Source organism: Tessaracoccus sp. OS52, from assembly GCF_020687685.1.
Classification (GTDB): Bacteria; Actinomycetota; Actinomycetes; order Propionibacteriales; family Propionibacteriaceae; genus Arachnia.
In genome coordinates this window covers 1,535,035-1,590,535 of record NZ_JAJEWM010000001.1, presented here as the reverse complement: position 1 = coordinate 1,590,535, position 55,501 = coordinate 1,535,035, and the positions used below count along the sequence as shown (strand labels likewise).

At 68.3% G+C, this 55,501-nt stretch carries 60 protein-coding genes, 1 tRNA gene and 2 riboswitches (2 of these 63 running past the window's edge); of the genes, 42 read left to right on the top strand and 19 right to left on the bottom strand.

Annotation, left to right across the window (positions count from 1 at the left end; translation table 11 throughout):
• Both LKO27_RS07485 and LKO27_RS07480 read left to right on the top strand, forming a co-directional pair.
• Nucleotides 1-619, top strand: the 3' portion of a protein-coding gene (locus tag LKO27_RS07485) for an amidohydrolase family protein (protein ID WP_227736648.1). The gene continues 491 nt to the left of window position 1, outside the view; the window shows 619 of its 1,110 coding nt (coding positions 492-1,110); its start codon lies beyond the left edge, outside the window; it ends in the stop codon at nt 617-619.
• 131 nt (nt 620-750) lie between these two features.
• On the top strand, nt 751-1,944 hold the full coding sequence (locus LKO27_RS07480; protein WP_227736646.1) for a S49 family peptidase: 1,194 nt from the start codon (nt 751-753) through the stop codon (nt 1,942-1,944).
• Between the two features lie 4 nt (nt 1,945-1,948).
• Here the strand turns inward: LKO27_RS07480 and LKO27_RS07475 are convergent, their stop codons facing one another.
• Nucleotides 1,949-2,296 carry a metallopeptidase family protein gene (locus LKO27_RS07475; RefSeq protein ID WP_227736644.1) on the bottom strand — a complete coding sequence of 116 codons (348 nt, stop codon included), beginning with the start codon at nt 2,294-2,296 and terminating at the stop codon, nt 1,949-1,951.
• 203 nt (nt 2,297-2,499) lie between these two features.
• Between LKO27_RS07475 and rpsP the strand changes: the two genes are divergently transcribed.
• From rpsP to dprA, 14 genes are all read left to right on the top strand, one after another.
• Complete coding sequence (gene rpsP, locus LKO27_RS07470) at nt 2,500-2,985, top strand: 30S ribosomal protein S16 (RefSeq protein WP_227736642.1); 486 nt, start codon at nt 2,500-2,502, stop codon at nt 2,983-2,985.
• A gap of 1 nt (nt 2,986) precedes the next feature.
• Complete coding sequence (locus LKO27_RS07465) at nt 2,987-3,235, top strand: RNA-binding protein (protein WP_227737244.1); 249 nt, start codon at nt 2,987-2,989, stop codon at nt 3,233-3,235.
• Between the two features lie 83 nt (nt 3,236-3,318).
• Nucleotides 3,319-3,837: a ribosome maturation factor RimM gene (gene rimM / locus LKO27_RS07460; protein ID WP_227736640.1), complete on the top strand. Its 519-nt coding sequence runs from the start codon at nt 3,319-3,321 to the stop codon at nt 3,835-3,837.
• On the top strand, nt 3,834-4,526 hold the full coding sequence (trmD, locus tag LKO27_RS07455; protein WP_227736639.1) for a tRNA (guanosine(37)-N1)-methyltransferase TrmD: 693 nt from the start codon (nt 3,834-3,836) through the stop codon (nt 4,524-4,526). The genes rimM and trmD overlap by 4 nt, the downstream gene beginning before the upstream one ends.
• A gap of 119 nt (nt 4,527-4,645) precedes the next feature.
• Entirely contained in the window at nt 4,646-5,350 is a 705-nt protein-coding gene (locus LKO27_RS07450) for a succinate dehydrogenase cytochrome b subunit (RefSeq protein ID WP_227736637.1), read from the top strand.
• A complete protein-coding gene (locus LKO27_RS07445) occupies nt 5,350-7,353 on the top strand; it encodes a fumarate reductase/succinate dehydrogenase flavoprotein subunit (protein WP_227736636.1) in 2,004 nt (667 codons plus the stop codon). Before LKO27_RS07450 ends, LKO27_RS07445 begins: the two co-directional genes overlap by 1 nt.
• Nucleotides 7,350-8,105, top strand: coding sequence for a succinate dehydrogenase/fumarate reductase iron-sulfur subunit (locus LKO27_RS07440; RefSeq protein ID WP_227736633.1), 756 nt, complete (start codon nt 7,350-7,352; stop codon nt 8,103-8,105). The genes LKO27_RS07445 and LKO27_RS07440 overlap by 4 nt, the downstream gene beginning before the upstream one ends.
• A 181-nt stretch (nt 8,106-8,286) precedes the next feature.
• On the top strand, nt 8,287-8,634 hold the full coding sequence (gene rplS, locus LKO27_RS07435) for a 50S ribosomal protein L19 (protein ID WP_227736631.1): 348 nt from the start codon (nt 8,287-8,289) through the stop codon (nt 8,632-8,634).
• Nucleotides 8,635-8,780: 146 nt separating this feature from the next.
• On the top strand, nt 8,781-9,590 hold the full coding sequence (gene lepB / locus LKO27_RS07430; RefSeq protein WP_227736629.1) for a signal peptidase I: 810 nt from the start codon (nt 8,781-8,783) through the stop codon (nt 9,588-9,590).
• Between the two features lies 1 nt (nt 9,591).
• Nucleotides 9,592-10,224, top strand: a complete 633-nt coding sequence (locus tag LKO27_RS07425) for a ribonuclease HII (protein WP_227736626.1) — start codon at nt 9,592-9,594, stop codon at nt 10,222-10,224.
• Nucleotides 10,221-10,535 carry a DUF2469 domain-containing protein gene (locus LKO27_RS07420; RefSeq protein ID WP_227736625.1) on the top strand — a complete coding sequence of 105 codons (315 nt, stop codon included), beginning with the start codon at nt 10,221-10,223 and terminating at the stop codon, nt 10,533-10,535. The genes LKO27_RS07425 and LKO27_RS07420 overlap by 4 nt, the downstream gene beginning before the upstream one ends.
• Nucleotides 10,536-10,630: 95 nt before the next feature.
• Nucleotides 10,631-11,008, top strand: a complete 378-nt coding sequence (locus LKO27_RS07415; RefSeq protein ID WP_227736622.1) for a YraN family protein — start codon at nt 10,631-10,633, stop codon at nt 11,006-11,008.
• Entirely contained in the window at nt 11,005-12,528 is a 1,524-nt protein-coding gene (locus LKO27_RS07410; RefSeq protein ID WP_227736620.1) for a YifB family Mg chelatase-like AAA ATPase, read from the top strand. Before LKO27_RS07415 ends, LKO27_RS07410 begins: the two co-directional genes overlap by 4 nt.
• Entirely contained in the window at nt 12,528-13,655 is a 1,128-nt protein-coding gene (dprA, locus tag LKO27_RS07405; protein ID WP_227736618.1) for a DNA-processing protein DprA, read from the top strand. The genes LKO27_RS07410 and dprA overlap by 1 nt, the downstream gene beginning before the upstream one ends.
• On the opposite strand, the gene LKO27_RS07400 is transcribed toward dprA, so the two are convergent.
• From LKO27_RS07400 to LKO27_RS07370, 7 genes are all read right to left on the bottom strand, one after another.
• Nucleotides 13,648-15,057: a hypothetical protein gene (locus tag LKO27_RS07400; RefSeq protein ID WP_227736616.1), complete on the bottom strand. Its 1,410-nt coding sequence runs from the start codon at nt 15,055-15,057 to the stop codon at nt 13,648-13,650. The genes dprA and LKO27_RS07400 overlap by 8 nt on opposite strands.
• Nucleotides 15,058-15,076: 19 nt before the next feature.
• Nucleotides 15,077-16,606, bottom strand: coding sequence for a hypothetical protein (locus tag LKO27_RS07395; RefSeq protein ID WP_227736614.1), 1,530 nt, complete (start codon nt 16,604-16,606; stop codon nt 15,077-15,079).
• 58 nt (nt 16,607-16,664) lie between these two features.
• Nucleotides 16,665-16,795, bottom strand: a riboswitch (cobalamin riboswitch).
• A complete protein-coding gene (locus tag LKO27_RS07390; protein WP_227736612.1) occupies nt 16,784-17,662 on the bottom strand; it encodes an ECF transporter S component in 879 nt (292 codons plus the stop codon). Its footprint overlaps the riboswitch before it by 12 nt.
• Nucleotides 17,649-19,217, bottom strand: a complete 1,569-nt coding sequence (locus tag LKO27_RS07385) for an ABC transporter ATP-binding protein (protein ID WP_227736610.1) — start codon at nt 19,215-19,217, stop codon at nt 17,649-17,651. The genes LKO27_RS07390 and LKO27_RS07385 overlap by 14 nt, the downstream gene beginning before the upstream one ends.
• The gene (locus LKO27_RS07380) at nt 19,214-20,368 is read right to left on the bottom strand and encodes an energy-coupling factor transporter transmembrane component T (protein ID WP_227736609.1); all 1,155 of its coding nucleotides are present in this window, start codon (nt 20,366-20,368) and stop codon (nt 19,214-19,216) included. Before LKO27_RS07380 ends, LKO27_RS07385 begins: the two co-directional genes overlap by 4 nt.
• On the bottom strand, nt 20,368-21,369 hold the full coding sequence (locus LKO27_RS07375; RefSeq protein ID WP_227737280.1) for a hypothetical protein: 1,002 nt from the start codon (nt 21,367-21,369) through the stop codon (nt 20,368-20,370). Before LKO27_RS07375 ends, LKO27_RS07380 begins: the two co-directional genes overlap by 1 nt.
• A 7-nt stretch (nt 21,370-21,376) precedes the next feature.
• Nucleotides 21,377-22,018 (bottom strand): DUF4430 domain-containing protein, encoded by a 642-nt coding sequence (locus LKO27_RS07370; protein WP_227736608.1) that lies wholly within the window; start codon nt 22,016-22,018, stop codon nt 21,377-21,379.
• A 70-nt stretch (nt 22,019-22,088) separates the two neighbouring features.
• Nucleotides 22,089-22,217, bottom strand: a riboswitch (cobalamin riboswitch).
• Nucleotides 22,218-22,249: 32 nt separating this feature from the next.
• On the opposite strand from LKO27_RS07370, the gene LKO27_RS07365 reads away from it, so the two are divergent.
• Complete coding sequence (locus LKO27_RS07365) at nt 22,250-22,900, top strand: HAD family phosphatase (RefSeq protein ID WP_227736606.1); 651 nt, start codon at nt 22,250-22,252, stop codon at nt 22,898-22,900.
• Here LKO27_RS07365 and LKO27_RS07360 read toward each other — a convergent pair.
• Both LKO27_RS07360 and LKO27_RS07355 read right to left on the bottom strand, forming a co-directional pair.
• A complete protein-coding gene (locus tag LKO27_RS07360) occupies nt 22,892-26,284 on the bottom strand; it encodes a hypothetical protein (protein WP_227736604.1) in 3,393 nt (1,130 codons plus the stop codon). The genes LKO27_RS07365 and LKO27_RS07360 overlap by 9 nt on opposite strands.
• 62 nt (nt 26,285-26,346) lie before the next feature.
• Nucleotides 26,347-28,053 (bottom strand): long-chain-fatty-acid--CoA ligase, encoded by a 1,707-nt coding sequence (locus LKO27_RS07355; protein WP_227736602.1) that lies wholly within the window; start codon nt 28,051-28,053, stop codon nt 26,347-26,349.
• A 134-nt stretch (nt 28,054-28,187) separates the two neighbouring features.
• Between LKO27_RS07355 and LKO27_RS07350 the strand changes: the two genes are divergently transcribed.
• Nucleotides 28,188-28,640, top strand: a complete 453-nt coding sequence (locus tag LKO27_RS07350) for a VOC family protein (protein ID WP_227736600.1) — start codon at nt 28,188-28,190, stop codon at nt 28,638-28,640.
• Between the two features lie 75 nt (nt 28,641-28,715).
• Here the strand turns inward: LKO27_RS07350 and LKO27_RS07345 are convergent, their stop codons facing one another.
• The 4 genes from LKO27_RS07345 to LKO27_RS07330 all read right to left on the bottom strand — a co-directional run bounded on the left by LKO27_RS07345 (nt 28,716) and on the right by LKO27_RS07330 (nt 30,889).
• Entirely contained in the window at nt 28,716-29,663 is a 948-nt protein-coding gene (locus LKO27_RS07345; protein WP_227736598.1) for an ATP-binding cassette domain-containing protein, read from the bottom strand.
• Entirely contained in the window at nt 29,660-30,025 is a 366-nt protein-coding gene (locus LKO27_RS07340; RefSeq protein ID WP_227736596.1) for a DUF1048 domain-containing protein, read from the bottom strand. Before LKO27_RS07340 ends, LKO27_RS07345 begins: the two co-directional genes overlap by 4 nt.
• Nucleotides 30,022-30,345, bottom strand: coding sequence for a PadR family transcriptional regulator (locus LKO27_RS07335; protein WP_227736595.1), 324 nt, complete (start codon nt 30,343-30,345; stop codon nt 30,022-30,024). Before LKO27_RS07335 ends, LKO27_RS07340 begins: the two co-directional genes overlap by 4 nt.
• 112 nt (nt 30,346-30,457) lie before the next feature.
• Complete coding sequence (locus LKO27_RS07330) at nt 30,458-30,889, bottom strand: hypothetical protein (RefSeq protein ID WP_227736592.1); 432 nt, start codon at nt 30,887-30,889, stop codon at nt 30,458-30,460.
• Between the two features lie 119 nt (nt 30,890-31,008).
• Between LKO27_RS07330 and LKO27_RS07325 the strand changes: the two genes are divergently transcribed.
• Entirely contained in the window at nt 31,009-33,030 is a 2,022-nt protein-coding gene (locus LKO27_RS07325; RefSeq protein ID WP_227736589.1) for a spermidine synthase, read from the top strand.
• Between the two features lie 35 nt (nt 33,031-33,065).
• On the opposite strand, the gene LKO27_RS07320 is transcribed toward LKO27_RS07325, so the two are convergent.
• The 4 genes from LKO27_RS07320 to LKO27_RS07305 all read right to left on the bottom strand — a co-directional run bounded on the left by LKO27_RS07320 (nt 33,066) and on the right by LKO27_RS07305 (nt 35,453).
• On the bottom strand, nt 33,066-33,275 hold the full coding sequence (locus tag LKO27_RS07320) for a hypothetical protein (protein WP_227736587.1): 210 nt from the start codon (nt 33,273-33,275) through the stop codon (nt 33,066-33,068).
• A gap of 211 nt (nt 33,276-33,486) precedes the next feature.
• Nucleotides 33,487-33,571 (bottom strand) — tRNA-Leu (locus tag LKO27_RS07315).
• Nucleotides 33,572-33,656: 85 nt separating this feature from the next.
• Complete coding sequence (locus tag LKO27_RS07310; protein WP_227736585.1) at nt 33,657-34,619, bottom strand: aldo/keto reductase; 963 nt, start codon at nt 34,617-34,619, stop codon at nt 33,657-33,659.
• Between the two features lie 9 nt (nt 34,620-34,628).
• Nucleotides 34,629-35,453: an undecaprenyl-diphosphate phosphatase gene (locus LKO27_RS07305; protein ID WP_227736583.1), complete on the bottom strand. Its 825-nt coding sequence runs from the start codon at nt 35,451-35,453 to the stop codon at nt 34,629-34,631.
• 80 nt (nt 35,454-35,533) lie between these two features.
• Between LKO27_RS07305 and LKO27_RS07300 the strand changes: the two genes are divergently transcribed.
• The 8 genes from LKO27_RS07300 to LKO27_RS15555 are packed head-to-tail and all read left to right on the top strand — an operon-like array spanning nt 35,534 to nt 40,751.
• Entirely contained in the window at nt 35,534-36,190 is a 657-nt protein-coding gene (locus tag LKO27_RS07300; RefSeq protein WP_227736581.1) for a histidine phosphatase family protein, read from the top strand.
• Nucleotides 36,191-36,199: 9 nt separating this feature from the next.
• Nucleotides 36,200-36,475, top strand: coding sequence for a DUF2277 domain-containing protein (locus LKO27_RS07295; protein ID WP_227736579.1), 276 nt, complete (start codon nt 36,200-36,202; stop codon nt 36,473-36,475).
• 9 nt (nt 36,476-36,484) lie between these two features.
• Complete coding sequence (locus tag LKO27_RS07290) at nt 36,485-37,015, top strand: DUF3090 domain-containing protein (protein WP_227736577.1); 531 nt, start codon at nt 36,485-36,487, stop codon at nt 37,013-37,015.
• Nucleotides 37,015-37,758, top strand: coding sequence for an SCO1664 family protein (locus LKO27_RS07285; protein ID WP_227736575.1), 744 nt, complete (start codon nt 37,015-37,017; stop codon nt 37,756-37,758). The genes LKO27_RS07290 and LKO27_RS07285 overlap by 1 nt, the downstream gene beginning before the upstream one ends.
• Before the next feature lie 33 nt (nt 37,759-37,791).
• Entirely contained in the window at nt 37,792-39,042 is a 1,251-nt protein-coding gene (mshC, locus tag LKO27_RS07280; RefSeq protein ID WP_227736573.1) for a cysteine--1-D-myo-inosityl 2-amino-2-deoxy-alpha-D-glucopyranoside ligase, read from the top strand.
• A gap of 31 nt (nt 39,043-39,073) precedes the next feature.
• Nucleotides 39,074-39,337: a phosphoribosyl-ATP diphosphatase gene (locus LKO27_RS07275; protein WP_227736571.1), complete on the top strand. Its 264-nt coding sequence runs from the start codon at nt 39,074-39,076 to the stop codon at nt 39,335-39,337.
• Between the two features lie 17 nt (nt 39,338-39,354).
• On the top strand, nt 39,355-40,215 hold the full coding sequence (gene hisG / locus LKO27_RS07270; protein ID WP_227736569.1) for an ATP phosphoribosyltransferase: 861 nt from the start codon (nt 39,355-39,357) through the stop codon (nt 40,213-40,215).
• Nucleotides 40,203-40,751: a PH domain-containing protein gene (locus LKO27_RS15555; protein WP_227736567.1), complete on the top strand. Its 549-nt coding sequence runs from the start codon at nt 40,203-40,205 to the stop codon at nt 40,749-40,751. Before hisG ends, LKO27_RS15555 begins: the two co-directional genes overlap by 13 nt.
• 1 nt (nt 40,752) lies before the next feature.
• On the opposite strand, the gene LKO27_RS07260 is transcribed toward LKO27_RS15555, so the two are convergent.
• A complete protein-coding gene (locus LKO27_RS07260; protein ID WP_227736564.1) occupies nt 40,753-41,316 on the bottom strand; it encodes a hypothetical protein in 564 nt (187 codons plus the stop codon).
• On the opposite strand from LKO27_RS07260, the gene LKO27_RS07255 reads away from it, so the two are divergent.
• The 15 genes from LKO27_RS07255 to LKO27_RS07185 form a co-directional block, all read left to right on the top strand.
• Entirely contained in the window at nt 41,315-42,502 is a 1,188-nt protein-coding gene (locus LKO27_RS07255; RefSeq protein WP_227736563.1) for a winged helix-turn-helix domain-containing protein, read from the top strand. The two genes, LKO27_RS07260 and LKO27_RS07255, sit on opposite strands and share 2 nt — an antisense overlap.
• Nucleotides 42,503-42,512: 10 nt before the next feature.
• Nucleotides 42,513-43,022 carry an SseB family protein gene (locus LKO27_RS07250; protein WP_227736561.1) on the top strand — a complete coding sequence of 170 codons (510 nt, stop codon included), beginning with the start codon at nt 42,513-42,515 and terminating at the stop codon, nt 43,020-43,022.
• A 241-nt stretch (nt 43,023-43,263) separates the two neighbouring features.
• Nucleotides 43,264-43,956 (top strand): translation initiation factor IF-3, encoded by a 693-nt coding sequence (gene infC, locus LKO27_RS07245; RefSeq protein ID WP_227737243.1) that lies wholly within the window; start codon nt 43,264-43,266, stop codon nt 43,954-43,956.
• Between the two features lie 37 nt (nt 43,957-43,993).
• Nucleotides 43,994-44,200, top strand: a complete 207-nt coding sequence (rpmI, locus tag LKO27_RS07240) for a 50S ribosomal protein L35 (RefSeq protein ID WP_227736559.1) — start codon at nt 43,994-43,996, stop codon at nt 44,198-44,200.
• 56 nt (nt 44,201-44,256) lie between these two features.
• On the top strand, nt 44,257-44,628 hold the full coding sequence (gene rplT / locus LKO27_RS07235) for a 50S ribosomal protein L20 (protein ID WP_227736557.1): 372 nt from the start codon (nt 44,257-44,259) through the stop codon (nt 44,626-44,628).
• A gap of 28 nt (nt 44,629-44,656) precedes the next feature.
• The gene (locus tag LKO27_RS07230) at nt 44,657-45,442 is read left to right on the top strand and encodes an RNA methyltransferase (RefSeq protein ID WP_227736555.1); all 786 of its coding nucleotides are present in this window, start codon (nt 44,657-44,659) and stop codon (nt 45,440-45,442) included.
• A gap of 9 nt (nt 45,443-45,451) precedes the next feature.
• Nucleotides 45,452-46,561 carry a phenylalanine--tRNA ligase subunit alpha gene (gene pheS / locus LKO27_RS07225; protein WP_227736553.1) on the top strand — a complete coding sequence of 370 codons (1,110 nt, stop codon included), beginning with the start codon at nt 45,452-45,454 and terminating at the stop codon, nt 46,559-46,561.
• Nucleotides 46,558-49,059: a phenylalanine--tRNA ligase subunit beta gene (gene pheT, locus LKO27_RS07220; protein WP_227736552.1), complete on the top strand. Its 2,502-nt coding sequence runs from the start codon at nt 46,558-46,560 to the stop codon at nt 49,057-49,059. Before pheS ends, pheT begins: the two co-directional genes overlap by 4 nt.
• A 29-nt stretch (nt 49,060-49,088) precedes the next feature.
• Entirely contained in the window at nt 49,089-50,201 is a 1,113-nt protein-coding gene (locus LKO27_RS07215; protein WP_227736550.1) for a cytochrome P450, read from the top strand.
• Between the two features lie 27 nt (nt 50,202-50,228).
• On the top strand, nt 50,229-51,320 hold the full coding sequence (locus tag LKO27_RS07210; protein WP_227736548.1) for a GNAT family N-acetyltransferase: 1,092 nt from the start codon (nt 50,229-50,231) through the stop codon (nt 51,318-51,320).
• A 21-nt stretch (nt 51,321-51,341) separates the two neighbouring features.
• Nucleotides 51,342-51,908: a TetR family transcriptional regulator gene (locus LKO27_RS07205; RefSeq protein WP_227736546.1), complete on the top strand. Its 567-nt coding sequence runs from the start codon at nt 51,342-51,344 to the stop codon at nt 51,906-51,908.
• A gap of 8 nt (nt 51,909-51,916) precedes the next feature.
• A complete protein-coding gene (argC, locus tag LKO27_RS07200; protein ID WP_227736542.1) occupies nt 51,917-52,948 on the top strand; it encodes an N-acetyl-gamma-glutamyl-phosphate reductase in 1,032 nt (343 codons plus the stop codon).
• On the top strand, nt 52,945-54,096 hold the full coding sequence (argJ, locus tag LKO27_RS07195; protein WP_227736541.1) for a bifunctional glutamate N-acetyltransferase/amino-acid acetyltransferase ArgJ: 1,152 nt from the start codon (nt 52,945-52,947) through the stop codon (nt 54,094-54,096). The genes argC and argJ overlap by 4 nt, the downstream gene beginning before the upstream one ends.
• A complete protein-coding gene (gene argB, locus LKO27_RS07190) occupies nt 54,093-54,998 on the top strand; it encodes an acetylglutamate kinase (RefSeq protein WP_227736539.1) in 906 nt (301 codons plus the stop codon). Before argJ ends, argB begins: the two co-directional genes overlap by 4 nt.
• Nucleotides 54,995-55,501, top strand: partial view of an acetylornithine transaminase gene (locus LKO27_RS07185; RefSeq protein ID WP_227736537.1) — the beginning only. Its footprint extends 672 nt past the window's final position; only the first 507 of its 1,179 coding nucleotides appear in the window; its start codon is at nt 54,995-54,997; the stop codon falls past the right edge of the window. Before argB ends, LKO27_RS07185 begins: the two co-directional genes overlap by 4 nt.

Sequence of the window (55,501 nt, the reverse complement as noted above, 5' to 3'; positions counted from 1 at the left end):
GATCGACCGTTCGGTGGGTGACCTGACGCCGCTGTGGCCGGCCGACGTCGCTGCGGAGGCCATCGCCGTCGCCCACGAGGAGGGTGCACGCGTAACAGCCCACGTCTTCGGCGAGCAGGCCGTGGCGGAACTGGTGGCCGCAGGGATCGACTGCATCGAACATGGCACGGGCATGTCGGACGAGGTGATCGCCGAGATGGCTGCTCGAGGCACCGTCCTGGTGCCGACCATGATCAACCTCAACCGGTTCCCGGAGTACGCCGAGCCCGGGCGCGAGAAGTACCCGCTGTTCTCCGCGCACCTGATGGACCTCTACGAGCGCCGCGTGGACACCATCGGCAAGGCCATCGAGGCCGGAGTGGAGGTGCATGCGGGGACCGACGCCGGCACCGTCGTCCCGCACGGGCAGATCCAGGAGGAGCTGGCCGAACTCGCGGCCCTGGCCGGCCCTGCGTTCGCCCTGGAAGCCACGAGTTGGGGGGCGCGGACATGGCTCGGGGCTTCGAACCTCACCCCCGGTGCCAGCGCCGACCTGATCGTCTGCGCCGCCGACCCCCGCGAACACCTCCCCACCCTTGGAAACCCCTTGGCCAAACTTTTGCGTGGCGTCCCCGTGTGAGCGCCTCCGCCTGCGGTTGGAGACGGTCTCAGACCTTGGATTGAATTGTCCACAGGCGACGCGTTGCCGGTGTGGATCTGCCCTCCACCGCTGGTTCACTTGCCGTGGTCAGAGCATTCCAGGAGGCACTCATGAACCCGTCCAACCCACCCACCGATTCAGCCGCGCAGGCAGCCCCGGGCTATCCGCCGCCGGCTCCGCTGTACCAGCAGGCGCCGCTGCCTCCCAGGCAACCGGGCGGCTTCAGGCGGGGCTTCGGCATCGGGACCGGCATCGGGCTCGGGCTGACCGCGATGGTGGTGGCGCTGTCGGTGATCGGTGGCATCTTCTCCGTGATTTCGCTGGGGGTCCTGGTGGGTGGTGTTTCAGGCTCGGGCTCACAGCTGGAGACCACGCAGACCATCTGGGGTGATCCCGGGGCCTCTGGCAAGTTGCGGGCGATCGACGTCTCCGGTGCGATCATGACCGCCCCCGACGAGGGAGCGCTGCTGACCGGCGGCACCTATGGCTATGAGGTTGCCGACCTGATCGACGGACTGGAGAAGGAGGACGCAGCCGCTCTGGTGCTGCTCGTCAACACCCCGGGCGGGAGCATCACCGGCTCGAAGGCCATCTCCGATGCGATCGTTCGATACCAGGAACGCACGGCGCAGAAGGTGTTGGTCCACGTCCAGGGCATGTCCGCCTCGGGAGGTGTCTACTCCACCGCGCCGGCAGACCTCATCTACGCCGACCACGGCTCCATCGTCGGCAGCATCGGAGTCATCTACGGGCCCTTCGTCCACTACGACGGTGTCGTGGCCACCAGCGGCTCCATCCTCGAGTCCGGCGTGACCACCACCGGGGGCATCACGCAGGAGTACTTCACCAAGGGCACCGGCAAGGACTGGGGACAGCCTTTCCGCGAACTCACCGCCGCCGAACGGCAGATGATCGACGACCTGATGCAGCCCGAGTACGAGCGCTTCGTCGAACATGTGGCCACACACAGGGGCATCGACGCCGACCGGATCGTCAACGAACTCGGAGCGGCGGTCTTCGAGCCGGGCAAGGCCGAGGCCGTGGGACTCATCGACGGCACGCTGGGGCGCGACGAGTTCTACCGGGAGGCTGCCACGCAGGCGGGTCTGGATCCGGACGACACGGTCGTCGAGGCGCTCGCCGCTCCCGGGCCATTCGAGTCCCTGCTGGGCATCGAGCGGGTCCACGGCGCAGCACCCGCGCTGGAGCCGGCAGCCGGCGAACTGCCGTTCCTCAACCGCGGGATCTGTGGGGGCACGGCACCGCTGGTCTTCGCCGGAGACGTCTCGCTCGTGTGCGGATGATTGCTCAGCCCCAGCCGAGTTCGTGCAATCGCTCCTCGTCGATCCCGTGGTAGTGGCCAAGTTCGTGCACCAGCGTGACCTCGAGTTCGTCGAGGAGTTCGTCCTCGTCCTCACACATGCGGGTGAGGGGACCGCGGAACAGGACGACGCGGTCAGGCAACTGCCCCATTCCGTAGCTGGTGTCGCGCTCGGTGAGGGCGGTGCCCTCGTACCAGCCGAGGGTGTCCGAACCGTCTTCGGGCTCCTCCTGGGTCACGATCACAACGTTGTCGAGGCCGTCGAGGAGCTCGGTCGGCAGGTTTCCCAGTGCTTCGTCGACCAGCGCGTCGAATCGTTCCTCCGACAGTTCCATGCCCCGATGCTAGTAGTGGGGCAACTTTTTGGGCGAGAGGGCTGCAGTCTGGCACAATTGCCTGTGCACTTGTGCTCGTCGGCGCCCTCTAACTCCGACGGCACGGTCCATCCGGCTTTGCGAGCGGCGTGCCCCACACGTCGCGTCGCACACCACACAACTCGTCTGTTCACCAGACAGAACAAACAGGAGAACCCACACCAGTGGCAACCAAGATTCGTCTGAAGCGGTTCGGCAAGATCCGCTCACCGCACTACCGCATCGTCATCATGGACTCCCGGTCCCACCGTGACGGTCAGGCCATCGAGGAGATCGGCCTCTACCACCCCAAGAATGACCCGTCGGTCATCCAGGTGGACTCCGAGCGCGCGCAGTACTGGCTCTCCGTGGGCGCCCAGCCCACCGAGGCGGTCGTGGCCATCCTGAAGCGCACGGGTGACTGGCAGAAGTTCACCGGCGACACCTCGCCCTCCGGCGTGGACCCGCAGCCCGAGCCGCGCGACCGCGAGGCCGAGTTCGCCAAGGCGCTCGCCGAGGACGGCGACGCCACCGCACCGGCCATCTCGAAGGCCCGCGCCAAGGCGGAGGCGAAGGCGGAGTCCAAGCCTGCTGAAGAGGCCAAGCCGGCCGAGGACGTCGAGTCCGAGGCCCCCGCCGAGACCGAGGCCGCTCCCGCCGATGAGGCCTGAGATGCTCGCCGAGGCCCTGGAGCACCTCGTCGCGGGGATCGTCTCGAACCCCGACGACGTGCGCGTCAAGGACAAGGACCTCCGACGTGGCCGCCTGCTCGAGGTCCGGGTACACCCCGATGACGTCGGCAAGGTGATCGGCCGCCAGGGCCGCACCGCCCAGGCACTGCGCACCGTCGTCGGTGCGCTGGCCGGCAACGAGCAGGTCCGCGTCGACTTCGTGGACGTGGACCGCCCCCGTCGCCGCTGAGGGCAGAGCACACTGGGTGCCCCGGATCCGAAATGGTCCGGGGCATTCGCATTCGCAGCGAAACTTGATTGGGAGGACTGGCGATGGGTGACGTCGTTGAGGTGATCGTCGGCCGGGTGGGACGCGCCCACGGCATCAAGGGTGCCGTTGCGATCGACCTGCGCACCGATGAGCCCGGCCGCCGGTTCATCCCGGGAGCCCGGCTCCGACGAAGCGGGGGCGGGGAAGTCGAGATCGAGACCGTGACCTGGCAGCGCGGGCGCCTGCAGGTGACCTTCGTCGGCTACCCCGACCGGACCGCCGTGGAGGCCCTGCGCGGTGAGGAGTTGCTGACCGACGTCCCCGCCGACGAGCGGCCCAGCGAGCCCGAGGAGTACTTCGACCGGAACCTCGTGGGCCTCAGGGTGCTGGACGCCGACGGCGTCGAGGTGGGACTCGTCTCCGAGGTGTTGCATCTGCCTGCCCAGGACGTCCTCCAGGTGGACACTCCCACCGGCGAGCGGCTCGTGCCGTTCGTGAAGGCGATCGTGCCTTCGGTGGATCTCGTCGCCGGGACGGTCACACTGGCCCCGGTCGAAGGACTGCTGGAGGACCTGGAGTGAGACTGGACGTCGTCACGATCTTTCCCGACTACCTGGCGCCGCTGTCGCTGTCCCTGGTCGGGAAGGCGATCGCGGGCGGCATCGTCGAGGCGCACGTGCACGACCTGCGCGGCTGGACCCACGACCGCCATCACACCACCGACGACACCCCGTACGGCGGGGGAGCGGGCATGGTGATGAAGCCCGAGCCGTGGGGCGAGGCCATCGACGCGCTCGCCGCGGCCGATCCCACTCCCATGACGATCGTGGTCCCCACCCCGGCAGGTCGACCGTTCACGCAGGCCATCGCCCACGAACTGTCCGAGCGTCCCAGGCTGGTCTTCGCCTGCGGTCGCTACGAGGGCATCGACCAGAGGGTGCTCGACGAGTTCGCCGAGCACCACGACCTGCTGGAGGTCAGCCTCGGGGACTATGTGCTCAACGGGGGCGAGGTGGCGGTCCTGGCCATCACCGAGGCCGTCGTCCGGCTGCTGCCCGGGGTGGTCGGAAACCCGGCCTCGCTGGTGGAGGAGTCGCACTCGCCCGACCATCCGATGCTGGAATACCCGAACTACACCAAGCCACCCGAGTGGCGGGGCAGGCGGGTGCCGGAGGTACTGCTCAGCGGCAACCACGCACTGATCGAGCAGTGGCGACGTGAGCAGGCGCTGGAGCGGACCCGAAGTCGTCGGCCGGACCTGCTCGACTGACCCCTTCGCGACCGTACTTTCGCTAGGCATTTCGCGCGAAAATGGTTTTCGGGCGACGCGCCGGGTGCAATCGGACCCGGGACCGCAATCCGGACGGCCATGTGGCTAAAGTGACCTCCGTGGCAACTACAACTCTCTCTACACACCAGCGGGCTCTGCGCTCGAGCGTGGTGAAGAAGGTCATCATGGCGGTGACCGGCCTCATCATGGTCGCCTTCCTGCTCATGCACATGTACGGCAACCTCAAGATGTTCGCCGGGGCCGAGTCCTTCGACCACTACGCGCACTGGCTCAAGGGCGACATCCTCTACCCGATCGTCCCCAAGGGCTGGTTCATCTGGATCTTCCGCGTCGGCCTGTTGGCATCGGTGGTGCTGCACATCTGGGCGGCGATCAGCCTGAGCCGCCAGACCCTGTCGGTCCGGGGTCCGGGCTACCAGAAGTTCCGGAGCCAGGCCCAGACCTACTCCGCGCGCACCATGCGCTGGGGCGGCATCATCGTCGCCGGCTTCATCATCTTCCACCTGCTCCAGTTCACGGTGAAGGTGATCACGCCGGGCTTCGACCCGAACGCCGGACCCTACGAGATGTTCGTGCTCACCTTCCAGCAGTGGTGGATGGTGCTGCTGTACGCGGTGCTGATGGCGGTGATCTGCATGCACGTCAGGCATGGTTTCTGGAGTGCATTCACCACTCTCGGGGCCAACTCCTCCGCACGCTCGCGCAAGTGGCTCAACTGGCTCGGCATCGCCGTCGCCGTGCTGCTCTACATCGGCTTCATGCTCCCGCCGGTGGCCGTACTCTTTGGATGGATCGCTATCTGATGACTGCTTCGACAACGACCCCCACCGACCTCTACACCGAGGGTGCCGACATCGCCGACACCAAGGCGCCCGACGTCGACATCGCCAAGATCTGGGAGACCCGCAAGTTCCAGGCCCGGCTGGTCAACCCCGCCAACCGCCGCAAGCTCTCGGTGATCATCGTCGGCACCGGCCTGGCCGGAGGCGCCGCCGCCGCGACGCTCGGCGAGGCGGGCTACAACGTCCACAACTTCTGTTACCAGGACAGCCCCCGCCGCGCGCACTCGATCGCCGCCCAGGGTGGCATCAACGCCGCCAAGAACTACCGCAACGACAACGACTCCACCTTCAGGCTGTTCTACGACACGGTCAAGGGTGGCGACTACCGCGCCCGCGAGACCAACGTCTACCGTCTCGCCGAGGTCTCGGCCAACATCATCGACCAGTGCGTCGCGCAGGGCGTCCCGTTCGCCCGTGAGTACGGCGGCCTGCTGGACACGCGTTCCTTCGGCGGCGTGCAGGTGCAGCGCACCTTCTACGCCCGCGGCCAGACAGGCCAGCAGCTGCTGATCGGTGTCTACCAGCAACTCGAGCGCCAGGTGGCGGCCGGGACCGTGAAGATGCACACCCGCCACGAGATGATCGAACTCATCCTCGTCGACGGCAGGGCCCGCGGGATCGTGACCCGGAACATGGTCAACGGCAAGATCGAGTCCTGGACCGCCGACGCCGTCGTGCTCGCCACGGGTGGCTACGGCAACGTCTTCTTCCTCTCCACCAATGCGATGGGCTGCAACGTCACCGCCACATGGCGCGCCCACCGCAAGGGTGCCTACTTCGCCAACCCCTGCTACACGCAGATCCACCCCACCTGCATCCCGGTGCACGGCGAAACGCAGTCGAAGCTGACGCTCATGTCGGAATCGCTGCGCAACGACGGGCGCATCTGGGTCCCGAAGCGGGCCGAGGACTGTGCCAAGGATCCGCGCGAGATCGCCGAGGAGGACCGCGACTACTACCTGGAGCGCATCTATCCCTCCTTCGGCAACCTGGTCCCGCGTGACATCGCCTCGCGGCAGGCTAAGAACATGTGCGACGAGGGGCGCGGTGTTGGTCCCGCCGTCAAGGAGATCGACGCAGGCGGCAACGAGTCGATGGTGCGCCGGGGCGTCTATCTCGACTTCGCCGACGCCATCGAACGCCTGGGCCAGCCTGCGGTTGCAGCCAAGTACGGCAACCTGTTCGACATGTACGCCCAGATCACCGGGGAGAACCCGTACGAGGTGCCGATGCGCATCTACCCGGCCGTCCATTACACGATGGGTGGCCTGTGGGTGGACTACGACCTGCAGTCCTCCATCACGGGTCTCTACGTGTGTGGCGAGGCGAACTTCTCCGACCACGGCGCGAACCGCCTGGGGGCGTCCGCGCTGATGCAGGGGCTGGCCGACGGCTACTTCGTCCTGCCGAACACCATCAACGACTACCTCGCTGATGCCCCGTTCGCCAAGCTGCCGGAGGACCACCCCGACGTCGTCGAGGCAGTCGCATCCGCGAAGGCTCGCATCGACAAGCTGCTGTCCATCCAGGGCACCCGCTCCGTGGACTCCTTCCACAAGGAACTCGGCAACATCATGTGGGAGTACTGCGGCATGAGCCGCACCGAGGAGGGCCTCATCAAGGCCATCGGCCTCATTCGGCAGCTGAAGGACGAGTACTGGTCGAACGTCCGAGTCACGGGCGTGAACGAGGACTTCAACCAGGCCCTCGAGCGCGCCGGACGCGTCGCCGACTTCTTCGAACTCGGTGAGCTCATGTGCATCGACGCCCTGCACCGTCGGGAGTCCTGTGGTGGCCACTTCCGCGAGGAGTCCCAGACGGAGGAGGGCGAGGCGCTACGCCACGATGACGACTTCCTCTACGTAGGTGCCTGGGAGTGGGGTGGTGAGGGCGGCCAGCCGATCCTGCACCGCGAGCCGCTCAACTACAAGGCAATCGAACTGAAGCAACGGAGTTACAAGTGAAGCTCAAGCTACGTATCTGGCGGCAGGCCGGCCCGAACGCAACGGGCCGCATGGTGGACTACGACATCGACGGCGTCTCCGAGGACATGTCGTTCCTGGAGATGCTCGACCTGCTCAACGAGAACCTCACCATGGCGAACGAGGAGCCGGTGGCGTTCGACCACGACTGCCGCGAGGGTATCTGTGGCATGTGTGGCGTCGTCATCAACGGTGTCGCCCACGGTGCGGACAAGATGCGCACCACCACGTGCCAGCTGCACATGCGCTCCTTCGAGGATGGCGCCACCATCGAGATCGAGCCCTGGCAGGCCGGGGCGTTCCCCGTCCTGAAGGACCTGGCCGTCGACCGCTCCGCGTTCGATCGCATCATCCAGGCCGGGGGGTTCATCTCCTCGAACACGGGTTCGGCACCGGACGCCCACGCCACCCCGGCGCCCAAGCGAGAGGCTGACGTCGCTTTCGACAACGCCACCTGCATCGGGTGCGGTGCCTGCGTCGCCGCCTGTCCCAACAGTTCGGCGATGCTGTTCACCGCGGCCAAGATCCAGCACCTCGCGATGCTGCCCCAAGGACAGCCCGAGCGGTACTCGCGGGTGAAGTCGATGGTGGCGGCACACGACGAGGAGGGATTCGGCAACTGCACCAACATCGGTGAGTGCGCGGCGGTCTGCCCCAAGGGCATCCCGCTGGAATCCATCTCGCAGCTGAACAAGGACCTCGTGAAGTCCCTCTTCATGGCGGACGGCAAGTAGGACCACCAGCGCGCAAGGGCGGGCCAGGCATTCGCTTTGGCCCGCCCGCCTGCGTTGTGGCATAATCACTAGCTGTTGCCACTGGGCAACCGGCTCGCACCAGCTCCTGCCACGGGGGGATCGTCTGGGATGAGCGTGAACCAACCAAACCGCGGTGACCTGTGGCACTGACGAGGACAACATGACAAACGTGCTTATCCAGGAGCTGGACAAGGCTTCCCTCCGCGACGACATCCCAGCCTTCCGGGCCGGTGACTCCGTCAAGGTCCACGTGAAGGTCGTCGAGGGCTCACGCTCGCGCGTCCAGGTGTTCGCCGGTGTGGTCATCGCCCGCAACGCCGGTGGCGTCCAAGAGGCCTTCACCGTCCGCAAGGTGAGCTTCGGCGTCGGCGTGGAGCGTACCTTCCCGCTGCACAGCCCCATCATCGACAGGATCGAGGTGGAGCGTCGCGGTGACGTCCGTCGCGCGAAGCTGTACTACCTGCGCGGCCTGCGCGGCAAGGCGGCCAAGATCCGCGAGAAGCGCTGAACCCACTGTCTCCATGGCATCGGGCCGTCGGTCTTCGACCGGCGGCCCTTGCCGTTGCCGGAGCGGCTGTGAGGTCGGCCAGTCATCCGGCGGTATCATCCAGTGCAGCGGCGTTGCCGCCATCAGCGACTGAAGGGGCGCAACCTGTGCATTCCGAAGAACAGCCAAGCGTCGGGGAACCAGCGAAGGCGGAAGCTCCCAGACGGGCGGCGAAGGAGAGGTCCTTCGGCAGGCGGGCCCTCGGATGGCTCGGCGAGGGAGCCGTCATCCTCATCGGGGCGCTCGTCATCTCCACCCTGCTGCGCGGTTTCGTGGCCCAGATGTTCATCATCCCCAGCGGGAGCATGGAGAACACCCTGCTGATCAACGACAGGGTGGTGGTGGCCAAGTTCGGCGGTTTCCAGCGTGGCGACGTCGTCGTGTTCGAGGACCCGCACAACTGGCTGGCGCCAGCCACACCCAGGGACAACGCCCTGGAGCGGGCTCTGGAGTTCATCGGAGTCCTGCCCAACTCCAGCGTCGAGCACCTGATCAAGCGCGTGATCGGGATGCCGGGGGACCGGGTCAAGTTCCCTGACGACGAGGGGCGCATCACTGTCAACGGCACCCCGCTGGAGGAGTCCGCCTATCTCTATTCGGAGAGTGGCGTGCAAGTGGCACCGGCCACCGTGCCGTTCGAGATCGTCGTCCCGGCCGACCACATCTTCGTCATGGGAGACCACCGCAACCAGTCGGCGGACTCCCGGTGCAGGCTCACCAACCACAGCCAGGGGGATGCGCCCGGGTCGGACGCCTTCGTCCCGGTGGAGAACGTGGTGGGCGCTGCCGTCGCCATCGTCGCCCCGCTGGACCGGCTCTCGACGTTCTCGGTGCCCCAGACCTTCTCCACCATTCCGGACCCGGAGTTCCCGGCGCCCGAGCAGGCCGAGATCATCGAAGCCAACCCGGGGTGCTGACGTGTTGCGGCCAGGAAGAGGACCCTACGGCTACGAGAGAGCCCTGGACCGCGCAGGCCTCGCGCCCGTGGCCGGTGCCGACGAGGCGGGCAGGGGAGCTTGCGCCGGTCCCCTGGTAGCGGCCGCCGTCATCCTGGATCCGAACCGCCCGATCAAGGGACTCGACGACTCCAAGGTCCTCACCGCTGCAGCCAGAGAGCGGCTGGATGTGGAGATCCGTCGCAGGGCGATCGCGGTTGAGGTGGCCGTGGTTCCCAACGAGGAGTGCGATGCGCTCGGCATGCACCAGGCTGACCTCGCCGGCCTGCGCCGCGCCGTGGCCCGATTGGCGGTGCGTCCTGCGTTCGTCCTGACTGACGGATTCCCCGTGGATGGCATCGGCGCCCCCGGGCTGGCCATCTGGAAGGGTGACAAGGTGGCGGCCTGCGTCTCGGCCGCCTCCATCGTCGCGAAGGTGGCGAGGGACGCCATGATGGTGGCATTCGACCAAGAGTTCCCCGAGTACGGCTTCGCCGTCCACAAGGGGTACTGCACCTCCGCCCACCAGCGTGCCCTCGATGAGCACGGACCATCCCCGATCCATCGCTGGCGATTCGAGAACGTGGCCAGAACGGCTAGAGTTGGCACACCATGAGCGCCGAGGACCTGGAACAGTACGAGAGCAAGCTGGAACTCGACCTGTACCGCGAGTACAAGGATGTCGTGAGCATCTTCACCTACGCGGTGGAGACCGAGCGACGGTTCTACCTGTGCAACGCGGTCGACCTCAAGGTCCGAACCGAGGGCGGTGACGTCTACTACGAGGTGTCCATGGGGGACGCCTGGGTGTGGGACATGTACCGCCCGGCAAGGTTCGTCAAGTCCGCCAAGGTGCTGACCTTCCGCGACGTCTCGATCGAGGAGATCGCGCACTCCGACTTCCAGGTCCCAGACGACAAGTCCTGAGCCTTCTGTCAGGTTGCACTTGGCTTGTCGAAAGGCTGTGGACAAAGGAGTTCGCCCGTCCGGGACAACCAGAGTGTCTGCCGGAGGTGGTCGAGATGTCGATCAATGCACGGGCCCGAGCGCTGGCCCAACGCGGTGAGGAACGGGCAGCCGCATACGTGACGGAGCTGGGCTGGCGGGTCGTGGACCGCAACTGGCGCTGCCGGGAGGGCGAACTGGATCTGGTTGCCCATGACCCGGATTCGGACACGCTGGTCTTCGTGGAGGTCAAGACCAGATCGGGGACGGGTTTCGGGCATCCTCTGGAGACCATCACGTACGCGAAGGCAGCGCGGTTGCGGGGACTGGCGATGGCCTGGCTCCGGGACCGTGATGCTCACGCACGCAACATCCGCGTCGACGCAATCGGCCTGGTCCTGCCACCCGACGGCGGCGAGGACCTCACCCATGTGCGTGGGATCGGTGAGCGATGACGGCCTCGTCATGGTCCGTGGCCCTTTCGGGTGTCGAGGGATCCGTGGTGGAGGTCGAGGCCGCTCTCGGCGGCGGACTCCCTCGCGTAGTCGTCGTCGGCCTGCCGGACGCATCCCTCAACGAAGCCAAGGAACGCGTCAAGGCCGCAGTGATGGCCTCGGGGTATGAGTTCCCAAAGGTCCTGCTGACCATCAATCTCTCACCGGCCAGCCTGCCGAAGCATGGCACTCATTTCGACCTCGCGATCGCTGCGGCCACGATGGCCTGCACCGGAAGTCTGTCGCGAAACGAGGTGAGACGTTTCGTCTTCCTCGGAGAACTTGGCCTCAACGGTCGGGTCCGGCGGGTCAGGGGCATTCTGCCCGCATTGCTGGCCGCCTCTCGCGCGGGCTTCGAGAAGGCCGTGGTGCCGGCCGGGCAGGCGGGAGAGGCCGCACTGGTGCCGGGGTTGGAGATCTGGCCGGTGTCGCACCTGCGGGACCTGCAGGATGTCATGGCGGGCCGCCGAACCCACACCGACACGGAGGGGACTGGGGAGTCAACCGCGTCGCGCGAACCGAATCTGGACCTTGCCGACGTCCATGGACATGCTGACGGCCGCTGGGTGCTTGAGGTCGCTGCTGCCGGACGGCATCACGTCTACCTGCACGGGTCTCCCGGCGTCGGGAAGACGATGCTCGCGGCCCGGTTGCCCAGCATCCTGCCGGAACTCTCGGCCAGTGAGGCGGTTGAGGTGTCCGCGATCCACTCGTTGGCCGGGTTTGACATCGGTTCCAGGCTCCTGGTTCGTCCTCCCTACTCGGATCCTCACCACAACTGCACCATGGCCAGCCTGATCGGCGGTGGCAAGGAGATCCGGCCCGGTTCCATCTCGCTCGCGCACCGCGGCGTGCTGTTCCTGGACGAGGCGCCGGAGTTCGGCACCAAGCTGCTTGATTCGTTGCGCACCCCGCTCGAGAGCGGCTGGGTCACCATAGCCCGGGCCAACCAGCAGGTCCGCTATCCGGCGCGCTTCCAGCTGGTCCTTGCCGCCAACCCGTGCCAGTGCGGGAACTCGGGCGTGGCGGGTAGGGAGTGCACCTGTCTTCCCAGGCAGGTGCGGCGTTACCAGGAGAGGCTGTCCGGTCCGATCCTCGACCGGATCGACATCCGGCACCAGATGCTCCCGCTCAAGCGCGCGTTCCTCGGGGAGACGGTTGATCAGCCTGAGTCCAGCGCGAGTGTGCTGGGGAGGGTGCTTGAGGCAAGGGCGCGGCAGGCCTCGCGTCTGCGGGGGACGCCTTGGAGCACCAACGGCGAGGTGCCGGGCTCCCATCTGCGCAAGCAGTTGCCCCTGCCCGCCGACATCACCCCATTGGAACGGGCCCTTGCCCGTGGCTCGCTCAGTCACCGCGGTCTCGACAAGGTGCTGAGGCTGGCGTGGACCGTGGCGGACCTGAAGGGCCAGGACACCGTCTCCTCGGCCAACCTCCGCGTGGCCATGCAGATGCGGCAGGGCGAACTGGTGGAGGCAGCCTGATGCTGGACGAGCGGACGGCACGCATGGCACTGTGCGCGTTGCAGCCGATGGGCAACGTCGAACTGGGGCGGCTCGTCGGGGCAGATGGGGCGGTGGAGGTATGGGAGGCCGTCCGGCGGACGGGTGAGGAGACGCGTTGGGGACGCAAGGCTGCAGCGATCGATCCCGAGCAGCTTCGCACCGCTACCGCGGTGGCTGGGGCGCGGTTCCTGGTCCCCGGGGATCAGGAGTGGCCGGGGAGCCTGCAGGACCTGGCTGCTGCCAGTCTCTCGGGGGACGGAGGAGCCCCGCTTGGACTTTGGGTTCGTGGGACGCTCTCCCTGAAGGGTGCCGAGGGCGGGATTGCGCTCGTCGGGGCCCGGGCCGCCACATCCTACGGTTCCCATGTGGCCACGGACTGGGCGGGTGACCTGGCCTCCTGTGGGCACGTCATCGTCTCAGGGCTGGCGTTCGGGATCGACGCTGCCGCCCACCGGGGTGCGCTGATGGCCAGACGGCCAACGGTGGCCGTCCTTGCCAGCGGCGTCGACGTGCCCTACCCGGTCGCAAACAGCTCTCTGATGAACGCCATCCTTGCCAACGGTGCTGTCGTCTCGGAGGTCCCGCCCGGATCGCGCCCCATCAAGGCGAGTTTCCTGGCCCGCAACCGCTTGATCGCGGCCCTCTGCGCGGGACTGATCGTGGTGGAGGCGGCGGCCAGGTCGGGTGCCAAGAACACTGCTGCTTGGGCCGCTGAACTGGGGCGGGTCGTGATGGCCGTGCCTGGAGCCGTCACGTCGTCCATGTCCGCCACGCCGAATCGGCTGATCCGCGACGCGGCCGCCACCTTGGTGACCACGCCGGCCGAGGTCATGGCGCTGCTGCAACCGCTGACGCCCCAGGACGAATTGCCACTTCGTGGCGAGGACACGAGCTTCGACAGGTTGGCGCCGGAACTCAAGCTGCTGCGCGAAGCGCTGAGCCCGCGGGAGGCGGTGGGGGTGGCCGAGTTGTGTGCCCGCACCGGGCTCGGCGTCTCCGACGCGCTGGCTGGGGTCGATGAACTCGTGGAGGGGGGCTGGCTGGAGGAGGCGGGGCCCCAGGCCTGGCGGTTGCCCGGCAGGCCCGGGGCGGAGGTGGCTAGCTGAACTTGACGATGTTGTTGAAGACCCAGTCCTCCCTCATGCCATAGGTCCAACCACTCGAAGTCTGGGTGGCTGCGACGAAGCGCACCCAGACCTCACTTCGACAGCCGTTTCGTCCCGTGTTGGGTTGGTCGCACTCGGTGCGCCAACGTCGGCCGTCGATGGCAGTCCACGTCGCCGTCCCCTTCACCCGGCCGTAGGCCCCGAGCGGGTTGGAGGACCAGAGCGAGCGTGGAGAGGCCAGGTAGGTCAGGTTGTTGAAGGTCCAGCCCGTGGTCTTGACCAGCTGTCCGCCGTCGTTGACCACCGTGGTGGCGTGGATGTCGGTTCGGCAGCGGAACGTCTGCGAGTAGGGCTCACAGTCGGTGCGCCACTGGCGTCCGTTGTAGTTGTGGGTGCCCTCGACGGTGTAGACGTCCCATTGCGCGAGCGCGAAGATCGCCTGGGCGGTGGCGCGGTGCCACTGGAACAGGTTCGTCGCCGTGCCCTTAGCGAGTGCGGCTGCGGTGTAGGCGACTGCGCCGTCGTCGGTTCCGCCGGTCACCTGCAGCGACTTGGTGAACCCGGCGGCCCTGGAGACCACCATCGGTTTGATTCCGGCGAGCGCTTGAACCGCAAGCCCCGTGGTGTTGCTGTTCGCGACGTTCGTGCTCGAACCGCCCACCCAGCCGCCACCCGGGAGCTGATCCTTGGCCAACCACTCCACCGCCTTGTCGAGCGGGGCCGAAACGTTCATGCCCTTGCGCTCGGCCGCCCGAAGTGCATGGATCGCCAGTGCGGTGACGTCGCGGTCGGCGGCGGCAGAGCCGGTGGAGCACGCCGTGGCCCCCAGGCTCAGGCGGAAGTCGCCCGAGGGGCACTGCTGCTGCAGCAGTCCGGTGACCGCCGACCGGGCGTCGGCGCCACGGCCCAGCAACCCGAGGACGACGTAGGCCTGACCGAATGTGTTGCCCGCAACCTGGCTGTTGCCCACCAGACCGTCATCTCCCACGTCCGCCTGGATCTTCGAGACGAGGTCGACTCCGCCGAAGTCGCTGGAGTCGGCGCCGGTCGTGTTGGCCACCACCAACAGCTTTGCCAGCGCCCCGCCGTCGACGAAGGTCCCGATCATCCCGTACTGTCCGGCGGCAACCGCCTGTTCGAGGCGGGCCACGAATGGGGCAAGTTGGCTGGGCGTGGCCCCGGCAGAGGTCAGCCCCAGCACGGCGTCGGAGGTCAGCTGCCAGTCGGGCTGACCGTCGGAGCGGGGAATGGCGCCGTTGCGGGCCTCCCGCAGCAGCCAGTTGGCAGCCCGGCCGGCTGGGGAGGCGGGGCTGATGTCGGCGCTGGCGGACTGTGGTGCCAAGCCGAGCACCAGGGTCACGACTGCGACCAGGGCAAGTACGGCGGAGGGTTTGCGTGTCACGGATGGCTCCTTCATCGGGTCAGCTGAAGCGGACGATGTTGTTGAAGATCTCGGTGGTCTTGTACTGGTAGGTGTCCCCGCTGCGCTGGATCACCCTCGCGGTCACGTAGCTGCGGCAGCCGTTGCGGCCGGAGACCGCGGTGTCACACTCAGTGCGCCACCTGCGGCCATCGCCAGCGACCCAGTTGCCCGTGTTGCCGAGGGGGTTGCCGGCCCACGCCGAGCGGGTGGAGGCGACGTAGGTGAGGTTGTTGAACTGCCAGCCCTGGACCTGCGCGAAGCCGGTGTGCGTCTCGTGCACGGCGGAGGCCCAGATGTAGGTCCAGCACCTGGTGGTGAGCGAGTAGGGCTCGCACACCGTCATCCAGCGTCGCCCGCCCGAGGTGTGGAATCCGGGTGTCTCGTAGAGGTCGCGGCCAGGGGCGGGTGAGGCGGTCGGCCTGGTCGGCGCCCCGGCCGTCGCCGTCACGGTCGTGGTGGCTGTTGCGGTTGCCGTCACGGTGGCCGTGGCCGTGGGGGTCTGTTCAGGTGTGGGTTCGGGGTCGACCGCTGCCACCGCCGCAAGGGCATACAGCGCCTGGGACGTGGCGCGGTGCCACTGGGGCCGCGAGTTCGGGGACATCCCCACGGCGAAGGCATCAGCGTCGTACGCGACGGCCCCGGCGTCGTCGCCGCTGGTGAGCTGCAGCGAAGCGGTCCACCCAGCGGCCTTGGTGACCGCCTCCGCGCTCAGACCGGCGAGCGCGTATGCCGCCAGACCCGTGCTGTTGGTGTTGGGCGTAGCCGTCCACCGGCTGCCGATCCAGCCACCATCCTCCTCCTGGTCCGAGACCAACCAGTCAACCGCCTTGGTCAGTGACGCCTCCACGTCGACGCCCGCTCCCAGGTCCGCCGCGGCACGGAGCGCGCGGATGGCGACGGCGGTGGTGTCCCGATCGGCATTCTCGGCGGTACTCGTGCAGGGCTGGGTGGACGGAGTCAGCCGGAAGTCCCCGCTCGGGCACTGCTGCTGGAGCAGGAACGAGACTGCCTCTTCGACGTTCTCGCCGACCGCGGCCAGGCCCATGATGGCGTAGGACTGCCCGAAGGTGTTCGCCCCCGCCAGGCGTCCGCCGGCCAGTTCACCCCGGAGGGTGGCCACGAGGTCCCGCCCGCCGTACGCGCGGCTGTCGGCCCCCGCCTGCGCGGCAATGAGCAGCACCTTGGCCACCCCGCCGGCGTCGATGTAGGTGGATCCATCTCCCAGGTCGTAGTAGCCGTAGTTGCCGTCCCTGATGGCGCCCTCAACGGCAGAGCGGAACTTCTCGAGCTCAACCTCACTGGCTCCGACTGCGGCCAGTCCGAGCGCCGCGTCGGTGGTGAGTCCCCAGTCGGGGTCTCCGAGGAAGTTCGGCAGGGTCCCGTTGGGGGCCTCGTCGAGCAGCCACTTTGCGGCTGCGTCGACCGGGGTGCCCGTGGGGGTTTCAGCAGTTGCCGGGTTGGGACTCAGCCCCAGCAGCAGGAGTGTGCAGGTCAGCGCGCTGAGCGCGAGCCTCGATCGGTTTGCCACAACGGTCCTTTCGCGTTGGCTCGCGTCGCCGTGTGGGGCGGTTTTCCGCATTTCGCGACGGAGCATCCGAGTGTCAGGCTTCGGTCCGACTCCCCACGAAGGTGGGTTACGGTTGCGCGTCAGTTCCGGGATCACACCGGATTCTCCGCCTGCTGAGCTCAACCTAGCACCCGTGGATCATGCTGTTCCGGAAGGGTCCGCGACGATGCGCGCCATGCCCGAGGCCCGGCGCAGGACTCCCATCACCGGCCGCCCCAGCAGCAGGAGAGCAATGGTGGTCGTGATGGCCCGGCCGGTGTCCCAACCAGCCGTGGAACTGATCAGGGTGAACCAGGCGAACCGGACGAGGTTCTCCCCGGGTGGCGCCCCGGGTACATAGTCGAGGCTGCCCAGCCCACCCGGGTCCGCCCCCACCTGGATGCCGCTGATGAACGGCCAGAACCACAGGTTCATCATCGCCCCGTACAGGTAGGCCGCGACGATGCCGTAGGCGACGAGCAGCCAGAGCTCCGTCCGGCCACCCACGCGGCGCGGCAGGAGACCCGCTCCCAGTCCCACCCAGGCCGCGCAGAGCATCTGGGACGGCAGCCAGGGACCCACGCCTGCGGTCAGAAGTGCCGAGGCGAACATCGACGTGAACCCCAGCAGGTAGCCGAACCCCGGGCCGAACACCCGCCCGGCCAGGATTAGCAGGAAGAAGATGGACTCCACCCCGGCGGTGCCCGCACCCAGGACTGGACGGATCGCCGCGTTGATCGCCGAGAGCACGCCGAGCAGTGCGAGGGCCTTGGAGTCCAGACCGCCGTCGCTGATCTGGGCGACCACCAGCATCAGCACCACCGGCAGCAGGAAGGCGAACACGAACGGTGCGTCGGAGGCGTGCTGCGGCGACACGTCGACGGCAGGCATCAGCAGGGGCCACGCGATGGTGAACAGGCCGATCAGGGAACTGGCCACGATGACGCTCCAAGAGCGCCAGCCCAGCTGCACCCCCACCACGGGAGCGGCGACCTCCAGGTCCGTGCGGGGTGTCAGCGTGTGATCAGCGGCTCGCATCGAGGAACTCCTCAACCGTCAGCAGCGGCACGGGATTGGCCACCTTCGCCACCTGCGTCGCCAGCAGCGCGGAGCCCGGAAGCACGTCGCGGGTGGGGCCGTCGGAGACCACCTCGCCCTCGGCCATCACCGCCACGCGGTCGCAGGCCGTGGCCACCAGTTCGACGTCATGGGTTGCCACCACGATGCTGTGGCCCTCGGCCGCCAGACGCCCGATGATCCGGTTGAGCGCCTGCTTGGCGGCATAGTCAAGGCCGCGGGTGGGCTCGTCGAGCAGGATGACGTCGGGGCTGCGCGACAGTTCCGCAGCCAGGACCACCGCGAGTTTCTGCCCCTCGGAGAGGTCGCGGGGATGGGACTGGGGATCGATACCGGAGACCAGCGACTGCAGGAGTTCCCAGGTGCTGCCCTGCGGCCTGCCCGCCTCAGCGTCCGCCGCCCGGCACTCTGCCTCGACGGTGGCCAGGTACAGCAGGTCGGAGGCGGTCTGCGGGACCAGCGACACCTGTCCGGCGCCCGGACCGGCGACCGTCCCGCCGTCGCGGCGCCCGGCCCCGTGCAGCGCCCACAGCAGCGTCGACTTGCCCGAACCATTGCGTCCCATCAGCGCTGTCACCTCGCCGCGTCGCAGCGCGAGGTCCACCCCAGCGACCGCCACGACCTGCGGGTACCTGACCACGATCCCGCGGGCGGTCAGAATGACCGGCCCGGGGTCTCTTGGACCCGGGAGCGACGGCGGCTGCTCGACCCAGCCGCGGCGTGCCTCAGCGGCGTGTCGGCGGCCCTCGCGGATGGTCAGTGGCAGCGGCTGCCAGCCCTGCCGGACGCCGAGTTCGACCAGCGGCGGGCGGATCGGGGAAGCGGCGAGAACGTCCCTGGTGGAGCCGTGCGTCACCTTCCCCCCGGGGTCCACGCGCAGCACGCTGTCGGCGAACTCGATCACGCGCTCCATCCGGTGTTCGGCGATCAGCACCGTCGTCCCCAGGTCCCGGACCAGTCGGCTGACGAGAGCCAGCACGTCCTCCGCCGCCACCGGGTCCAGGGCCGACGAGGGCTCGTCGAGCACCAGGATCCGTGGGGATGACGCCAGCACGCTGCCGATGGCCACCCGTTGCTGTTGTCCTCCCGAGAGATTGCGCAGGGGACGGGAACGCAGGTCGGCGATGCCGAGCAGGTCCATGGTCTCCTCGACGCGGCGGCGCATCTCTGCTGGTGCGAAACCCAGTTGCTCCATGGAGTAGGCCAGCTCCTCCTCGACGACGTCGGTGACGAAGCCCGCGAGGGGGTCCTGCCCGACGTAGCCGACGGTGGTGGCCAGTTCCCGCGGCAGCATCGCGGTGGTGTCGCGCCCGTCGAGGAAGACGCGGCCGCTGCGGATGCCCCCCGTGAACTGCGGCACCAGGTTGTTCACGCAGTTGAGCAGAGTCGACTTTCCGCTGCCGGTGGGACCGATGACGAGGGCCAGTTCGCCCTCCGGGATCTCGAAGCTGACACCGTCGAGGCGCAGGGTCTCGTTCCCGGCGTAGCGGAAGCTGACGTTGTCGAACGTGATCATGAGAGGCCCTCGGCGGTGTGGAGTACGCGTGCGTTCGCGAGGCTGGGGGAGGGGGTGGCGAAGGCGGGCAGCGCGGCCACCGCGAGACCCAGCACCAGGAAGGGGGTCAGCGTCGGCCAGGCGAACGGGTTGATGCCCGGCACGAGCACAGCCGCCTGGGCGGACCCCCCCGTCAGCGAGACGGCAGCCACCGCGGCGAGGCCGCACGCGACCACGAGCCACTCGGCCGCACCCCAACGGATGGGACGGTAGATGGTCTTGTTCACGGTACGGCCGGCCCGTCGCATGGCCAAGGCCATGATCATCGCCCCACTTAGGAGCAGGACCGTGGGCAGCACCTTCAGGCCCCACACCACCGGGCCCGGCGCCGTCCGTGAGAGTTGCAGGTACAGACCCACTGCCAGCACCACGAGGCCGGCCAGTCCGACGACGGTGGTCCAGCGTCGCTGCGTCGGCGTCGCGGTGCCGTGGCGTCCGTAACCGCGCACGTCCATGGATGCGGCCAGGTGCAGCGAACGGTCGAGTGCATCGGAGAGCACTGGCACGATGATGGTCTCCACCACCTTGTACTTCGCGCGCCGACCCCCGCCCGCAGGTGCCCGTCGCAGCTTTCGGGCCCGGTGCACGCGCAGCACCGAGTCGCCCAACTGCGGGAACACGCCGATCGCCACCACGAGGACGGTGCCCAACTCGTACAGCGCGCCGGGCAAGGAGGCGAGGAGGCGCTTGGGGTTGGCCAGGGAGTTGGCGGCACCCAGGCAAACGATCATCGTGGCCAGTCGGAGCCCGTCGTAGAGGCCGGACAGGATGGCCTCCAATGAGACGGGACCGAGGATCCGGATCCCCTGGACCCACCACGGCAACGGGACCTCGGGCAGGTCCAACAGGATCGTCGGCCCGTCGCCTCCGCCGAACAGGACCCTGAAGGCCACCCGCACCAGCACGATGAACACTGCCAGCCACAGGTAGACGGCGAAACCCTTGGCCCAGGGGTTGTCGCCCCGGCGGGAGAGGGTGACGAGGCTGGCCAGCGCCACGATCGAGACCAGGAGCAGGGGGTTGGTGGTGCCATTGGCGGCAACTGCCAGACCAATGGCCCAGGCCCACCAGGCGAAGGGATGGACGGGGCGCGGGAGCAGGTAACGGCGCATCACAGGGCGCCGCGACGCCGCCACCAGACGGCTCCGCCCGCGGCGGTCAGCGCGGCGGCGGCCCCGATGCCCAGATAGGTGCCCATTCCCGGTCCGTCGGGTGGGGGAGCAGCCTCCACGGGAGCCGCGGTGGCGACCTCTTCGGAGTGCGTCATGGTGGGGGAGGCCGACGCCGCCGACGCGGCAGGACTGGCCGCCGGGCTGGGGCTGGCGCTGGCGGAAGCCGACGGCGTCGGTGGCGGCGACGCGGCGACGGTCGACGCCACAGCTGTCGGCGCGGAGCTTGCGGTCGCGGCCGTGGTAGGAGAGGTCGGCTTCCGTGGGGGCTCCGCTCGCCTGGTCGTGGCCGGGCTGCTGGGGGTGGCGGTGGTCCGCGTCGCCGCCGGTTGCGTCGTGGGCGCGGGGCGCGTCGCCGCCGCGGTGGGTGCGGGTTCGGCAGGCTTGGGACTGGTGGGCTGGGGCTTCGGTCGCGCGGCCGGTACGACACCGGGGCGGGGATTGGAGTCCTCCCCCCGGTTGAGCGAGAACGACCAGCCCTCGTACCCGCCGGGCTCGACGGTGCGGCCTCCGCCGAGCTGGGAGAACGTCCACTCACCGCCGGCCGGTGCGTGCCAGTAGCCCCAGAACGCTTCGTTGGGTGGGGTGGAGATGCAGTTCTCCCGGTAGTCCTGGCCGCCGACGGTGAGCGTTTCGTCGGCGGCGGGGCGGTTGTTGATGCGGCACACGAAAGCGGGCCCGTCCTTCATCGTGCCCTCGGGCACGAACCCGGCGAGTTTCAGGGCCTGCAGGCCCGTTCCTCCCGAGGGGAAGTCGGTGGCGCACCGCACGACGATTCCGCCGCCCAGGTCCTGGTGGTCGACGACCACGGTGACCCCCGTGTCGTCGGTGCAGGCACCGTCGTGGAAGGCGGCCTGCGCCGACGGCGCCGCCAGCCAGCTGCCCAGCAGGGGCAGACCGGCCAGCAGCAGCACCGTCGCGAGGCGACGGAGAACGTCGGTCATCGCGTGCTCAGACCCCGGTGCTGGGCAGGCCGGGGGTGGCGGGGGCAGGGGTCGACGACGCAGTCGCCGCGACGGTCGGCGTGGCGGTCGGCGTGGCGGTGGCGCTCGGGATGGCCGAACTGCTGGGCACCGGCGTCGGGGTTGCCGAGACGCTGGCCGTCACCGTGGGGGCGGGGGTGGCGTCGTCGCCAAGGATGACCTGGGTGGCCGGTGCAGGGGCGTCGGTCCAGCTGTGCGCCAGGCGCCAGCCCTCGACTGTGCCCGGCTGCGGCTCGGAGTCGGCGGCGCCCACCAGGTAGGACTCCCACTGCGCCGGTGCGCCGTCGTCGGTGGGGGTGGCAGACCAGTAGCTCCACCAGTCCTGGGGCCCTGCCTCGGTGGGCTCGCCGGCGATGGTCTGGACGAAGCCACCGGCCTCGGTGAACTCGATCCCCGCGCTGGTGAGGGCCTCGAAACCGGTACCGAATTCGGTGGCGCATCCCGTCACCGTCCCGTTGTCGTGCTCGACGACCACCCAGACGTTCCCGGCCAGGAGGCAGTCGTCGTCCTCGTCCGCAGCTGCGAACGTGGCGGGAAGGCCGAGGCCGAGGAGGGAGATGGAGATGGCGGCGATGCCTACGCGGACACCGCGGCTGCGCAGAGGAAACATTCGATTGACCCTTTCGAGGCGGAGGATCCGTCGCCTCGTCGGGCTGGTTGTCCGCTGGTCGCGACGGAACTGCAATTGCGTGGCCGAGCATCGGTCCGACTTCCCAGATAGGGTCACGGTTGCGCGACAGCGCCGGATTCCCACCGGCTTCCAGCTCGACGGGGGTAACTCTACCCCTGTGTTCCGGCTTTGGAACAATGGGCCCACTTGTAACGACGACTTGGAGGCGACATGCAGCCAGAGGCCATCATCTTCGACCTTGACGGCACCCTGATAGACACCGAGGCGCTGTGGGACGAGGTCCGACGGGGTCTGGCCGCCGAGGCGGGCCTGCCCTGGCCCGAGGGGACCACGCAGGCGATGATGGGCATGTCGACGTCGGAGTGGGCCAGGCATCTGGTCGAGGTGGTCGGCCTGCCGATGTCGCCGGAGGAGGCGGCAAGGGTCACCATCGAGGCGATGGCCAAGCGGCATGGCGAGGGCATCGAGGTCCTGCCCGGAGCCGTAGAGGCCGTCCGTGCAATGGCGGAGCACTACCCGCTGGCTGTTGCCAGTTCCTCGCCGCGCCTGCTCATCGAGACCGCCGTCCACGCCCTGGGGCTTGAGGACGTCTTCCACGTCCGCGTGTCCACCGAGGAGGTGGCGGCGGGCAAGCCCGCCCCGGACGGGTTCCTGCGCGCCGCCGAGTTGCTCGGCGTCGACCCATCGGGTTGTGTGGCGGTGGAGGACTCCACCAACGGCATCCGGTCCGCCCTGAACGCGGGCATGAAGGTGATCGCGGTGCCGCCGCACTTCCACCCGCCGGCGGCGGACCTGCTTGCCCAGACCCGGGTGCTGGACTCGCTGGAGGAGCTGACCCTCGAGGTCATCGAGTCACTGTGAGCCATCGGCGGGGATGAGCCGCCATGCCACCTGGCGCCCTAGGGTGCCTGCCATCGAGCCGCCCGACTCGTCCGCCCGCAGCGCGTCGGCCCTGGACTGCAGGGCGGCGCGACGGGCGGTCAGACCCAGCCTGGAAGCGGTGTCGGCGTGGAGCTCGTTGGATGTGAAGTCTGCGAGGGCCTCCAGCGAGCGTTCGAGGTGGGCCAGCTCGGCGTCCCGCAACGAGACCAGCCTGTCCCGGTACCAGCTGGAGGACAGCACGGCCTCACGGGCGAACAGCCCGCGGAACTCCTCGGTACCGAGGTCCCAACCTTCCCTGCTCACGCCGTCGGCCATGATCTCCAGCAGGGCCCGGATGGGTGGAACCGCCAGGGCTATCGTCCCGTCGGCGATGTAGGAACGGCCGACCCGGGCGTGGGTCTTCACGATGGTACGCATCGACTCGGCAAAGACGTCGCGGTCCTGGAGCTCGGGCTTCAACATCTGCTCGGTGAACACCACGTGCGGGTGCAGGAAGATCCGGCCGAAGTACTTAGTCGCGAACTTCGCCGTCATCCGGTAGCCCAGCCGGCTGGCCAGGACGGTTTCGCCCTCGTGGTCGAAATCGGTGAGCCGCTCGAGGCAGCCTTCGGCGACGAGGCGCTGCGCGTCGCGCTCATGCTCACTCATCCTGGCGAACACCTCCGGGACCAGCAGCGAGATGTCGTGGTCGACGCGCACCTGGGGACCGATGACGCCGGCGCTCGAGAGCCAGCCGTCGTAGCCGGTGAGGGCGAAGGACAGGAAGGCGGCGTTGAGGTCTATCACCGACGGCAGCGGGTTGAACGGCCCCTTGGTCATCGCGCCCTCGGACCCCGCGCCAGTGGTCGACGGCGACTTGCCCGTCATGGAGGAGATGAATTCCATGAACAGCTCGGGCAGTTCCATGTAGTGCAGTGGGGCGTAGGTGCACAGGGGTGGGACGCCCTCCTCGGCGGCGTTGTTCCGGCGCCCGGCGGCCACGACGTCGACCGGCAGCTTGAGAGGCTTGGCTGCGGACAGCTTGTGGTGCAGATGGTTGGCCAGGTCCGCCGTGGCGGTCCCCTGCGGATTCTGGAGGTCCGGCCGGACCTGGAGGTAGCGGGGGTTCTTCGAGCGCTTGCCATTGACGAGGCGGGGATGAGCCGATGACACGAAGTACTTGGGGATGGAGTCGCCCCCCTCGGCAGCCTCGTTGATCAGGCGGGCCATGGGTTGCGTGAACCTGCTGAAGGCCACCGCGTCGTCTCGCAGCGCCCGGGCGTCGGCCTGGGTGAGGGGCTCGAAGTTGGACAGGAAAGTGCCGCCGGAAGCGATGTCTGCCTCGGCCTGCTTGTCGTAGCCGCGGTGGATCGCGTCGTCGGGGCGCTGGAAGAGCAGTTGTTCGCAGTTGGTGACGAACTTGCGGGAGCGCTGGTCCCCGGGCACCACGATGCTCGCGGTGATGTCGTCCTCGGTCTGCACCTTGGCGGCCGGGTGGAAGTCGTGCCGCAGGCCGAACAGGCGCCAGGAGCCGTCGGGCTCGAAGCCCACCCGCAGCATGTTGACGTGGATCTTCTCGCCGTCGAGCCGCAACGAGGTGCCCTTGCGGCCGTTGATTACGCCGACGGTGAAGTGGCTCTCCCAGTCGCCGCCCCACTCCGGACGGTAGAACCGCTTGATGATGAAGACGAGTTCCTTGACATGGTTCGGGATCGCCTCGAGCCAGGCGTTGTACTGCGCGTGGTAGTCGGGGCTGGGGGTCAGCAGCTTGATGACGCTGCCGACGCTGCGGGCGTCGGAGAGGATCGGCCTGGCGTCGTGGCCGTTGCGGGCGGGGTCGGCGAACCGGTTCGAGAAGTCGCCCGCGAGGATGGCGTGCACGGCGGCCATGTCGTCGTCGAAGTCACGGACGTAGGCGTTGCCGCTGATGAACGCGTCGGTGATGGCCTTCGAGATCTCACTCTTTCCGCCGCCGGAGACGGTGGCGGGTTTGTGACAGTGGGTCGCTCGGGGGGCGGTGCCTATGAGGGTCCACTGGTCGCCGTCGACGCTGAGGTGGTGCATGCGTACCTGATAGCCGTCGGGGCCGAGGTAGACCTTGTCCGCGCGGATCGGGATGCGGCCGACGGCGCCGTCCACCTCCCAGCTGACCGAGGAGTCGCGCAGGCTGAACGTGGCGTGCGCCGGAACCAGCACGTGGTGTGGGTTCTCGGTGTCGACGGCGTACCCACCCTCCTGCATCCGGAACCGGTGCGGGTCGCGGCTCACCACGTCTTCCAGGCGGAACTCGTCGTCGACATGGTTGTCGGTGTACTGCTGCCCGAGGTTGTAGCGGGGGTAGCAGATCGCGCCGCCGGCGTGCTCCTCCTCCACGAGGCCCAGCAGGTTCGCCGAGTAGCTGATCTGCGCCTTGACCTCCTTCTTGCAGTAGCCGAAGTAGTTGTCCGCGATCACCGTGACGATCACGCCACTGTCGTCCCTGGCGCAGAGCTTGAAGGCCTCCCCGCCGTTGTACAGCTCTCCCTCGTCCCGCCAGCACTGCCCGTCGCGGCGCTGGCGCTCACTGGCCTCATCGAAGTGCGGCAGGCCCAGTTCCCTCTTGGTCAGCTGCACGAGGTGTGGGGCCAGGATCACGGCTCCGGTGGTGCCGGTCCACGTCTCGGGGTTCAGCGAGGCGTCGTTCTCAGGCAGGTACGGGTCTCCGCCGTTGCCGAAGATGCCCTCGACGAAGTCCAGGTTGGCCACCAGGTTTCCCGGCGCGAAGAACCGGACCTCCAGGCTGCGTCCACGGCTGAGCCCGGGAACCTCTGGCACGACCGTGGGGCGCAGCATCAGGGACGTCCAGCACCTTGGTGGCTCCGGTTCGTCCGCGCCGTAGGGGAGGACCATCGTCTTCGACGGCGGCTGCAGCGCGTGTTCTACGATCCGGCCGAACACGGCGCGGTCCACCGCGATCTTGTCGTCCTGGATCGGCAGGCCGCCCTCGGCGATGTGGAAGACACCCTTGGTGGTGCGACGGTCGTTCTTGGGGTTGTGCAGGACGCCGTTCAGGAGCCGGTAGCTGGAGAGGTGTTCAGAGGTGAAGCGGTCCCCGTCCATGGGGAGCGAGAGCGTCCGCGCCAGGCCCGGCTGGTCCAGGACGAAAGTGCGGCGGGGCAGTTGCGGCGCGCTGCCGGTGCCGGCGAGGTAGGAGTCGAGGAAGTTCTGGATCCGGTTGTCCACCGCCGGCAGCTTGTGGGACAGGCGCCGGTTCAGTTCGAGCTGGCGCGCGATGATGGGCCTGATTATCTCCGATGCCTGCGACGGCTTGGCACGCTCCGGCAACGGGAGGCCCAGCAGGCCGAGTCTGAGGGTGATTGCTGCCATGTCTGGAAGAGATGCCATGCTCCCACTATCCCGGAGGGCGGTTCCCGGGAAGCAGGCGGGTCCGCCCAAACCGCCCCCACTCAGGGCGTCTGATTGCCTACGAGCGCCTCGCGGACCTCCCTGCGCAGGATCTTGCCCAGCATTGACCGAGGCAGTTCATCGAGGGCGGTGAACACCCGAGGAGCCTTGTAGGCGGCCAGGCGCTCCTTGCAGTACGCGCGCAGGGACTCGGAGTCCAGTCCGCGGCCAGGTTTGAGCACGACGGCGGCCACCACCTTCTCGCCGCCGCTCGGCAGCGGTACCCCCACCACGGCTGCGTCCTCGACGTCCTCATGGCCCCGCAGCACGATCTCCACCTCCGTCGGGGAGACGTTGAAGCCGCCGGTGATGATCAGCTCCTTCACGCGGTCCACGATGGTGGTGAACCCGTCGGTGTCGACGGTCACCAGGTCGCCGGTGCGCAGCCAACCCCCCGGGAGCAGGGACTTCTCGGTCTCCTCCTGGTTGTTCCAGTAGCCCTGGAAGACCTGCGGGCCCTTGATCAGCAGTTCCCCCTCCTCGCCCTGGGCCACCTCGCGGGTCGGGTCGTCAGGGTCGACGACCAGCATCTTCGTGCTCGGGAACGGAACCCCGATGGTGCCGGTGCGGCGGGTGGGGTGGAACGGATTGCCCAGCGCCACCGGGGCCGCCTCGGTCAGGCCGTAGCCCTCCACGAGGAGGCCGCCGGCCACGCCTTCCCAGAGTTCGACGATCTCGTCGGTGAGGTTCATGGCACCGGAGATGCAGAACTTCGCCGAGCGCAGGTCGACGTTGCGCTGGATCGCGCGGCGGGCTGTCTTCTCGTAGATCGGCGGCACGGCGCAGTAGACCGTCGGTGGGTTCCTGCGGGCGGCGTCGAGCACCAGGTCGGCGTCGAACGTCGGGAACAGCACGATGCGTGCCTGCTTGAGGACGCCGAAGGTCAGATACAGGGTCATCCCGAACGCGTGGAACATCGGCAGCACGGCGTAGATGGTCTCGCGCCCGGTATCGGCGTCCTTCATCCACTCCGCTCCCTGCAGCGCGTTGGCATACAGGTTGTAGTGGGTGAGGACGGCCCCCTTGGCGCCGCCTGTGGTTCCGCTGGTGTACTGGATCACCGCAACGTCGTCGACTGCCGGCCGGGGGTGGGTCGTGTCGATGGGCTTGTTCCGCAGGAGCTCCTCCCATGGGGTCGTGCCCGGAGCAGGCTGGCTCAGGCGGTCCCGGGTGGCGCGCAGTTTCGGGACGGGCAGCCGCAGCGCCAGGCGCTTCACCAGCGGGAACTCGCGCAGCAGGTTCACGGAGACAACGTGGTCGAACTCCGTCTCGCCGGGGTGCTCGCGCAACTTGGACACGGCCGCGTCCCACGCGATGACCACCCGAGCACCGTGGTCGGCGAACATCTGCCTCAACTCGCGGGAGGTGTAGAGGGGATTGTGCTCGACGACCGTTGCGCCCAGCCGCAGAACGGCGTAGAAGGCCACGACGTGCTGGGGGCAGTTGGGCAGGATGAGGGCGACCCTGTCACCCGGCATGACCCCGAGCCGGCGCAGGCCCGCGGCGGCCCGCGCGATCTGCTCGCCGAGTTGCGCATACGACGTGGTCCTCCCGAAGAACTGCAGCGCGACGGCGTCGCCGGCCTCGCGCACCGCCTGCTCGCACATCTCCACCAGAGAGGTCGTCGGGAGGTCTATCTCGGGACGGACCCCGGGCTGGTAGTTCCTGGTCCAGGGCGACGGTGGGGCTTGATCGGGGGTGCGGTTCACCCCGCCAACGTATCGCCGCTCGGTGATCATTGAATGGGGAGGGGGCTGATCCGGCCTTCGGCCGCAGCGAAGCCGTGCGTCTGCTGACGGTGCGGACGCCGCGCGTTGTCGGGGTCCGGGTCTAGGGTTATCCCATGGTGACCTGGCAGCTCACGATCGATGCGAACGACCCGGCAACGATGGCGCGGTTCTGGGGGCCGGTCCTTGGGTACGTGCCCCAGCCGCCGCCCGAGGGATTCGACTCCTGGCTCGCCTACTACCAGTCCGTGGTGCCCGAGGAGGACCTCGGTGGGGACCCGGACGACTATGTCGACCGGCTCATCGACCCGGACGGCGAGGGCCCCAGGATCTGGTTCCAGCCGGTGCCGGAGAAGAAGACGGTCAAGACGCGGTTCCACTTCGACGTCTTCGTGGCGGACCGGTCCGCCCCAATGGAGGAGATCATCGCGGCTGTGGACGCGAAGGTGGCCGAACTCGTCAGCCGCGGCGCCACCGTCGACCATCGGGTCCGAACGGACACCGAGACCCTCCAGCGGTACTCCGTCGTCATGCACGACCCGGAAGGCAACGAGTTCTGCGTCGCGTGAGTCGATGCCGCGACGAGTTGGCCGCGTCTTCCTGTTCGATCCGGGAAGCAGCCAAGCTGGTCACGTCAGCCCGACTCAATCCGCCCGGCCGGTCTGGCCAAGCTTTCGACGGTAGATCCTCATTGCCGCGAAGTAGGTCACCACGAGGATGCCGGCGCACCAGGCCAGCGCAATCCAGATCTCGCCCCCGATCGGTTGCTGCGTGAGGAGGTCACGGATCGTGTTCGCGATCGAGGTCACCGGCTGGTGCTCCGCGAACCAGCGCACCGGGCCGGGCATGGTCTCGGTGGGGACGAAGGCTGAGCTGATGAAGGGCAGGAAGATCAACGGGTATGAGAAGGCACTTGCGCCGTCCACGGTCTTCGCAGACAGGCCCGCGATGACTGCGAGCCAAGTCAGGGCGAGGGTGAACAGGCCGAGGATGCCGACCACCGCCAGCCAGTACTGGGTCGTGAGCAACACCGTCGTGCCCCCGGCGGCGAGTTCCCTCACGGCCCGCCACACGTCGAGCCGCCCTTGCGGGTCCAGCCCGGTCGTGGGCTCGTCGAGGAAGATGACGGGAGGGTCCCCGATCAGGCTCATGGCGATGTCGAGGCGGCGGCGCATGCCTCCCGAATATGTCGACACGGGCCGGGGTGCGGCGTCGGCCAGCCCGAATCGTTGCAGCAGGTCGTCGGCGATCGCGCCCGGATTCTCGAGGTGCCGTAGGCGGGCCACCAGCACGAGGTTCTCCCGGCCGGTCAGGACGTCGTCGACTGCCGCGAACTGGCCCGTCAGGCTGATCGACTGGCGGACCTCGCCGGCCTGGGTGGCGACGTCGAAGCCGTTGACACTGGCGGCACCGGCGTCGGCCGCGAGCAAGGTTGAGAGGATCTTCACGACCGTCGTCTTGCCCGCCCCGTTCGATCCGAGCAGGGCGAATATGCTGCCGCGTGCCACGTCGAAGTCGACGCCACGCAACACGTGGAGGTCCTTGTAGGACCGCTGAAGGCCCCTGACCCTGACCGCGGTATCCGTGCTCACCTCGACCCACCCCCCTCCGCGTCCTCGATCGCCTTGACCAGGCGCGCGCGTTCCCTGTCGATCCATTGCTTGCCGCTGTAGGCCTGCACGAACGTCTCGGCGAACTCGACGGGGTCCTCGCCGACGATCTCGCGCACAGGCGTGCCATCCACAGCCGCCCGCTCCCACAGCTCGACCAGGTCGCCCATCATCGTGATGAGGGTGTCGCCGTCGGTGACGCCGCCATAGTAGGTGAAGTACCGTTGCAGCGCCTTCGCGACGGTGCCATAGGGCTCAGGGAGCGCCTCCAGGCGTGCCTTGAACTGCTTGTAGCGCCGCTTCTGCTCCAGCGGGCCCGTCAGGGCCTCGATCCAGTTGCTCATCGTGTTTCCTCTCCTTCATGGAGCTGCTCGATGCGTTCCGCGAGGAAGCTCCAGGCCCTCCAGAACTCGTCAAGTTGTTCGCGCCCTTGCGCGTTGATCGAATACACCTTGCGGGGTGGGCCCTTCTCCGAGGGCACCTTCTGCACGTCCACGTAGCCGCGCTGCTCGATGCGGACCAGCAGTGCGTAGACGGTGCCCTCCACGAGATCGGTGAAGCCCCTGTCCCGCAGGCGCGCGGTGATCTCGTAGCCGTAGGCGGGCCGCCGTTCGAGAAGGGCCAGAACGATGCCCTCGAGGGTGCCCTTCAGCAACTCTGTCATCTGGTTCGCCACGTCTTGCTCCGTCTATGCTGTGTCACTGACTACCAGTAGACAGTAACACTGACTACTGGTACTTGGCAACACTGAATAGCGACGAGTTCGCCGCGTGGCGTCAGTCGGAGCCAGAGGGCGTCGCTACCCCTGGGGGCCGCCTCGCTTCAAGGGTGGCTGACGTGGCGGAGGCGATCAGGAGGATGGCCGGCGGCTGGAAGTTGACTCCCAGGCCGAGACCTATCACCAGACTCCAGAGCAGCATCGTCACGGCTGCGATCCAAGCGAGGAGGATCGCATGGCGTGTCCGAGGGGCGAGGAAGGTGATCAACGCGCACGCGAGCGGGATGCCCACCAGCACCAGAGCGAAGGAACCGCTGTCCTGCCAGGCGGGGCCGACCGCCACGGCTGCCACCACCAAGGTCAGGAGAACGGCCACCAGTTGCAGGGTGCGCGCCACCCGGGTGCCCTTCCTGCGACTCCTGAGCCACAGCGCAAGCGAGGCCATCACCGCAACCCACACAGCAACGAACATGACAGCAATCAACGGCACGGCCATTCCTCCTCAATAATCAGTTGCCCAGCAATGTCCCACGGCGAGTCCCGGACACGGCCGGAAAAGTTATCCGCCAAAGCGCCACATGACCGACCGGAGAGGCAATGATGATCCCCATGATCGGAATCATGCCCAGTGCAGGGACGCAAAAGGTCACTATCAGTCGGTTGGTGCTGGGGAGTTCCCTGATGCTGTTCATGGAACTGGCCCTCATTCGCTGGCTCGGCTCGAACGTGGTGCACCTGTCCTACTTCTCCAACTTCGTACTTCTCGGATCCTTCCTCGGCATCGGGCTCGGCTTCCTCATAGCGCGCAAGCCGTGGTCCGTCATTCCGATCACGCCGCTACTGCTGGCACTCCTCGTCGTCATCGTCTGGGCGTTCCCGGTCACGATCGACCGTGGGGGCGCCAACATCATCTACTTCACATCCTTGGAAACCGCCGGACCACCCGCCTGGCTCGTGCTTCCCATCATCTTCCTGCTGGTGGCCGCCATCCTCGCCGGCCCCGCGGAAGTCGTGGGACGCTGCTTCGCCGAACTGGACAACCTCAACGCCTATCGCTGGGACCTCATCGGCTCACTGGCCGGCATAGCCGCCTTCACGGCACTGTCGTTCGCGCGTGCACCGTCCGTGGTGTGGGGGTTGCTCGTGGCCGTGGCGTTGGTGCTGCTTTCCGATTCTCGGCGTCGCCTGGTCGCAGGGTTCGCGGGCCTGCTCATCGTGGGCACCCTGCTGCTCGAAACCCTGACGCCGGGGGTCTCCTGGTCGCCCTACTACAAGGTTGAGGGCACCGATGTCGGTCAATCCGCCGACGGCAAGCCGCTGTACCTCATCACCGTGAACGGCATCCCCCACCAGGTCATGGGGTCGGCCGAGTTCAAGCTCAACGAGGCCGAGGACCTCTACAAGACGCCCTACGAGCGCATGGCTGCCGACGTTCCCGAGAGCGTCCTGATCATCGGCGCGGGCTCGGGCTCCGATGTCGCGATCGCGCTCGCGCAGGGCGCCACGAGCGTGGATGCGGTCGACATCGACCCCCGCATCATGGAGATCGGTGCAGAACTGAATCCTGACCAGCCCTATTCCGACGAGAGGGTGAGCGCCTACGTCGACGACGGGCGCGCCTTCCTGGAATCCACGGACAAGAAGTACGACCTCATCCTGTTCGCCCTTCCCGACTCCCTGGCGCTGGTGAGCGGTGCCTCCCAGATCCGGCTCGAGTCGTTCCTGTTCACCGAGGAGGCGCTCGCGTCCGCGCGGTCCAAGCTCACCGACGACGGCGTGTTCTCGATGTACAACTACTACCGCGAGCCTTGGCTCATAGACAGGTTGGGGGGCATCGCTCAGGAGGCCTTTGGGCATGCTCCGTGTGTCGACCTGCTTGGCGGTGCCCAGGCCGTCGTGACCGTCGCCAAGGATCCGGCCCACCAGGACTGCGGATCCGACAACCATGTGCTGCCGGCCGACCGTATCGACCCGCCCACCGACAACGCTCCCTTCCTCTACTTCCGTGGTGGCGGGATCCCCGCGGTCTACCTCTGGACGCTCGCCGGGATTCTGCTGCTCTCAGCGGCCATGGTCCGCGGTCTGGGAGGCCCGTTCCGGACGATGCGCCCCTACGCGGATCTATTCCTCATGGGAGTTGCGTTCATGCTGCTCCAGACGAAGTACATCGCGACGTTCGCCCTGCTGTTCGGCACCACCTGGTTCGTCAACGCGCTGGTCTTCGGTGGAGTCCTGCTCATCGTCCTCCTCGCGGTGGAGACCACCCGACGATGGCGCACTCCTGGAATCCAGTGGCTCTTCGGCGGCATCGTCGCCTCCTTGGCGGTGGCCTACGTGGTCACCCCGGAGTCGTTGCTCACCCTGCCCGGCCCCCTACGGGTGGCGGTGGCGGTGGCGCTGGCCTTCGCACCGATCTTCCTGGCCAACGTCGCCTTTGCCAAACGCTTCGCGGCCTCGGACAACTCGCGCTCCGCTTTCGGGCTCAATCTGCTGGGTGCGCTGGTGGGAGGCTGTCTGGAGTACGCCGCGCTCGTGACCGGCTACAGCAACCTGCTGATTCTGGTGCTCGTGATCTACTTGCTGGCCTTCGCACTGGCCCCGCGCCGGAACGGACACATCATCGCGGCGTGATCCAGTCGGACCGCGAGCACGCTGGTGTTGGCACGTCAGGAGTGATGGGCTTCCATGCCGGCGAATCCTTGGTGCATCCCGGGGTTGTGTGTCCCGTCGAAGCCCATCTCGCCCTGGGCCATCATGCGGACGTGGTCGGCGAATTCGCGGCCGCTCATCTCGGAAGCTCCCGCGGAGGTGGCGGTCATCGCAGCGATGGCTAGGGCTGTCGCGGTCATCGCTGTGATCCAGCGCATCTTGATCATGATGGTCTCCTTCATCCACGCCGGTGCGTCCGGCAGTTGAGACCATTGTGACTCGGGGACGTATGGATCTTACGAACGATCGCTTACCAATCCGTCAAGAAGTGGACTGGCATACCGGCCACCGCCTCGTGGGTTCGGCGAGTCGCCCCGGGAATCCAAAAAGCCCCCAGTCGGCCAGCAAATCAATGGCAAACCGGGGACTTCAGGATTGTGTCCGAGAGAGGACTTGAACCTCCACGCCCTTTACGGGCACTAGCACCTCAAGCTAGCGCGTCTACCTATTCCGCCACCCGGACAGGGTGTGTTCCACTGGGGAACGCGACAACGAACGATAGCAGGTGCCGCCTGCTGCCCACAATTCAGCGACGAGCGGGGGCGCACTCAGGCGCGGTGGCCGTTGGCGCCGCCCGAGACGTCGTCCAGTGCGGAAACGATGGGGGTCACAAGCTGCTTGGTCTCGGTGTCCAGAAGCTCGGACAGCTGGGCCCTCGTCCGGGGCCCGACGAGCGCGCAGGCCACCTGGGGGGCGTCGCGGACCCACAGCAGCGCCACCTGCGACGGCGTGAGCCCGAGGCCCTCCGCGGCCTTCGCAACGGCGTCGACGACGGCGCGCGACCGGGGCTGCAGGTACGGCTCGAGGAACCATGCGAAGTGGTCCGCGGCGGCGCGCGAGTCCCGGGGGATCCCTGTGCGGTACTTGCCGGTCAGCGCCCCGCGTCCGAGCGCCGACCAGGCCAGGAGCCCAAGCCCGTGATGGCGGGCCGCGCCGATCACCTCCACCTCCGCGCGCCGGGCCAGCAGGGAGTACTCCACCTGCACCGACGCCAGCGGCACGCGGTTGGCGTCGGCCTTCTGCCAGGTGGCTGCGGTGGCGACCTGCCAACCGACGAAGTTCGAGACACCCACGTAGCGGGCTAGCCCACGGGAGACGGCGGAGTCCATGGCCGACAGGGTTTCCTCGAGCGGGGCGTCTCCCCAGGCGTGCACCTGCCAGAGGTCGACGTGGTCGGTGTTCATGCGTCGCAGTGACTGCTCGAGGTCGTTCAGCATCGCGGCGCGCGAGGTGTCGACGACCCGTTTGCCGTCGCGGATCACGAAGCCGCCCTTGGTGGCCACCACCAGCTCATCGCGGGGGAGACCGCCGGCGAAGAGCTTGCCGAGCATCTTCTCCGCGACGCCACCCCCGTAGGCGGGGGCGGTGTCGATGAGGTTGCCACCGGCGTCGACGAAGTCGGCGACGAGGCCACGCACCTCGTCCCATTGGACGTCGCGCCCCCAGGCCATGGTGCCCAGCCCGAGGGGCGACACCCGCAGGCCGGAGTTCCCCAGCGGTCTCAGATCCATCCCGTCAGCCTAGGTCGCCTGCAGGACACCGGTGAGCAGCAGGGTGGCGACAACGGCTGCCAGCCCGAGGCGGTAGTAGACGAACCCGCGGAAACTGTGGGTGGCGATGTACCTGATGAGCCACGCAATCACGGCGTACCCGACGTGGAACGCGAGGACGGTCGCGACGATCGTCGGGCCCCACGCGGTGGAACCCTCGCCGATGTCCTTGAGCTTGTACAGGCCGGAGCCGAACACCGCCGGGATGGCCAGCAGGAAGGCGTACCGGGTGGCGGCTTCGCGGGTGTAACCCATGTACAGGCCGGCGGAGATCGTCGCTCCAGAGCGGGAGACGCCCGGGATGAGGGCGGCTGCCTGGAACAGGCCGAAAAGCAGTCCGTGTCCCCAGCTCAGTTCCTTCAACTCACGAGTGTTGGACTCGCCGGCCCGGTCTGCAAAGAACAGGATGACGGCGACGCCGGCGAGCATCGCGACGGTGATCCACAGGTTGCGCAGCGTCGAGTCGATGGCGTCCTGGAACAGCAGGCCGAGCACGACGATCGGGACGGAGCCGATGATCACCAGCCAGCCCATTCTCACGTCCGGATCCGCCCGGTCTTCCTTGCCGACCAGTGCCAGGCACCACTTCCTTATGATGCGCACGATGTCTGACCAGAAGTAGACGAGCACGGCCGTCTCCGTGCCGAGCTGGGTGACGGCAGTGAAGGCGGCACCCGGGTCACGCCCTTCGAACAGGAGCTGGCCCACGATCGAGACGTGGGCACTGGATGAGATCGGGAGGAACTCGGTCAGCCCCTGCACGATGCCAAGGACTATCGCCTCGAACCAACCCATGGATGCGGCTCCCTTCGCCAATGTATGCGAGGGCTACTGTAGACCGCTACGCCGCCGTCATGCCGACTACCGTTGGCCCCATGACCAAACTCGTCCTGATCCGCCACGGCCGCTCCAGCGCCAACGCCCAAGGTGTGCTCGCAGGGCGGGCCGAGGGTGTCGAACTGGACCAGACCGGGATCGACCAGGCCCGGAAGCTGGGGGAGCTCCTCCGGCAGGTTGAGCTGGCAGGCAGCTACCGCTCGCCGATCCTGCGCTGCGAGCAGACCGCCGTCGCCATGGGACTGGCCGATTCGGTCGTAGTTGACGGGCTGACCGAGTGCGACTACGGGGAATGGACCAACCGCCCCCTTGGAGAGCTGACGCAGGAGTCGCTGTGGGCGACCATCCAGACCGCTCCGTCGCAGGTCCGGTTCCCGGGAGGGGAGTCCATGACCGAGATGCGGGACCGGTCCGTGGCCGCGGCGGCCGAGATCGTCGACGGGCACCCCGGGGACGCGACGGTGGTCGTCGTCAGCCACGGCGACCCGATCAAGGCCATCCTCTCCGACGCTCTGCGCCAGGACTTCGACGACTTCCAGCGGCTCGGCGTGGCCCCGGCCTCCGTCAGCATCGTCGACTACGCACCCGAGCGGCCGCCGTTCGTCGTTTGCATCAACGCCTTCGCGGACGTCGCTGCGCTCCTGGTCTCCAGGACTGCGCCCGTTGTGGGTGGGGGCGACGCCCCGGAGAAGTAGGCTGGGGCCATGTGCCGAAACATCAGACCACTGCACAATTTCGAGCCGCATGCCACCTCCGAGGAGGTGCAGGCCGCAGCGCTCCAGTACGTCCGCAAGGTCAGCGGCATGAACAAGCCCTCGGCCGCGAATCAGGAGGTCTTCGACCGCGCCGTCGCGGAGGTTGCGCATGCCACGATGCACCTGCTGGAGGACCTGGTGACCGCGGCCCCGCCGAAGGACCGTGACGTCGAGGCACTCAAGGCCAAGGCGCGCAGCGCCAAGCGCTTCCCGGCGACGGCATAGGCTCGGCGCATGCTGCTGGAGTTCCCACACCCGGACCGCTGCGTCGTCGGCACAGTCGGCGAGCCCGGCAACCGCCTGTTCATCATCCAGGTGTCGCAGGGCGGCACCTTGGTGGCGGTGGCCGCGGAGAAACAACAGGTCCAGATGCTCGGCCGCAGGATCGGGGAGATCCTGGACCAGCTCCAATCCCTGGGCAGGGCCGACGCGGAGGCGGAGGAGCCCACCGACCTCGGTCCGCTCGACGCTCCGCTGGAGGTCGAGTTCCGGGTTGGTGCCATCGGCCTTGCCTGGGACGCCGCGCGCAGCGCCATCCAGCTCGAGCTGTTCTCTGTCGACCTCGGGGAGGAAGCTCCCGACGACGAGACCCACAACGTCCTGGTGCAGATCTGGCTGACGCCCCGGATGGCCCGCGAGTTCTCGCTCCGGTCAGAGGTGATCGTCGCCTCCGGCAGGCCGGCCTGTCCGTTCTGCAGCCAGCCCATCGAACCCGGCGGCCACATCTGCCCGCGCTCCAACGGCTACCGGGGACCGCTGTTCTGATGCCGCCCCCCGGCCCGGTCGGTGAGCTCGACGTGGTCGGGCGGCTCACCGAGGCCTCGAACGCCACCTTCCTCACCCGCGACGACGCGGGAGTCCTGTGGGTCTACAAGCCTGTGGCAGGCGAGCGTCCGCTGTGGGACTTCCCGCAGCACACCCTCGGCCGTCGGGAGGTGGCGACGCATCTCCTGAGCGCCCACTTCCACTTCGACGTCGTCCCCCTGACTCTGTGGCACGAAGGCCCGGCGGGGGAGGGTTCCGTGCAGCGCTGGGTGGAGGGTGACATCACCGACCTGGTGGACCTGGTCCGCCCCGAGTCCCTCGACGAGACCTGGCTGCCCGTGGTCAGCGGGGTTGACGGGGAAGACAAGCCCATCGTGCTGGTGCACCGCGATTCCCCGGCCCTGCGCCGCGTCTGCTTGTTCGACCTCGTGGTCAACAACGCCGACCGCAAGGCCGGCCACCTCATCAGCGACGGGTCCCGGCTGTTCGGCGTCGATCACGGAGTCTGCCTGCACGAGGAGGACAAGCACCGCACGGTGCTGTGGGGCTTCGCCGGTCACGAACTCGACGACGACGAGCGCAGACTGCTGGGCCACGTCGCCACGCTCGACCTGCCGGTCCCGGAAGGCCTGACCGGGCAGGAGTGGGAGGCCGTCGCCGGCCGGGCCGAGTGGTTGCTGGAGGTCGGCTCGTTCCCCGGACCGTCGGGGCGCTGGCCCGCCATCCCGTGGCCCCCGTGGTGAGGCCCCCCGCTCCGAGACGGTAGGTTTGGACCCATGTACGCGTGGGCCCCCGTTGACGTTCCGTTGCTACCGCCGTCCGAGGGCGTCCCGGACAGGCTGTCCCTCTTCGACACCGCCACCGGCGGGCCCGTGGCCGTCGAGCCCGGCACAGCGTCCGCCCGGATGTACGTCTGCGGCATCACACCCTACGACGCCACCCATCTGGGCCACGCCAACACGTACGTGGCCTTCGACCTGGTGAACCGCGTCTGGCGCGACCTGGGCCTCCAGGTGAGCTACACCCAGAACGTCACCGACGTCGACGACCCACTGCTGGAACGCGCTCAGCAGACGGGCCAGGACTGGGAGGAACTGGCCGCGGACCAGATCGAGCTGTTCCGGGGCGACATGGAGGACCTGCGCGTCATTCCGCCAGACCACTACATCGGTGCCGTCGAGTCCATCGCGTGCGTCATCGACCTGGTCAACCGGCTCGTCCCGTCTGGCCTGGTCTACCAGGTGGCCGACGAAGCCCACCCGGACTGGTACTTCGACGTGACCCGCGCGCCCGGTTTCGGCGACATCAGCCACCTCGACGAGCAGGAGATGGTGCGCGTCTTCGCCGAACGCGGTGGCGACCCGGACCGGCCCGGCAAGCGGCACCCGCTCGACTGCCTGCTGTGGCGCTTCGCGCGCGACGGCGAGCCCAGCTGGGAGTCGCCGCTGGGCGCCGGCCGCCCGGGCTGGCACATCGAGTGCACCGCGATCGCGCTCAAGTACCTCGGCTCGGCGTTCGACGTCCAGGGCGGCGGCTCGGACCTCGTTTTCCCGCACCATGAGATGTGCGCCGCGGAGGCCATCGTCGCGACGGCGGGGGAGCCGCTGGCCAACGCCTACGTGCACACCGGCATGGTGGCGCTGCACGGCGAGAAGATGAGCAAGTCCAAGGGCAACCTGGAACTCGTCAGCCGGTTGCGGCACGGCGGTGCGGACCCGATGGCGATCCGCCTGGCGCTCCTGGACCGCCACTACCGCGCCGACTGGGAATGGACGCCCGAGCAACTGGAGCAGGCCAACGAGCGGCTGACCAACTGGCGCAGCGTCCTCAACAACCGGGTCGCCATGCCCGCCGCGGAGACGATCGCCGCCATGCGCAAGGCCCTGCGCGACGACCTCGACGCGCCGGGCGCGCTGGCCGCCGTCGACACGTGGGTGGCAGCCAGCCTTTCGGTGGACTCCGACGAGACCGAAGCCGTGGACCAGATGGTCACGGCGATCGATGCCCTGCTGGGCATCCGACTCTGAGGAACTCCCCAGTGCGAGTAGGCTGCCAGCCGTGAAGTCCTTCGAACAACTCTTCGAACAGCTGACCGAGACCGCCCGCACCCGGCCGGAGGGGTCCTCCACGGTGGCCCGCCTCGACAAGGGTGTCCACCACATCGGCAAGAAGGTGGTCGAGGAGGCGGCGGAGGTGTGGATGGCCGCTGAGTACGAGACCAAGGACCAGGCCGCCGAGGAGATCAGCCAGCTGCTCTACCACCTGCAGGTGATGATGCTGGCCCTGGACCTGGAACTCGAAGACGTCTACCGCCACCTGTGAGCAAGCAAGGACAACTGATGACTGAAGAACGCCTTCTCAAGGTGGCTGTGCCCAACAAGGGCGCGCTCGCCGAGGCCGCCGCCGACATGCTGCGCGCCGCCGGATACCGACAGCGCACCGACTCAAAGGACCTCACGCTGATCGACGTCGACCACAACGTCGAGTTCTACTACCTGCGTCCCCGCGACATCGCGGTCTACGTCGGCGAAGGTCATCTGGACCTCGGGATCACGGGCCGCGACATGCTGCTGGACTCCGGCGCCCACGCCACCGAACTGATGAACCTCGGATTCGGCGGCAGCCGCTTCCGGTTCGCGGCCGTCGGGGGCAGCGGCACGACGGTGGACACGCTCGACGGCAAGCGCATCGCCACCTCCTACCCGGGGCTGTTGCAGGCCTGGCTCGACGAGCGGGGCATCCAGGCTTCCCTCATCAAGCTCGACGGCGCAGTCGAGTCCGCCATCCGGCTGGGAGTGGCCGACGTCGTGGCGGACGTCGTCGACACCGGCACCACCCTGCGTCGAGCGGGTCTCGAGATGTTCGGCGAGCCCATCTGCGAGTCGGAGGCCGTGCTGATCCGTCGGACCAGCGGTGAGGAGCCCTTCGGCCTGGACTCGTTGCGCACCCGGCTTGAGAGCGTGCTCGTGGCCCACAACTTCCTGATGATGGACTACAACGTCGAGGCCTCCAACCTCGACGCCACCACCGCCCTGGCCAGCGGCGTGAACGGTCCGACGGTGTCCCAGCTGGCCAAGGACGGCTGGCTCGCCGTGCGGGTCCTGGTCCCGAAGAAGGGCGCCCACATGCTGATGGACGAACTGTTCGACGTCGGCGCCCGCGGCATCCTGCTCACCGAGCTGAGGTCGTGCAGACTGTGAGCGAAGCCACCCCCGTCGATCCCGACGAGACCCCGATGCCAGCGGCACGCGAGGTGCCCGCCCGGCTCAGCTTCACCAGCGTCACGGTGCTGCTCACCTCGGTGGTGCTGTCGGTGGTGCTGCTGGTCTCGGCAATGTGGGGCTGGTATGCGATCGGGGCCTCCGTGCGCTCGCAGATCACCGCGCTGCAGGCCGGCACACTGCTGTTCTTCCTCGTCTTCATGATCGGCTTCATGCTGTCGCTCGGCTACTCGCGGCTGTGGGCCGACGAGGACGGCGTCACCATCCGCAACGGCCCGGTGCTGCGCAAGTTCCGCATCGACGAGATCGCGGGCTTGCGGCTGCGGCAGGGAGATGCCTGGGCCTACCTGCTCATCAAGCACGACGGCGGGGTGAAGCGGCGGGCGGTGCTGGCGATCCAGTCGCTCGAGGGTGCCAACGCCAAGTCGAAGATGCGCCAGCTCCGCCACTGGTTGAAGGCGAACGGCGCCAACTCCCAGGGCGTGACCCTGGAGCAGGAGCCGGACCAGCCCTGAGTCACATGATGCCGCGCTTGCGCAGCAGTGCCTCGATCTCCGCGTCTTCGGGATCCAACGCGGAATCCTTGCCGCCCTTGGCGGTGGGCTTCGCCGCCGTCGCCGAGGCCGCCGGCTGCGGCTTCCCGGTCGTCACGGCCTGCTGCTGAGCGGGCCTGCCGGTCACCTTGGGTTCGGCGGAAGGGGTCGCGGTCTGCGCCTGTCGGGGCCGGGGCCTGGACTTGATGAACCCTGCTATCACCAGCAGGACCACGCCGGCGCCAAGGAGCCCGGCTCCCCAGGACATGGTGTCGTCCCAGACGGTGCGCTGCGCCCAGTCGATGATGCTCAGGACACCGTTGTAGATGAGTCGCATCAGTCCGGTCAGGTAGAGACCCAGGGGGATGAGCACCAGACCGATTCCGGCCACCAGGGACTTCGGGTTGCGGTGCCGGGCGAACAGGCCGGCGGTGATTGCCGCGATGACGGTCATGAGGCAGATGGTGATGAACAGGGCGGCTTCCATGCCACCAGCTTTGCACACGCCCACGGCGCTGTCGGTCACGGGCGCTAGGGTTTCGCCCATGCCGGCCTCCATCACCGCAGCCCAGGCCCGCCGCATCGCGCTGGCCGCGCAGGGCTTCGCAGACCCGCGACCAGCGTCGGGGCGGGTCACCATGCGCCATCTCCAGCGGGTGATCGACCAGGTGCAGGTCATCCAGATAGACAGTGTCAACGTGGTGGCGCGCAGCCAGTACCTGCCCTTCTTCTCCAGGCTCGGGCCCTATGACACCGCACTGCTGGACCGCGCCCGTGACGGCGCCGGCCCGCGTGCGAAGGGCGGTCGCCGGCTGGTGGAGGTCTGGGCCCACGTCGCCAGCCTGGTGCCGCCCGAGACCTGGCCCTACCTGGAGTACCGGCGCGAACGCGCGGTCCACGAGACGTGGGGCAGGCGCGTGCTCGTCGAACATCCCGGAGTGCTCGAGACGGTCCGAGAGGTGGTGACCCGACAGGGGCCCATCACCGCGCGCGAGGTCGACGCCGTCATCGAGCACGGCGTCGAGCGCACGCGTGAGAACTGGGGCTGGAACTGGTCCTTGGTGAAGGAGTGCCTGGAGTATCTGTTCTGGGCGGGTGAGATCGTCAGCGCGGGACGCAACACCCAGTTCGAGCGCCGCTACGCGGACCCGGCGTTCGTGCTCAGCCGTGAGCTGCTCGAGCACAAGCCGGACCCGGAGACCTCTGCTGTGGAGCTGATGCGGCGCTCCGTCCGGGCCCACGGGATCGGCACCGTCGCGGACCTGCGGGACTACTTCCGGATGCCGGTGGCCATGGCGGGACCGGCGCTGGCCGAACTCGTCAGGCTCGGTGAGGTGGAACAGGTCACCGTCGAGGGCTGGGACAAGCCCGCCTTCCTCGACGTGGCGGCCCGCCGTCCCCGTGCCGTCAAGGCCCGGGCGCTGCTCAGTCCGTTCGACTCACTCGTCTGGGAGCGTGCACGAACAGAGCGCTTGTTCAAGTTCCGGTACCGGATCGAGATCTACGTGCCCGAGCCCAAGCGCGTCTTCGGCTACTACGTCCTGCCCTTCCTGTGGGGGGACCGCCTCGTCGGGCGGGTGGACCTCAAGGCGGACCGGGCAGCAGGTGCGCTGTTGGTGCGACGGGTGCACCTCGAACCAGATGCGACGCCCGGGTCGCGCGAGGCGCTGGCGGCGGAGCTGCGGGAGCTGGCCGACTGGCTCCAACTGGGTCGCGTGGAGGAGTGCGGCTAACCTCGTCGACATGGACCGACTCTCCAGACTCGCCCAACCCAGCGCCCGCTTCGACGGCGACCGTGGCGAGGCGGACCCGATCACGCGTGCCGCCATCGCGGCGGCCGGCGACCACGTCGGCTACATCCGCGCGCTCGTCGCGCTGTGCACCACGCGTCTGATGATGCCGGTGGTGGCCGCTGGCGACGAGACCATGACCCAGGACCCCGATCGGCAGGCCGAGCTCGCTGCCGTGACGCTCACCGACGGCACCGACACCGCGTTGCTGGCCTTCACCGGAATCGACGCAATGGAGGCCTGGCAGCCCGGCGCCCGCCCGGTGCTGTGCCACCTCGACGAACTGGCGGCCACCGTCGAGCCATCCGGCGCCACTCAGCTGCTGATCGACGTGGCGGGACCGGTGCCGTTCGTGCTGGCGGGCGAGGCCCTGTCGCTGATCGCCCAGGGCTACCGCGCCGTCGAGTTCGAGGGTGGGGAGTTCGCCTGGGTCAGGCCCGGCGACCAGTCGTCGGGGGAGTGATGCCCGGAGGATTTTGGTCAGCAGGAGGCGTGAGGTAGGATTGTGTGCTGTTGAGATCTGTCTCTGGGCGGATCCGTTCCAAGTGGAGGCCTGACCTCCCACCCGCGTGGCCGAGGCTGCCGGGTCGGTAGGAGCACGACGATGGGCTTGCTGCCCAATCGGTCGTGCCGTCAGGCCTTCGCATGTGCGGAGGCCTTCTGGCATTTCGAGGCAAATTTCCAACTAGGCCCCTGGAGGACCCATCAGCACTGAACCGCGCATCAACGATCGCATCCGAGTACCAGAAGTACGGCTCGTCGGGCCGAACGGCGAGCAGGTCGGCATTGTTCGCGTCGAGGACGCCCTGCGTCTGGCGGCGGAGAACGATCTCGATCTGGTTGAAGTGGCACCGCAGGCCCGTCCTCCGGTGTGCAAGTTGATGGACTACGGCAAGTTCAAGTACGAGGCTGCGCAGAAGGCTCGCGACGCCCGCAAGAACCAGACCAACACCATCACCAAGGAGATGAAGCTCCGCCTGAAGATTGACCAGCACGACTACGAGACCAAGAAGGGTCACGTCGTGCGGTTCCTCAAGGGCGGGGACAAGGTGAAGATCACCATCATGTTCCGTGGCCGCGAGCAGTCGCGTCCGGAACTTGGCATCGAGTTGCTCAAGCGCCTCGCGGCCGACGTCGCCGAGTACGGTTACGTCGAGTCCTCGCCGAAGCAGGATGGCCGCAACATGCTGATGGTGCTCGGCCCCGCCAAGAAGAAGACCGAGGCCAAGGTGGAGGCCGCGGTTGACCGTGACCGCCGGATGGCAGAGCGCAAGGCGGCGGCGGAAGCCGAACGGGTGGCGGAGGCGGAGGCGCGTGCCGCGGCGGCCGGCACCCAGACGCCGACGAAGAAGAAGCGTGGTCCCGCAGACAACATGGACCCAGACATCGACCTGTGACCGGGTCGTTTCAAACCGGAAAGAAAGCGAGACACACATGCCGAAGATGAAGACGCATTCGGGTGCCAAGAAGCGGTTCAAGGTGACCGGATCGGGCAAGATCCGTCACCGCCAGGCCAACCTCGGCCACCTCAACGCCCACAAGTCCTCGACGCGCCTGCGTCGACTCAAGGGCACCAAGGAAATGGCACCGGCGGACGTGGCCCAGGCCAAGAAGCTGCTCGGCTCCAACAAGGGCCGCTGAACCCACACCCGTAAACCGCCGGGTGTGAGATCCGGCCTGCAAAGAGGAGATATGACATGGCACGCGTCAAGCGTTCTGTGAATGCGCACAAGAAGCGCCGCGAAATTCTTGAGATGGCCTCGGGTTACCGTGGCCAGCGTTCCCGCCTGTACCGCAAGGCCAAGGAGCAGGTCCTCCACTCGATGACCTACGCCTACCGCGACCGTCGGGCCAAGAAGGGCGACTTCCGTCGCCTGTGGATCCAGCGCATCAACGCCGCTGCCCGCGCCGAGGGAATGACCTACAACCGCTTCATCAGCGGACTGCACAATGCCGGCGTCGAGGTGGATCGCAAGATCCTCGCCGAACTCGCCGTCAACGACCTCGCAGCCTTCCAGGCACTGGTGGTCATCGCCAAGGACAACCAGCCCGAAGCCGCTGCTGCCTGAGGTGAATCAGACCTTCGAACCGAACGCAGTGCCTGACCTCCCGGTCGGCGCACTGCGTTCGTTTCGTCGTCTGACCAGCCGCAGGGGACGCGACCTCGCGGACAAGTTCCTCGTCGAGGGTCGGCAGGCAGTTCGAGAGGCCCTGTCGATGCCAGGGGTGGTCCAGGAGGTCGTCGTCGACGATCCCGCCAGGCATCAGGACCTCTTGGAGGGCCGTCCCGTCCAGGTGTGGCACGCCACCGAGCAGCAGATGCGTCTGCTCAGCGACACCGTCACCCCCCAGGGCATCGTTGCGGTGTGCCGCAGGCTCAGTTCGTCGCTGGAGGAACTGGACGACGCGATGCTCGTGGTGATCTGCGCCCAGGTGCGGGATCCGGGCAACGCCGGCACCGTCATCCGATGCGCCGACGCCTTCGGGGCCGACGGCGTGATCCTGACCACCGGTTCCGTCGAGGTCCACAACCCCAAGACGGTCCGCTCAACGGTGGGCAGCCTGTTCCACCTGCCGATCGTCACCGGCCTGACGCTGGCTGAGGCCGTCGCGCACGTCAAGTCCATGGGGATGCAGGTGCTCGCAGCCGACGGCGGGGGCGTCGAACTCGACCTGCTGGCCGCTGCGGGGGAGCTCTCCGGACCCACCGCGTGGATCATGGGGAACGAGGCCTGGGGACTGCCCGCCGAGGACGCAGAACTGGCGGATCGAGTGGTGGCCGTGCCAATGTGGGGGGCGGCCGAGAGCCTGAACCTCTCCAGCGCGGCGGCCATCTGCCTTTACCAGACAGCCTCGGCACAACGCCGGGGCGCACACAAGTGAGGAGTGCCCATGTCCGGGCCGAATGACAACTTCGATCCCAAGCGTGTAGCCGCGCTGGACCCGGCAGTCGTCAACGGTTTCGTCGAGGCAGCCCTTGCAGCCGTCGCCGCCGCCACCACGACAGCCGAGCTCAAGCAGGCGCGCTCCGAGCACGTCGGGGAACGCTCCCCGCTGGCGCTGGCGAACCGCGAGATCGGGGCCCTGCCCCCCGCCGCGCGCAAGGAGGCAGGCGCCCGAGTCGGCACGGCCCGCGGGCAGGTGAACCAGGCCATCGCGGCCCGCCAGGATGAACTCGCCTCCGCGGAGCTGGCGCGAGCGCTCGTGGACGAGCGCGTGGACATGACCCTTCCGGTGCGACTCGCCCCGCAGGGAGCCGTCCACCCTGTAACGGCGATGATCGACGAGATCTGCGACGTCTTCGTCGCCATGGGCTGGGAAGTGGCCGAAGGCCCCGAGCTCGAGGCGGAATGGTACAACTTCGACGCGCTGAACCTCGGCCCCGACCATCCTTCACGCGGCGAGCAGGACACTCTCTGGGTGGAGCCTGCCACCGCGGGCAAGCTGCTGCGCACCCAGACCTCCCCCGTCCAGGCCCGCGCCATGCTGACCCGCGATCTGCCCCTCTACATCGTGAGTCCCGGCAAGGTGTTCCGAGCCGACGAGTACGACGCCACCCACCTTCCGGTGTTCCACCAGCTGGAGGGGCTGGTGGTGGACAAGGGCATCTCCATGGCGGACCTGCGCGGCACCCTGGACCACCTCGCCAAGGCGATGTTCGGGGACGTGACAACCCGCATGCGGCCGCACTACTTCCCCTTCACCGAACCGTCCGCCGAGGTGGACCTGGAGTGCTACGTGTGCCATGGCGCCTCCGTGGGCAATCCCGACGCACCCTGCCGCACCTGCAAGAGCGAGGGGTGGATCGAGTGGGGTGGCTGCGGCGTGGTCAACCCGCGCGTCCTGCGCGCCTGCGGGATCGACCCGGAGGTCTACTCCGGCTTCGCCTTCGGCATGGGCATCGACCGCACGGTCATGTTCCGCAACAACGCCCCCGACCTGCGTGACTTCGTCGAGGGCGACATCCGCTTCAGCCGATCCCTGCTTGGAGGTGCCCGATGAAGGCCCCGATTTCCTGGCTGCGCGAGCTCGTCGAGCTGCCCGCCGATTCCGACACCGCAGCCATTGCCGCACGCTTCACCGGCCTCGGCTTCACTGTCGAGCACATCATCTCCACGGCTCCCGACATCACCGGTCCCCTGGTGATCGGCCGCGTGCTGTCCTACAACGACGAGCCTCAGAAGAACGGCAAGACCATCCGCTACTGCCGCGTCGACGTCGGGGAGGAACTGAACGACCCGGCCGACGATCAGTTCCCCGCCTCGCGCGGGATCGTCTGCGGCGCCCACAACTTCGCCGTCGGCGACCTTGTCGTGGTCGTCCTGCCGGGCGCCGTCCTGCCCGGCGACTTCCAGATCTCGGCACGCAAGACCTACGGCCACATCTCCGACGGCATGATCTGCTCCGAGCGCGAACTGGGGCTCGGTGACGACCACGACGGGATCATCGTCCTGGACCCCGGCACTGGGGCTACCCCGGGTGACAACGCCCTGGACCTGCTCTGGAGCTCCGACGAGGTCCTCGACATCGACGTCACCCCCGACCTCAGCCACGGGTTGTCCATGCGCGGTCTGGCGCGGGAGGCCGCGGCGGCGGCAGGCGTCGGGTTCGCCGATCCCTATGGTGAGCCGATGCCGGAGACCAGCGAGGCCGGCTACCCGGTGGTGCTGGAGTCCGAAAGGGCCGTCAACTTCGTCGCGCTGACCATCGAGGGCTTCGATCCCGGGGCGGCCTCGCCCAAGGTGATCGTGGACCGGCTCCTGGCCAGCGGCGTGCGCTCCATCTCGCTCCCGGTCGACGTGACCAACTACGTGATGCTGGAATCCGGGCAGCCCCTGCACGCCTACGACGCGGCCAGGCTCCAGGGCCCCATCCGGGTGCGTCAGGCGCGCGACGGCGAGAAGCTGCGCACCCTCGACGGAGCCGAGCGGGACCTCGTCGCCGACGACCTGCTCATCACCGACGACTCCGGCCCCATCGGCCTGGCCGGCGTCATGGGCGGCGAGTTGACCGAGGTCACCCCGACCACGACCGCCATCGTCCTGGAGGCGGCACACTTCGACGCAGCCAGCGTCTCGCGCACGTTCCGCCGTCACGGATTGTTCTCCGAGGCCTCCAAGCGGTTCGAGCGCACCGTGGACCCTGCGGTTCCGTACGCGGCCGCGCGTCGCGCAGCAGAATTGCTCGTGCAGCACGGTGGCGGGCGGATCCGGGAGGAGATCACGGTCGTCGGCCGGGTGCCCGAAAAGCACCGGCTCAACCTGCGGGCAGGGCTGGTCCCCGCCATCCTGGGAGCGGAGGTCCCGCCCGCGGAGACCATCCGGATTCTCCTGGGAGCCGGGCTTGCGGTCACGGCGCTCGGCGACTCGCTGAGCCTTGTCGTGCCGACCTGGCGGCCGGACCTCCGGGACCCCTACGACATCGTCGAGGAGGTGGGACGGAAGTTCGGCTACGACAAGATCGGCAAGCGCATCCCCTCGCCGCCCCCGGGCCGTGGCCTGACGCGACGGCAGAAGGGTCGTCGCCGCGTGGTTGAGGCTGTCGCGGCCCTCGGCTTCACGGAGGTCCTCAGCCTCCCGTTCGTCTCCGCCGACGACATCGACCACCTCGGCCTGGCCGCCGACGACCCGCGCCGGCGGGTAGTGCGGATCGCCAACCCGCTCGACGACACCCACCCGTACCTTCGCACCAGCCTGCTGCCCGGGCTGTTCAAGGCCATCGCCAAGAACACCTCCCGCAGCATCGACGACCTGGCCCTGTTCGAGCGCGGCTCGGGCTGGTACGACTTCGGCACGCCTGACGCCCCGCGCCCCGACGTGGCCCAGCGCCCCTCCGATGACGAGATCGCCGCCCTGGACGCCGCGCTCCCAACGCAGCCGGAGACCCTGGCCGCGGTCGTTACCGGCAACTGGACCCCCGCCGGCTGGAACACCAAGGCTGTCCCCGCCGACTGGCGACACGTGGTCGCATTCGCCGAGACGGCTGCCGAGGCACTGGGGCTGGGGCTCAGCCGCGCCAACGAGGACCAGGCGATGCCATGGCATCCCGGCAGGTGCGCACGGTTGTCCGTGGGGGACCAGGTCCTCGGCTTCGCCGGGGAGCTGCATCCAGAAGTGGTGCGGGCCTTCGGCCTGCCTGAGCGGACGTGCGCTGTGGAGTTCAACCTGGGCGACCTGCTCGCCGCCGCTCCGCATGGCGGCAACATCCGCTCGCTGTCCCCGTTCCCGGTCGCCAAGGAGGACGTGGCCCTGATCGTGGATGAGGACGTGGCCTCGGCCGACGTCCAGGCCGCCCTGGCAGAAGGTGCCGGGGAACTGCTGGAGTCGGTGGCGCTGTTCGACGTCTACCACGGCGACCAGATCCCGGAGGGCAAGAAGTCACTGGCTTTCGCGTTGCGTTTCCGGGCTGACCGGACCCTCAAGGACGCGGAGGCAGCGACGGCGAGGGATGCCGCGGTGGCCGTCGCCGCAGAGCGTTTCGGGGCCGTCCAGCGGGCTTGATCCAGACCGGTACGGGCTAGGGTGGAACCATGACGCGACCGCCCCAGCCACCGACGTCGGATCTTGAGCACTCCGCGGTGCTGCCGCAGGGCGACGCGCTCCGGGTGATGGGTCACCCGGAGGTGATGGACGTCGTCACCGACGCCCACACCTTCTCCAGCGCCGTCTCGCGGTTCCTGCAGATCCCCAACGGGCTGGACGGTCAGGAGCACGCCAAGGCGCGGGCCATCCTTGATGAGTACTTCACCGAGCCCCGGATGATGGCCCTGGAGCCCTCCTGCAGGGAGGTGGCGCGGGCGCTGGTCGCCGAGCTGCCGCGTGGGCAGGCCGTCGACGTGGTGCCCGGCCTTGGCACCCAGTACGCGGTGCGGGCCATGCTGAGGTGGCTGGGCTGGCCGTCTGAGCTGGAGCTGGAACTCGTGGACTGGGTGGCCAGCAACGCCGAGGCCTCGCGCTCCGGGGAACTCGAGCGCACCAGGATCGTGGCGCAGCAGTTCGACGACATCATCAGCTCGGTCATCACGCCGCGTCTGGACCGGTTGGACCAGCCGCCCGTGGACGTGACCGACGAACTGCTGCGCGAACGCGTCGATGACCGCCTGCTGACGCACGACGAGTTGGTCTCCATCCTGCGGAACTGGACCGGGGGAGACCTCGGCTCGCTGGCGCTGTGCGTGGGCGTGGTGCTGCACCTCATCGCCGCGGACCCCGAGATCGAGGCCGACGTGCGCTCCCGTCGCCGGGACCCGGATGCGCTCGGGCGTGCCATCGACGAACTGCTGCGAATCGACGACCCCTTCGTGTCCAACCGGCGCAGGGCAACCGTGGACACCGAGTTGGCCGGCTGCCCCATCCACGCCGGGGACCGCGTGTTCGTCGACTGGACCAACGCCAACCGGGACCCGCGCGTCTTCCCCGAGCCCGACCGGTACGCGCCGGAGACCCACGCCTCGCACAACCTCGTCTACGGTGCGGGGCCGCACGTGTGCCCGGGTCGACCGCTGGCGACGCTGGAACTGCGGGTGCTCCTGGAGGAAGTGCTCGACGCCACCTCCGACCTCACCCTGGAGGGGGCGCCACCCGGGACGCGGGCCCAGCGGCCGCTGGGTGGCTGGTCCAGCGCACCCGTGGTGCTCCGCTGATCCGCAGGCGTCAGTACGCTGTCTGGCGTGACCCACATCACGCGTTACGCGCAGCCGCCGTCCCTCGCTGAGCCGGAGGTCTGGCCCATTCGCGCCGAGACGGAGATCTGGGGTGCGGTGCACATCGAGAAGATCGGCACCGACGACGTCTCCGAGAGCGTCGGGATGCGCTACCTCAAGGGGATGCACCCCGACCACCACACAATGATCCGTCTGGTCGCGAGCGACGTCGCCCGGCCGCAGGGCGTCGGTGACAGCGTGGGCATCGCCACGATCGGGCTGCCGCAAAAAGACAACCGCGACATCGCCGACCTGAGCGTTGCCGTCCGGCGCGAAAGGCGGGGCGAGGGCATCGGCGCAGCCCTGTTCGAGACCGCCCTCCGCGTGGCGCAGGAGCACGCCCGCACCAAGCTGTTCGCCTTCACCCTGGAGCCCTGGAACCCGCCGCCGGGTGCACGGCTGCTGGAGGCCAGGACCGGGGAAGGAGCCATCGACGCCGCGGGCCGCGAGTCGGTGTTCCTGACAGAACGCGGATTCGAGCTCAACCAGGTAGAACGGATCTCACGCCTCACCCTGCCCGCCGAGGACGACCTGGTGCGCCTGCGGGACGAGGTCAAGGCCCGCACCTCGGCTGACTACGAGTGCATCACCGTGCCCGGCCCGACGCCGGAGGAGTTCCTCGAGGACGCCGTGGCGCTGCGCGTGGCCATGAGTACCGACGTGCCCATGGGGGAGGTGGAGGTGGAGCCCGAGGCCTGGGACACCGGCATGATCCGGGTCCGCGACGCCGACCTGGAACTGGCGGACCGCGAGCAGTTGCAGACCTTCGTCCGGCACGTCCCCACCGGCCGTCTGGTCGGTTTCACACGACTGTTCAGGGACCGGGGGGTGGAGCACCTCGCGCACCAGTGGGAGACCTTGGTGGTCTCCGCGCACCGGGGGCACGGCCTCGGCCTGCTGTGCAAGGCCACCAACCACGCCGCCATACCGGGACAGTGGCCAGGAGTCCGTCAGCTCTCAACGGGCAATGCTTCGGAGAACCGCCACATGCTTGCCATCAACGCCGCGCTCGGCTACGAGCCGGACTTCAAGGTGGGCTTCTGGGTGGCGCAGCCATGACCGGCACCGTGGAGGGTCACAGTGGCCCTGACAACTGAAGCAATCGTCGGCGCCGCCCTCGACATCCTCGACGAGTTCGGCTTGGCGGACCTCACGATGCGTCGCGTGGGAGCGGCGCTCGACGTGAAGGCCGGGGCCTTGTACTGGCACTTCCCGAACAAGCAGACCCTGCTCGCTGCCGTCGCCGACGAGGTACTTCACGGACTCGACGCGCCGGAGGGTGAGGGCGCATGGTCGGTTTGGCTCACCGACTGGGCCGAGGCCCTGCGTGCGCGCCTGCTGTCCCACCGCGACGCCGCCGAACTGGTTGCGTCCACGCAGGCGATGGGGCTGGGCAGGATCGACCCCTGCGCCGCGGGCCGTATGGTCCTGGCGGAAGCCGGTCTCGACGCGGACTCAGCCGATGCGACGATGCAGGCCCTCCTCCACCTCGTGCTCGGCCACGTCGTGGAGGAACAGACGCAGTCCCAGCTCGCCGCTCTCGGGGTGATCGAGCCGGGGGACCCGGACCGTGCCTCACACCACTTCCACGTAGGCGTCCGCCTCCTCATAGACGGGGTTGGAATACTTATTCGGCCTGTGGCATAGTTTCGGCCATGACTTACAAGGTTGCGGTCGCCGGGTGCACAGGCTACGCAGGTGGGGAACTCCTGCGGCTGCTGCTGCAGCATCCCGACGTCGAGATCGGGGCCCTCACGGGCAACGCCAGCGTGGGGGATCGGCTGGGAGCGCACCAGCCACACCTGGCGCCGTTGGCCGAGCGCGTCGTCGTCGAGACGTCGGCGGAGAACCTGGCCGGCCACGACGTCGTGTTCCTCGCCCTCCCGCACGGCCACTCGGCAGCGGTGGCCGAGCAGCTGGGCGACGACGTGCTCGTGGTGGACGCGGGAGCCGACTTCCGACTCACCCGGGCGTCGGACTGGGAGAAGTTCTACGGCTCGCCGCACGCCGGGACCTGGCCCTACGGTCTCCCTGAGCTCCCGGGTCAGCGGGCGAGGCTCGCTGGCTCCAAGCGGGTCGCGGTTCCGGGCTGCTACCCGACCGCGGCCACCCTGGCACTGCTGCCCGCGGTGGCCGAGGGCCTGGTGGATGCGTCGCAGATCTCAGTCGTTGCCGCCAGTGGCCTCTCCGGCGCAGGGAAGTCGCTGAAGCCCAACCTGCTGGGCTCCGAGGCCATGGGCAACGTCAGCGCCTACGGCGTCGGTGGCGTGCACCGGCACACGCCGGAGATGGTGCAGAACCTGTCGCTGGTGACGCAGCAGTCGGTCAACGTCAGCTTCACCCCCATCCTCGTGCCGATGCCGCGCGGCATCCTGGCCACGTGCAGTGCCCCCGTCGCCGACGGTGTCACCACGGCCGCGGTCCGGGCGGCCTATGCCGAGCACTACCGCGACGAGCCGTTTGTGGACCTGCTCCCGGAGGGGACCTGGCCGCAGACCGCGGCGGTGGTGGGCAGCAACCGCGTCACCGTCCAGGTGACCGTCGACGAGACTGCGGGAAGGCTGATCGCCATCTCTGCGGAGGACAACCTGACCAAGGGCACCGCAGGCGGGGCGATCCAGTCCATGAACCTCGCCCTCGGCCTGCCGGAGACCACCGGACTCAGCGCGATCGGGGTGGCGCCGTGAGCGTCACCGCACCCAAGGGGTTCACCGCGGCGGGTGTGGCTGCCGGCATCAAGGCCAGCGGCAGGCCCGACCTCGCCGTCGTCGTCAACACCGGTCCGAAGCTGGCCGCGGCGGGTGTCTTCACCCGCAACCGGGTGCACGCCGCGCCGGTCAAGTGGTCCCGCCAGGCCGTCGCCGACGGCGAGCTCGCGGCCGTCGTGCTGAACTCCGGTGGTGCCAACGCCTGCACGGGTTCGGCCGGGTTCGCCGACGCCGCCCGGATGGCTGCCGAGACCGCGCAGGTGCTGCAGGTCCCTGCGGACAACGTGGCCGTTTGCTCCACCGGCCTGATTGGCATTCGGCTCCCCATGCCCGCCGTGTCCGAGGGGATCGAGGCCGCCTGCGCCGAGCTCAGCTCCGACGGCGGGCTGAGTGCCGCGCGGGCCATCATGACCACGGACACGGTCCCGAAGCAGGCCGTCTCGCAAGGCAACGGCTGGGTCGTCGGAGGCATGGCCAAGGGGGCCGGGATGCTCGCGCCGGGACTGGCCACCATGCTGGTCGTCCTCACCACCGACGCCGTGGTGGAGGCGGACCACCTTGACACAGCTCTCCGGGAAGCCTGCAGGGTCTCCTTCGACCGGGCCGACGCCGACGGCTGCATGTCCACCAATGACACGGTCATCGTCATGGCCTCCGGGGCCAGCGGCATCGCCCCGAGCACCGAGGAACTCACCGCTGCCCTCACGGGCGTCTGCCAGGACCTGGCCCGGCAGTTGATCGCCGACGCCGAGGGCGCCAGCCATGAGATTGCGATCGAGGTGGTGGGGGCCGCCAGCGAGGCCGACGCCGAGGTCGTCGGCCGCGAGATCGCTCGCAGCAACCTGTTCAAGTGCGCGGTCTTCGGTAACGACCCGAACTGGGGCCGGGTCCTGTCCGCGATCGGCGTGACCGATGCCGAGTTCGACCCGGACGAACTCGACGTCGCCTTCAACGGCGTGCAGGTCTGCCGCGGCGGCCAGATCGGTGAGGACCGCTCCCTGGTGGACCTGTCCGGCAGGCAGGTCCACGTTCTGGTGGACCTCCACGCCGGCGACGAGACCGCCACCATCCTGACCACGGACCTCACCTACGACTACGTGCGCGAGAACGCGGAGTACTCCTCATGAGCCAGATCAGCAAGCAGGACCGGGACCAGCTGGTGGCCAAGGCCGGCACTCTCATCGAGGCGCTGCCCTGGCTCGCCGAGTTCGCGGGCGAGACCATCGTCATCAAGTACGGCGGCAACGCCATGGTGGACGAGAACCTCAAGCGCGCCTTCGCCGAGGACATCGTGTTCCTCCGCAGGGTCGGTCTCAAACCCGTGGTCGTCCACGGCGGCGGCCCGCAGATCTCCTCGATGCTGGGGCGGCTCGGGATCGACTCCGAGTTCCGCGGCGGCCTTCGCGTCACCACCGCCGAGGCGATGGACGTGGTCCGTATGGTCCTCGTGGGCCAGGTGGGCAGGGAACTCGTCGGCCTCATCAACGCCCACGCACCGTTCGCCGTCGGCATGTCCGGTGAGGACGGGGGCCTGCTGCGGGCCCGTCGGCGCGGGCTGGTGGTGGACGACGAGGAGGTGGACCTGGGGCTCGTGGGCGACGTCGACTCAGTGGACCCGACCTCGGTCCTCGACCTCATCGAAGCAGGCCGGATCCCGGTCGTCGCCACCGTCGCGCCGGGTGGCGACGGGCAGGTCTACAACGTGAACGCGGACACGGCGGCCTCCGCGCTCGCCGTCGCGCTGGGCGCGAAGCGGCTGGTGATGCTGACCGACGTGGCGGGCCTCTACGCCGACTACCCCGACGAGTCCTCGATCATCACCTCGATCGGCGCGGACGAGGTGGAGCAGATGCTCCCCACCCTGGAGTCGGGGATGGTGCCAAAGATGGAGGCGTGCCTCCGCGCCGTTGACGGCGGCGTGACCGCCGCCACCATCATCGACGGCCGGATCCCGCACTGCCTGCTGCTGGAGATCTTCACCGATGAAGGAATCGGAACCATGGTGACCGCGAGGGAGAACGAGGCATGAGCAACCAGGACCTGACGACGCGGTACGACGCGGTGATGATGCACGCGTTCGGCACCCCCAAGGTCGCATTCGTCCGCGGCGAGGGAATCCACCTCACCGACGCCGACGGACGCACCTACGTCGACCTGCTCTCTGGCATCGCCGTGAACGCGCTGGGGCACAACCACCCGCGGGTGACCGAGGCCATCGCCTCCCAACTGCACACGCTCGGCCACGTCTCCAATCTCTTCGCCACAGAGGGTCAGGTGCGGCTCGCCGAGCGGCTCGCTGCGGCCGCTGCCGACGACGGCTCTGCCCGGGTCTTCTTCGCCAACTCCGGGGCCGAGGCCAACGAGGCCGCCTTCAAGCTCACCCGGCTGACGGGACGCAAGCGGATCGTGGCGATGGAGGGCTCCTTCCACGGGCGCACCATCGGCTCGCTGGCCATCACCCACACCGAGAAGTACCGCGCGCCGTTCGAGCCGCTGCCCGGCGACGTCGTCTTCGTCCCCTACGGCGACGAG

What these genes read in the sequence shown, in the direction of transcription:
- LKO27_RS07295 (WP_227736579.1), top strand. Translation starts at nt 36,200, where the DNA reads ATGTGCCGAAACATCAGACCACTGCACAATTTCGAGCCGCATGCCACC.
- LKO27_RS07320 (WP_227736587.1), bottom strand. Translation starts at nt 33,275, where the DNA reads ATGATCAAGATGCGCTGGATCACAGCGATGACCGCGACAGCCCTAGCC.
- LKO27_RS07420 (WP_227736625.1), top strand. Translation starts at nt 10,221, where the DNA reads ATGAGCGCCGAGGACCTGGAACAGTACGAGAGCAAGCTGGAACTCGAC.
- argC (WP_227736542.1), top strand. Translation starts at nt 51,917, where the DNA reads ATGACTTACAAGGTTGCGGTCGCCGGGTGCACAGGCTACGCAGGTGGG.
- LKO27_RS07215 (WP_227736550.1), top strand. Translation starts at nt 49,089, where the DNA reads ATGACGCGACCGCCCCAGCCACCGACGTCGGATCTTGAGCACTCCGCG.
- LKO27_RS07255 (WP_227736563.1), top strand. Translation starts at nt 41,315, where the DNA reads ATGCCGGCCTCCATCACCGCAGCCCAGGCCCGCCGCATCGCGCTGGCC.
- rplT (WP_227736557.1), top strand. Translation starts at nt 44,257, where the DNA reads ATGGCACGCGTCAAGCGTTCTGTGAATGCGCACAAGAAGCGCCGCGAA.
- dprA (WP_227736618.1), top strand. Translation starts at nt 12,528, where the DNA reads ATGCTGGACGAGCGGACGGCACGCATGGCACTGTGCGCGTTGCAGCCG.
- LKO27_RS07410 (WP_227736620.1), top strand. Translation starts at nt 11,005, where the DNA reads ATGACGGCCTCGTCATGGTCCGTGGCCCTTTCGGGTGTCGAGGGATCC.
- rplS (WP_227736631.1), top strand. Translation starts at nt 8,287, where the DNA reads ATGACAAACGTGCTTATCCAGGAGCTGGACAAGGCTTCCCTCCGCGAC.
- LKO27_RS07350 (WP_227736600.1), top strand. Translation starts at nt 28,188, where the DNA reads ATGGTGACCTGGCAGCTCACGATCGATGCGAACGACCCGGCAACGATG.
- LKO27_RS07360 (WP_227736604.1), bottom strand. Translation starts at nt 26,284, where the DNA reads ATGGCATCTCTTCCAGACATGGCAGCAATCACCCTCAGACTCGGCCTG.
- LKO27_RS07260 (WP_227736564.1), bottom strand. Translation starts at nt 41,316, where the DNA reads ATGGGCGAAACCCTAGCGCCCGTGACCGACAGCGCCGTGGGCGTGTGC.
- rpmI (WP_227736559.1), top strand. Translation starts at nt 43,994, where the DNA reads ATGCCGAAGATGAAGACGCATTCGGGTGCCAAGAAGCGGTTCAAGGTG.
- LKO27_RS07250 (WP_227736561.1), top strand. Translation starts at nt 42,513, where the DNA reads ATGGACCGACTCTCCAGACTCGCCCAACCCAGCGCCCGCTTCGACGGC.
- argB (WP_227736539.1), top strand. Translation starts at nt 54,093, where the DNA reads ATGAGCCAGATCAGCAAGCAGGACCGGGACCAGCTGGTGGCCAAGGCC.
- LKO27_RS07285 (WP_227736575.1), top strand. Translation starts at nt 37,015, where the DNA reads ATGCCGCCCCCCGGCCCGGTCGGTGAGCTCGACGTGGTCGGGCGGCTC.
- LKO27_RS07365 (WP_227736606.1), top strand. Translation starts at nt 22,250, where the DNA reads ATGCAGCCAGAGGCCATCATCTTCGACCTTGACGGCACCCTGATAGAC.
- hisG (WP_227736569.1), top strand. Translation starts at nt 39,355, where the DNA reads ATGACTGAAGAACGCCTTCTCAAGGTGGCTGTGCCCAACAAGGGCGCG.
- LKO27_RS07335 (WP_227736595.1), bottom strand. Translation starts at nt 30,345, where the DNA reads ATGACAGAGTTGCTGAAGGGCACCCTCGAGGGCATCGTTCTGGCCCTT.
- LKO27_RS07305 (WP_227736583.1), bottom strand. Translation starts at nt 35,453, where the DNA reads ATGGGTTGGTTCGAGGCGATAGTCCTTGGCATCGTGCAGGGGCTGACC.
- LKO27_RS07390 (WP_227736612.1), bottom strand. Translation starts at nt 17,662, where the DNA reads ATGCGAGCCGCTGATCACACGCTGACACCCCGCACGGACCTGGAGGTC.
- LKO27_RS07375 (WP_227737280.1), bottom strand. Translation starts at nt 21,369, where the DNA reads ATGACCGACGTTCTCCGTCGCCTCGCGACGGTGCTGCTGCTGGCCGGT.
- LKO27_RS07370 (WP_227736608.1), bottom strand. Translation starts at nt 22,018, where the DNA reads ATGTTTCCTCTGCGCAGCCGCGGTGTCCGCGTAGGCATCGCCGCCATC.
- LKO27_RS07475 (WP_227736644.1), bottom strand. Translation starts at nt 2,296, where the DNA reads ATGGAACTGTCGGAGGAACGATTCGACGCGCTGGTCGACGAAGCACTG.
- LKO27_RS07290 (WP_227736577.1), top strand. Translation starts at nt 36,485, where the DNA reads ATGCTGCTGGAGTTCCCACACCCGGACCGCTGCGTCGTCGGCACAGTC.
- LKO27_RS07465 (WP_227737244.1), top strand. Translation starts at nt 2,987, where the DNA reads ATGCTCGCCGAGGCCCTGGAGCACCTCGTCGCGGGGATCGTCTCGAAC.
- LKO27_RS07415 (WP_227736622.1), top strand. Translation starts at nt 10,631, where the DNA reads ATGTCGATCAATGCACGGGCCCGAGCGCTGGCCCAACGCGGTGAGGAA.
- LKO27_RS07385 (WP_227736610.1), bottom strand. Translation starts at nt 19,217, where the DNA reads ATGATCACGTTCGACAACGTCAGCTTCCGCTACGCCGGGAACGAGACC.
- LKO27_RS07445 (WP_227736636.1), top strand. Translation starts at nt 5,350, where the DNA reads ATGACTGCTTCGACAACGACCCCCACCGACCTCTACACCGAGGGTGCC.
- LKO27_RS07300 (WP_227736581.1), top strand. Translation starts at nt 35,534, where the DNA reads ATGACCAAACTCGTCCTGATCCGCCACGGCCGCTCCAGCGCCAACGCC.
- mshC (WP_227736573.1), top strand. Translation starts at nt 37,792, where the DNA reads ATGTACGCGTGGGCCCCCGTTGACGTTCCGTTGCTACCGCCGTCCGAG.
- LKO27_RS07310 (WP_227736585.1), bottom strand. Translation starts at nt 34,619, where the DNA reads ATGGATCTGAGACCGCTGGGGAACTCCGGCCTGCGGGTGTCGCCCCTC.
- LKO27_RS07340 (WP_227736596.1), bottom strand. Translation starts at nt 30,025, where the DNA reads ATGAGCAACTGGATCGAGGCCCTGACGGGCCCGCTGGAGCAGAAGCGG.
- pheT (WP_227736552.1), top strand. Translation starts at nt 46,558, where the DNA reads ATGAAGGCCCCGATTTCCTGGCTGCGCGAGCTCGTCGAGCTGCCCGCC.
- rimM (WP_227736640.1), top strand. Translation starts at nt 3,319, where the DNA reads ATGGGTGACGTCGTTGAGGTGATCGTCGGCCGGGTGGGACGCGCCCAC.
- pheS (WP_227736553.1), top strand. Translation starts at nt 45,452, where the DNA reads ATGTCCGGGCCGAATGACAACTTCGATCCCAAGCGTGTAGCCGCGCTG.
- LKO27_RS07480 (WP_227736646.1), top strand. Translation starts at nt 751, where the DNA reads ATGAACCCGTCCAACCCACCCACCGATTCAGCCGCGCAGGCAGCCCCG.
- LKO27_RS07380 (WP_227736609.1), bottom strand. Translation starts at nt 20,368, where the DNA reads ATGCGCCGTTACCTGCTCCCGCGCCCCGTCCATCCCTTCGCCTGGTGG.
- LKO27_RS07325 (WP_227736589.1), top strand. Translation starts at nt 31,009, where the DNA reads ATGATCGGAATCATGCCCAGTGCAGGGACGCAAAAGGTCACTATCAGT.